Raw genomic sequence first — 54544 nt, 5'->3', positions numbered from 1 at the left:
AAATCACCGAGGCTTGTGTTGATGGAAAAAGACGACATGGATGACTCCTCCTGAAATTAAGAACAGCGGTGACGCGCTGCGCGATTAATGACCCAGGAGGAAATAATATAGGGAGATGGACAGGTTCGCGTTGATGCTTCGTCGAGACTTCCCTCTAAATTGCGAAAGTGCGCAATCCCGGGGCTCATGCATCGATACGTTCGGCACAAATCAACACAGCTTTTTCACGCCGGAACGCTGAGCTGGTAGCCATTCTTCTCCCGCCGCCTGGCGATCGCGTGCAGCATGTCCCACCCCGCTTCGAACGAGTCGACATGCGTGATCCTCCGCCCGCGAAGGTTGTTGTCTTTCCCCGCCCAGGACCGTATCACGCTCCAATGATCGAACAGGTCGCGGTCAAGGGCGATGCTATAGGTGCGATTTTCCGATGCGAAATCCAACCGCACAGGCTGGGGGATGGGCCTGGTTACCGCGTCCGTCGGGTCAATCATTTCTTCAGCTTCTAGGCGGATTGTTCAGTTGCGTGCAAGCTGAAATTTTACGCAACAGAAACGCATTGCAGTGAAAAAAATGAGGCTCATTCCCAAGAAAACATCGATGTCGGCTATATGCGCCGCATCGCGCTTTTCTTGTTGCCATTTCGCGCCGAGAAAGTAAGGTGATTGATGAGGGCATCGATCTGCGCCCTGCCGGTTCGGCACGACTTCCGTACGCGTTCATAAGTGCGGATGCCGAAGGCACTCCCTGGTCGTTCACGTGCCCGCCCGCATTTTCAGGAGGTGCAAGCATGCGTAGCACTCTTGTTTCCGCGTTATCGCTTCTGCTGACCGGATGCACCGCCATGACGACATCCGGCACCGAGGAAGCAATCCTTTTTTCCGGCAAGCAGGTACCCGCGGAGAAGGCTCAAGTCGTCTTGAAACCCTACGCTGACCTGCCGCTGTCGATCGAATTCTCTTGCCCGGCCAGGCTTGCCACCATGATGACTTCCTACGTCGTTCCATTGCCGCCCGTCATTCCGGTGGGATTCGTCAACAAACACGTTTCTTACCTGCGCATCAGTATGCCGGAGGGTGCGGAAGGCGCGATTGCGCAAACCCGCATTGTCACGCCGCAAGGGACTGCGATACCGCTATCCGACGCACGGCAGTCCGGTCGCAGCGTGAACAAGGAAGGCCTCCGGGAAGCGACTTACGCGCTCGACAAGGATTGCGAGGCATTGGACGGCAGCGTCCTGCAAGTCGGCGCTTTTTCCTACAAGAACAAAGCCTATCCGGTTTCAGAGACGCGGTTGCAATTCGAGTCAAGGATCAAGGCCAGTGTCGCGTGGTGGCCGCCGGCTCTGTTCAATGGCGGGCGCCCGATTAGCGGCGGAACGGACGCTTCGAGAACGGCAGCGCAATAGCGGATGGGCTGGCGGTGCAGCCCGCTTAAGCTGCCGGGGATAGACCGGCATCAAGCCGGCACGCCGCCGCCGTTCCACAATAAGGGAATCTCATGCCGTGCCAATCACACGCATGTCGGCCGAAACCACTGGCTGCAATATGGAGGTTCACCATGGACCAGGAAAACAGGAAATTCATCCAGAACATCATCGATAACGGGAAGGATTTGACGCTGGCGACAATCCGCCAGGATGGCTACCCGCAGGCGACCACGGTCAGTTACGCCAGCGATGGCTTGACGATCTACGTGACGATAGGCAAGGAAAGCCAGAAGGCCAACAACATCCGCCATTGCGACAAGGTGTCGCTGACCATCAATGCCGATTACCCGGACTGGAATCACATCAAGGGCGTGTCGATGGGCGCCACTGCCCGCATTCTGGAAAAGCCGGATGACATCAAGCGCGCCACCGACTGCATGTTCAAGCGCTTTCCGCAGATGGCCGAATGGGCGCAGTCGAACGACACTTCGGATCTGGTGATGCTGGAGATCATGCCGAAGGTGATTTCCGTGCTCGACTATGAAAAGGGTTTCGGGCACACCGAGCTTGTGACGATGTGAGGCGGCAGCAAGCGCAAGGCTTCGCTTTCGCATCGCTGCTCGTCCTGAACTCTGACGACTCTGACGACGCAAAGGAAAAAGGGACCGCGTTCATGGAACGCAGTCCCTTTTTTGTCTGGTGCGGCTGGCAGGAATCGAACCCACGACCCCTTGGTTCGTAGCCAAGTACTCTATCCAGCTGAGCTACAGCCGCGAGGGGCGCAAGTGTAACACGCTCTTTGGTTTTATGGAACCCGCGAGGCGCGAAGCTCGCCAGCGAAGGCAACCAACCGGCGACGCTGAGCGCGTCGGATCACGACCAGCATATTGTCATCTGATCATGCGCGACAGCGCACACCCGCCTTGATACGTCTCAATCGGCCTGGCCAACGCTGACCTAGAGTGCATCGGCAAAGGGAGCAAAACATCGGGCAGGCGGAAGGAGATGATGATGGACATTCAACAAAACAAGGACCTGGTTGGGCGCGGCTATCAGGCGTTCCAGAGCGGGAATATCGAGGAGTTGCTGCAATTGTTTGCAGACGACATCGAATGGATGGGCAGCGAAATCGACAATGTGCCGTTTTCGCGCGACTACCACGGCAAGCAGGACGTGGCGCAGTTCTTCGCGCAATTGAACCAGGCACAGGAAGCACAGCGCTTCGAGCCGCGCGAGATGATTGCCGAAGGCGACAGGGTCGTCGTCACGGGCTACGCAAAATGGAATGTGCGGGCCACCGGGAAGAGTTATGAATACCCGTGGGTGCATCTCTTTACCATCCGCGACGGGAAGGTGACGCGGTTCGAACAATTCTTCGACACGGCAGCCACCCGCGATGCCTACACGCCGGCGGGCATCAGCTCGATGGCTGGTGCGGGTGAAGCAGCCGCTCCGCTGCACTGATTGCAGAAAGCGCAGGGCGGAAATCCCGAATGTCTTCCGCCCTGCAAAGCACTCCCCCCTGGTCAATCATTGCGCACCGGCCTGCCGGCGCGGGTATTCATTGGAGGTTCTTGTAGATCGCATACAACTGCTCTTCTTCCCTTTGTATGCGCGAAACGAGGACGGGGCCGATGGCCCTGAGTTCCTTGACGAAGGCGGCGCGCTGTTCCAATTCAAGCAGCGCTTTCTCGGCGGAGTACTTGTCGAAGAAGCTGAACACGACCTTGCCGATGCCGCCCATTTCCTTTTTGAAGCTCTGGAACACGAACGCCAGTTCTTCCTCGCTGTGCAGCGCCTTGTTCAGATAGGCGTAGAGCTTCACCCCCTCCTTGAGCAGATGGTCGGTCAAGGCACTGCGGAACTGCAACAGAAGGTCCGGGATCTTGCCCCATTGCTCTGCCGCGACGGCGCCGTCGACTCGCCCGTAGATCGCCAGCATGTGCTGGTGCTCCTCTTCGAGCCTGGCAATCAGGGTGGGATCGTACTGGATCTGGAACTTGTCCGATGATGCGGGGGCGCCTTGCTGCGGATTCGCAATGATCGGTCTGACCGTGGCCGGTGGCGCCGAGGGGGAAGACGGCAGGAGTTGCGATGTGCCGGGCCTTGGCAATTCGCCGTCCTTCTCGCGAAACAGATTCAACATAGCGTCAAGCATGATAGTCCCCCAGTTCGATATTATTTATATGTGAGCGCGATTTGCGTCCACGCCATCCGGCGCCGCCGAATCGCGCGAGGTACAAACGGTGATCCTGTTGATGCTTGACGTGAATACTATCGCTGTGATTTCCGAATGGAAGCTATACGAAGGTATGTGCGCGGCTTTCTGCCTTGCCGTATGGCGAGCGCCCACTTCGCCGCGGCGGGCCCGCTGCAGGCTCTTCCCTGACCCGGGTCAAGGTTTTCCGAGATCGCGTAACGGAGATGACACGCCGGCTCTATGCGCTTGCCGCGTTTCATGGTTTTATTGATGCTGTGCACATGACAGCGCCCTGCCGAACGGCGCAAGAGCAAAGCATGGCAAACGTTCTTATCCTCTACTCGACCGTTGATGGTCAGACCCTGAAAATCTGCCAGCGGCTGCAATCCCTTGTCGAGCAGCAGGCGCATCGCGTCAAGCTGGTCTCCGTTGACGAGGCACAGGATGCGCATCTGCCGCTGTTCGACAAGATCGTGATCGGCGCGAGCATCCGCTACGGCAAGCATCGACCGCAGGTATACGATTTCATCAATCGCAACCGTTCAATTCTGGAAAGCCGGCCCAGCGCCTTTTTTTCGGTCAATGTGGTTGCGCGCAAGCCGGGGAAGAACGCGCCGGAAACCAATCCCTATATCAGGCAGTTCCACAAGAAATCGTCCTGGCGCCCCACGGCGCTGGGTGTTTTCGCGGGCAAGATCGACTATCCGAAATACGGCTTCCGGGACCGGCAGATCATCCGGCTCATCATGTGGATGACGAATGGCCCGACCGATCCGAAGGCCGTGGTCGAGTTTACCGATTGGGGCGCGGTGGAAGCGTTCGGGCGTCGGCTCTGCGCGATGTGAGATGGCAAAGCCTGCCACACGCACGATCAGCCTATGCTACCCGTGACCCCGCCCATTACCGGCAGCACGATCCCCGTGATGTACGCGGAGCATACCGGCGATGCCAGGAACACATAGGCTGGCGACACCTCCTCCGGCTGCGCGGGGCGCTTCATGTCGGTGCTGCCCCCGAACTGCACGATTTTTTCCGGCGGCTGGTCGGCCGGGTTCAGCGGCGTCCACACCGGCCCCGGTGCCACCGCATTGACCCGGATGCCGCGCGGGGCAAGATTGCTCGCCAGCGACTTCGTGAAGGCGTGGATCGCGCCTTTGGTGGCCGCATAATCGAGCAGCATTTCGTGCCCGAACAGGCCGGTTTCCGAGCCGGTATTGATGATCGCGGAGCCGCTTTTCAGGTGCGACAGCGCTGCCCGCGCCATGTGGAAATAGCCGTACAGGTTGGTGCGGATCGTCATGTCGAAATGCGCGTCGGTGATGTCTTCGAGCGATTCCGCGTGCTCCTGGAAGGCCGCGTTGTTGACCAGGATATCGAGCTTGCCGAAGGTGTCGATGGTTTGCCTGACCGCGTTGTTGCAGAAGCCGGAATCGCGCACATCGCCAGCGATCCGGAGGCAACGCCGCCCTTCCTTTTCAACGCAGCGCTGGGTTTCCTTCGCATCATCGTGCTCGTTCAGATACAGCACGGCGACGTCGGCGCCTTCGCGCGCAAAGAGCACCGCCACTGCGCGGCCGATGCCGGAATCGGCACCGGTCACGATGGCGACCATGTCCTGCAACTTGCCGCTGCCCTTGTATTGTTCTGCCATGAAGCGCGGTGCGGGATCGAGTTCCGATTCAATGCCGGGCTTTTGCAGATGTTGCCGTGGAAACGGCGGTTCGGGTTGCCTGACTGCGCCGGCCTGGATTGCGCCTTCCGCACGCGGTTGTTGGCCGGAAGTGTTCTTGTTGTCGATGTCGTCGATGTTGCGCTGGATTTTTCGTTGCAGTTGAAGCGCGTCATCTGACGCAGCCTGGGAAGTCTTGTTCATCGCCATCAGCCTGTTCCTTTCCTTGCTGGTTCACATGCACGACGAAGGGCGAATGCCGGCTGGCCCGGCAGCTCACGGCCCTCTTGCTTGCGGCCGCCTGCGATCGGCGTGGGAAGCGGCCGCTGCCAGATAGGCCGCGGCCGGTGGGAAAGGTTCAGCCGGAATTCAGCGAGTATTCAGGGTGTATCAGGCGCACGCGGCCAGATCATTCCGCCAGCCAATGATGATGATCACGGTGGCTGGCCCACTCTTTCGCTTTCGCGATGGCGATGCGGATTGCCTTGTCGTCGTCCATGCCCGCCGCCAGCAGGGCGTTGGCAATCTCGACTGCCTTGATGCGCACATTGTCCGGAAGGCGAGACATCGATTTTGGATAGTATTCTGATGACCAGGGCATCTTCTTTTCCTCCCTTAACGCGGCGCTGCCCCAGCATAGAAGCGTTTCCCAAGGACAGGGATGATATGGAACAAGCTTGCTGACGACGCACGATCAGCGGACCGCCTCCCGGACCGGTACTGATCGCACGCGCTGCAAAATGTATCCCGCGCTCGCTGCGCCCTGCCTTTTCCGGCCAGGTCAGAACAGGCTCTTGACCCAATTGACTACACTACCGATCACGACCATGCCCCTCAGTTTCCAGAGCGCGGTCGTGTCGCCCGGCTGCAAGGCTTCCGCGCCGCAGCGGGGGTCGGAGCGCTGCAGGGCGCCGGTCATGGTGTGATCGATCGGGATCGGTGCACAGCCATGGCCGCTCTCGCAGACGAAATCCCACGGCTGGCGCGCCGGTGCGTGGCAGGCAAAGCAGTTCTTGCCGAAGCGGTTGTTCACCTCGGCAAAACCGCGCTTGTGAATGTGCGATCCGTTCTTCGACACATCGAGTTCAAAGAATTCCCAGTCACCGGTCGCCGGGCTGAACCCCTTTTCCCGCTTCACCATCGCCTCGGTGGGCACCAGCTGAATCACCGATCCTTCCGGATAGATGGCACCCTTGGGCGCATTGGCGGCAGCGAGCGTGGCGTTGATATCGCCGCGCAGGTTGTCCACGTAAAAGTGCCGCACCGGCGTCATTTGCCGGATGCACTTGAAACTGCCGTCGTCGATCTTGATCGCGTTCGCTGTGGTGTCAACCGCATTCGCCGGGCCGACTGCCGCCAGCACCATGGCTGCACAGCATATGCCCCGCATGATCCATTCCTTGTCTGCCCGGTTTTCGTTCATTGTTCTTCTCCGCTTGGTCAATAGGTCTGTTGAATCCAGCAAAAATCGGAATTCCATTTTCAATTTATAACAATTTAATTGTACACAATTTAAAATCGGCATGCGATTTTTTTGAGCGAGGCATAGTTGAACGCGTCTTGAAAGTCGCCACCGGCAGCGAAACAGAATCTTTCCCGCCCGCAACTGAGCCGCAAATGCCGCATTGCAAAGTGAGGCGCCGCAAGGCAGCCCCCTCAAATCCATGTCATTATGAGGGTAATTCCTGCAGAAAAAACCCGGCGCGCCCACGAGTCACTCGTCAAGAGTCAACGAGGGCAGGCCCGCCGTATTTCTGACATTGACTGGATGCTTTCGACATGGACATGAAAACGCCCGCCACACTGCCAGACTTCGCAGATCTTCTGCTCGATGCCGTATTCATGGTGGATGTTCGCGGCCATATCGTCTATGTCAACGCGGCGTGTGAATGCATTTTCGGGTACACGCCGGCGGAGATGATCGGCAAGAAGTTGATCGATTTCGTCTTGCCGGAAGACCGTGTGCGGACCTGGGAAGAAGCGATGCTGGTCATGACCGGGCGCCCGAGGGTAGGTTTTGAAAACCGCTACGTGCGCAAGGATGGCAGCATCGCCAGCATCATGTGGTCCGCCCGCTGGTCCAAGGATGATCAATTGAGGATCGGCGTCGCGCGCGATGTCACCGACAGAAAGCGCGCCGAAGCCCTGCAGGCGGCGACCTATGCCATTTCCGAAGCGGCCCACACGGCCGGCGACCTTGTCGGCCTGTACCGGGAAGTTCACCGGATCATCGCCAAGCTGGTGCCCGTGACGAGTTTTGCCGTCGCGATGTGGGATGAGACCACCGGCCGGCTCAGCTTTCCTTACCAGCTCGACATACAGGGCGACTCGGCGCTTGTACAGGACCCTGTCGCGCGCCAGCTTTGCGCCGACGTCATTCACGGCAGGCAACCGGTGCTGGCGCCCGAAGCTTCGCCGGATGCGCTCGCCGGCGACGCCGCGTCGCAGGAGGAAGGCGAATCCTGGCTGGGGGTGCCGCTTGTCACCCGGAAAAATACCATGGGCGCCTTGATCGTCAAGAGCCACCTGGGCACGTTCTACACGGAAAAAGACAAGGAACTGCTGCAGTATGTCTCGACGCAAGTGGTGACGGCCATCGAACGCAGGCAATTGCATGATGAATTGCTGAGACTGGCGCAATACGATGACCTGACCGGGCTGCCCAACCGGCGCGTATTTTACGACCGCATGGAGCTTGCCCTCGCGCGAAAACGGCGCGAGCGCGGTCGGGCGGCTGTGCTCTATCTCGATCTGAACGACTTCAAGCAGATCAACGACTCGCTCGGACACGCCGCCGGCGACCTGATGCTGCAGGAAGTCGCGCGGCGGCTGAAGCAGTGCGTGCGCGAGGAAGATACCGTTACGCGCCTGGGCGGAGACGAGTTCGCCGTGCTGCTGGAGAAAATCCAAATGCCGGAGGACGCAGAGGCGATCGCGGAAAAGGTACATACCGCTCTAGGACAGCCGGCAAGCATCGCCGGAAAGCTTCTGCGGATGGTGCCGAGCGTGGGAATCGCACTCTATCCCGATCATGGCAATCGGGTAGAGGAACTTCTGAAACACGCCGACAATGCCATGTACGCAGCCAAAAAGAATACGGCATCCGCGCGCCGCAAGGGTCATTTTCCCGGAGCATCGGCGCTTTCCTTGCCGCCGGCCGGCGAGACGTTCTGACTGTTTCCTTCCACCGGTTTTTCCTGCGTTTGCGGCGCGCTCTGAGTGCCGCTGGTTAGACCTTCATTGCCCGGTGCCGCATCGCTTGCCTGTTCGGTGATCCGTTCCATTTCATCCAGGCGAGAGTCGGGCATATCCGGCGTGTCTGGCGGATTCGACGTATTCGGCACCTCCTGCGTCGTCGGCGCGCGCGGGGATGACGCACGCCGCGGCTGAGCAGATGGTTCAGGCTGCGGCTTTTCCCAGCCGAACAGCTCGTACACTTTTTCCTTCAGCGAGCCAAAGAAGGAGTCCGGCGGCGTCGGGAAGCGTGCGCTGGCATCGATCAGTTTCGCGTTGAGCGCATGCCGCGCGAAGTCACCGACCATCGGCAATGCCGAGTGCGCGCCCTGCCCCCAGCGGTTGCTGCGGATGGTGACGCGCGCGTCGTTGAAGCCGACCCAGGCGCCGGTCACGAGGCGCGGGTGCATCAGCATGAACCAGCCGTCCGTATTGTTTTGCGTGGTGCCGGTCTTGCCGGCGAGGTCGGACCGCGATCCGACCTGCCACCGGATGGCGCGGCCGGTGCCCTGGTCGATCACGGCGCGCAGCATGCCGGTCAGGTCGTGGGCCGTCTTGCCCGACAGGACACGCTTGCTGTCGCTGCTGAAGGTATCGAGCACCTTGCCGTCCTTGTCCACGATGCGGCTGACCAGAATCGGCTTGCGCAGTTCTCCACCGCTGGCGATGGTGCCGTAGGCGGTTGCCATCTCAAGCAGTGTGACCGGGCTGGTGCCGAGCGCCAGGGCGGGGACCGGATCGAGCGGGCTTTGATCGACGCCCAGCCTGCGCGCAAAGCCGGCGACGCGGGCCGGGCCGACCTTCTGCATGACCTGTGCGGTGATGGTGTTCTTCGAGTAGGCAAGACCTTCGCGCAGCGTCATTTCGCGGCCGCTCGGCCCCGTCATGTCGGTGGGCCGCCATACGCTGCCTTTGCCCATGTCGATCTCGACCTCGGTATCGGCAAAGCGCGTGTCCGGCGTCATGCCTGCTTCGAGTGCCGCGCCGTACACGAAGGGCTTGAAGGTCGAACCCGGCTGACGCTTGGCATGCGCGACGTGGTCGTACTGGTCGATCGCGAAATCGCGGCTGCCGACATAAGCCTTTACATGGCCGTTGGTCGGGTCGAGCGCAACGAAGCCGGTTTCCAGGCGCATCTTGTCCGCGCACAGCTCGGCCATGAAAGCGGAATCGGCCTTGAGCTGTTTCAGCGCGCGTTCGGGCGCTGTTCCCTCGTCGACCGCCTTGCGATAGGCATTCGATTCACGCACGAAGGCGTCCAGCAGATCGCTTCTTGCTCGCCACAGATATCCCGACGGGTAGACCTGCCGGCGCATGCGCGGCGCACCCGCGGGACCGGCCGCCACCTGGCGCGCCGGGCCCACGCCCCATTCCGCATCGGACACCGACTGCAGCACCTGCAATTGGCGAGCCACTGCCTGCTCCGCGTAGGACTGCATGCGCGAATCGACCGTGGACACCACCACCAGGCCGTCGGAATAGAGGTTGTAGTCATGGCGATCGGCCCAGTCGATCAGCCACTTGCGCACCTGCGCGGCGAGATGCGGCGCAGCACCGACCGGCTCGGGCTGGCGTGCAAAATCGAGGCGGATCGGGCGCCTTTTCAGCTTCTCGAATTCAGCCTGGCTCAAGACACCGCGCCTGGCCATCTGCGCCAGGACGACATTGCGGCGCTCAAGCGCGCGCTCGGGCCGGAGCACCGGATTGTAGTAGCTGGTGCCCTTCAGCATGCCGACCAGGGTCGCACTTTCGAGCACGTTCAGGTCCGCGGCGGATTTGTCGAAGTAGGTGCGCGCGCCCATTTCGATGCCGAAGGCGTTGTACAGGAAGGGCATCGTGTTCAGGTAGGTGAGCAGGATTTCCTTTTTCGAGTACGCATATTCGATTTTCAGCGCGGTGATCAGCTCCTTGAGCTTGCGCGTGATGGAGCGCTCGCGCCCGATCTCTTCCGGATAGAGGTTGCGCGCGAGCTGCTGCGTGAGCGTGGAACCGCCTTCCGGCCGTCCCTGCAGGGTGCGCACGATGCCGGCGGCGGTACGCTTCAGGTCGACGCCGTGGTGTTCGTAAAATCGATGGTCTTCGGTGGCGATCAGTGCATCGACCACATGCGGGGAAATTTCATCCAGTTCGACCCACTCGCGGTTCATGCGCTTGAACACGGCCAATTCCTTGCCGTCGGCGGACATCAGGATGCTCGGTGTTTCCGCCTTGGCCTTGCGCAGGTCGGCGATGCCGGGCGTGAAGGGAATCAGGACGATCGCGTAAATAAGCAGCAGAAGAACACCGATCGCGCCACTCGCGATGGCCGCTTTTGTCAAAGCGCCAACTCTGGCGGGCCAGCTCAGCGTGGGGTCGACGACGGATTTGAAATAGCCCGCAATGCGTGTGGAGAGCCGCAACAGGCGTTCGCGCGGCGTGATGTCTGCTTCCAAAATAACTTCTTCCTACGATCTGGCGATCAGTGAATGGCAGGATGCACTCTTGCCGAAGAGGAATTATTTTACCCCTTTCATGCTGTGGCCTCGACGTAGCAGAAACGCAAGCAGGTGCCGGGCGCGCTGTTTTGGCGCCAGCGGATATACTGCGAAGCTGTTTCCTCTTCAAGCGGCACGCCGCAGTTCACCATGCCAATGACCTACGAACAATATCTGGATGAAGTCACCACGCTCCTGACGGAGATGTTCGACATGAGCGACGAAGACGCGATCAAGCATGTGATGCGCGCGCAGGCGGCGGATTTCTTTACCTTGCATGATGACCTGCCGGAGATGCGCACGCAGGAGCGCGCGGTGCAGGATGCGAAAACCATCTTCGAACAAAAAAACAAGTCGCGCCCCCATACGCCGCCCAGGCAGTCGGGCAAGCGCAGGAAATGACGGACGTCGGCGGGGCGCCTGGAAGGAAGGTTCACGCCCCGGCGGGACGAATCACTGACGTTTCAACGCCTCTTTCTTCAGCTTCTTGGCGTCCTTTTTCTCCTTGGGCGTCTTGGCGGGTTCTTTCTTGGTCGTCTTCTTGGTGTCGTGGCTCTTGCTCATGATGTGTGCTCCAGGGTGAAAAAAACGAAAATCGTCTCGCCATTCAGAACTGCAATTCATTATAGGCTTGCATGCCGCGCCGGGAAGCTCGTGCAAGCGCCACCCGAAAATAATGTTGTCGGCATGGTCTCGAACGGCGCGACACTGACGCCTGTCAGTCCTTCTTTCGCCCTGACCGGATGGGATCTTGGTACACTCCGGTACCCACACGAATCGCGACAGGCATCCTGTTCGCCCCACCCTTCCCTTCTCCGAGCCACGCCATCCCATGAAAACCCCGAAAAGACTCCAGCCGCTCGTTGACGAGGGGCTGGTCGACGAGGTCATCCGTCAGCTCATGAGCGGCAAGGAAGCCACCGTGTACGTGGTGCGCTGCGGCGACGAGATCCGTTGCGCCAAGGTCTACAAGGAGGCCAGCCAGCGCAGCTTCCGTCAGGCAGCCTCCTATCAGGAAGGACGCAAGGTGCGGAACAGCCGGCAGGCACGTGCGATGGAGAAAGGCACCCGCTACGGACGCAAGATGCAGGAAGAGGTGTGGCAGAACGCCGAGGTGGACGCCTTGTATCGCCTTGCCGCGGCCGGCGTGCGGGTTCCCAGGCCGCATATCTGCTTTGAAGGCGTGCTGCTGATGGACCTGGTGACGGATGCCGGCGGCCACGTGGCGCCGCGCCTCAATGATGTCGACATGACGGAAGAACTGGCGCTCACCTGCCACGCGCACCTGCTGCGGCAAGTGGTCCTGATGCTGTGTGCCGGCGTCATCCACGGCGACCTGTCCGAATACAACATCCTGGTCGATGCCGATGGTCCGGTCATCATCGATCTGCCGCAGGCGGTGGACGCGGCCGGCAACACCGAAGCCGGCCCCATGCTCGAGCGCGATGTCGCCAACCTCGCCACCTATTTCAGCCGGTTTGCGCCGCAGCTCGCGTCAACCCAGTACGGCAAGGAAATCTGGGCACTCTACGGCGCCGGCTTGCTGACGCCGGAGACCGTGCTGACCGGCTGCGTTGCAGCCGACGACCGGCCGGCGGACGTGGGTGCCGTGATGCGGGAGATCGCGCTGGCACGTAAGGAAGAAGAGGAACGGCTGCGCCGCTTGCAGGAGATGAGCGATCCTTCCCCTGCCGCATGGGCGTATCGCTAAACGAGATTTCTCAGGAACATGACATGAACGACAGTTTGACGAAGGATGAATTTGAAGCGCTTGCCCAGATTCGACGGGCAAAAAAGGGTGAACGGGTGAGCGCCTGCGTGGCAAGAAATGCCAAGCGGCTCATCGGACTGAAATATGTCACGGGCGCAAAGGACGGCACGTATGCGCTGACGGAGCAAGGCCAGCAGACCTTGTTCGTCAAGCGCTGCATCGATGGACTACGCACCGTGGCGAACGCCGCGGCGGTGGCCGCCGCACCGGCAACGCTGGATGCGGATGTCGCCACCTTCCTGAGCAGGAAGGGATTGATCGCGCCAAATGCAGCGGACGGGTTCACGCTGACCGAACGCGGTCGGGAGTCGCTGGCGGATATCGATGCCAGGCAGAGCGGGAAGCCGTAGGGACGCTCCGCGCGCTTCATTCACACAGCGGCAGGGACAGCGCCTGCAACACCTCGCCGCGCTCGTCCTGCACAAAGGCAGCGACACCAAGATTCTTCAGCGAAGCATGCTCGGGCAAGGCGATCGTGCGCACAAGTGCAACGCCCTCGCCCGCCGGCGGCACTGACACCGGTCCGAGCCATTCGCGTGCGACGTAATCATGCCGCAGCGTCACGCCACCATTCTCGCCAGCCTTTACATGCGTCTGCAATCGGTTTTCGTACAGCGCCACAAACAGGCTTGATATCCGTTTGGATTTCGCCTTCACTTCGACCCGCACCTTGCCATCGCTCGGCTTGAATAGACCTGAGTCGCTTGAGACAGGAATCCATTACCAGAACATCGCACGCGCCCTACACCGGAACGCCTTGCCGGCTCATGCGCGTGCTGTAAATGGACTGACGCATGAAGCTATAATCAGGCCAACTCTTTTCCACGAGGTAGGCCGTGCCCAAGCGTTTTTCCGTGTTACACCAATATCTTCTGCCCAAGCAGGCGCTGACCTCGCTCGCCGGACGCGTTGCGCGTTCGCAAGACGAGCGCTTCACGCCGCAACTGATTCGCTGGTTCGCGAAGCGCTACGGCGTGAACATGGCAGAAGCACTCAACCCGGACCTGGCGAGCTACACCAGCTTCAATGAATTCTTCACGCGCGCGTTGTGCGACGGTGCGCGTCCTCTGGCCGATACGGATTTCGTCTGTCCGGTCGATGGCGCGATCAGCCAGTGCGGCGCGATCGAGCACGACCAGATCATCCAGGCAAAAGGCCATCGCTATTCGACCACCGCGCTGGTGGGCGGCGACGGCAAGCTGGCTGCGCAGTTCGACCATGGCAGCTTTGCTACGCTCTACCTCAGCCCGCGCGATTACCACCGCATTCACATGCCCTGCGACGGCAAGCTGACGCGCATGATTTATGTGCCGGGATCGCTGTTTTCGGTGAACCCGACGACTGCGCGCGGTGTGCCCGGATTGTTCGCACGCAACGAGCGCGTGGTGTGCGTGTTCGACTCGGCCTTCGGCCCCTTCGTGCTGGTGCTGGTCGGCGCGACCATCGTGGGCAGCATGGCGACCGTGTGGCACGGCGTGGTGAATCCGCCGCGCTCGCGCAAGGTGCGTGAGTGGCATTACACGGATCAGGAAATCGTGTTGAAGAAAGGCGAGGAGATGGGCCGATTCCTGCTCGGTTCCACCGTTGTGCTGCTGTTTCCGCGCGGCGTGGTGGAGTTCAATCCCGACTGGGAACCGGGACGCGCCATTCGCATGGGCGAGGGGATGGGACGCAAGCCCAAGACTTGAGGTTGCGACGCTGGCAGGCGATCGCCCTGCCATCCCCCTTCCTCTTCAGCACTGCATCATCAATATGTCGGGGCAAGCTGATGACACATCAATCCATTCTCCAGTTCTCCATGTCCGGCCGCGGCACCCGCAACATCACGGACGCCGTGGCGAAAGTGGTGGCGGAATCCGGGACCCGGACCGGCCTCGCGCAAGTCTTCGTACAGCACACCAGCTGCTCGCTGACGATCACGGAAAATGCCGATCCCGATGTGCGGCGCGACCTTGAAACCATTCTTGCGCGCCTTGCGCCCGACGGCGATCCCGCCTATCGCCACGATCTCGAAGGCGACGACGACATGGCTGCCCATGCGCGCAGCGTGCTCACCGATTCCGGACTGACCATTCCGGTCGGCGCCGGCCGTTTGCTGCTGGGAACCTGGCAGGGCATCTATCTTTGGGAACACCGCAGCGGCGCGCAAACGCGGCGCGTCGTGGTCACGGTGCTGGGAGACTGAGCGCATCTGCGGCAAACGCGCCACGGCTACACATCTTGATTTGGCATCCCGATTTGAGCCTGATATGATGAATTTCTTGCGAGCAACATCACTGCAAGAGCGGTTCATCACCGACTCCGGCCGCTGCCCAAACCGGAGTTTTCATGAGGACAAGAGGGAAGCCATGAATATCGAAGAAGCGCTGGTCAAGGACGGAGAAATGCGTGCGAAGCTTCTCGCCGCGATCGCCGGCAAGTATCAGCTCGACGCCAAAGCCGTCGCCAAGGTCGACGTCTGCATGCTCGGCAATTGGCTGCATGGCGAGGCGGAACGCAAATTCCCGTTCGTGAAGAGCTATCGCCCTTGCGTCGACGCGCATGCCGCCTTTCACGCGGAAGTGGAAAAGGTGGTGCGGCAGATCAATCTTGGCGAGTATGAGCAGGCCGAAGCCATGCTGGCCAGCGGCACGCCCTGCGCCAAGGCCTTCGTCGGCCTGGTGACCGCGCTCAAGCAGTTGAAGAAAGATGCGAAGCTGTAGAAGGGCTTCCTTCTATTTCACCGTCACCTTGTACAGCTTCTTCACGTCGCGCACATAACGCCGTGTTTCCCTGAACGGCGGCACGCCCTTGTACTTGCGCACGTTGCCCGGCCCCGAGTTGTAGGCGGCGAGCGCTTCGTCGACGGTCGCGTGACTGGCGATCAGGTATTTCAGGTAGGCGGTTCCCGCATTGATATTGGTTTGCGGATCGTACAGACGCTTGCTGTTATGCACCCCGACGAACCTTGCGGTTGCCGGCGTGATCTGCATCAGCCCGCGCGCATGCTTGACCGATCGCGCACCCGGGTTGTAGCTCGACTCTTTTTGAATCACCGCATGAATCAGGCTGGCCGGTACGCCGTACTGGCTGGATGCGTTCAGCACCATCTGGTGATAAGGCTTTTCTTCACAGGCGTTGCATGCGGCGTTCGCCATGATCTGCTCGATGGTCAGGATGTAATCCGGCTCATCGAGCATGTCGTTCAAGGGCGATGCGCTGGCAACGCGCTTGTGCTTGCGCGGCAGCGGGTCGATGCCGAAGGTGGTCCATTCCAGCAGGATGTCGCGACTGGTGACGCGCATGCGGCGATGTTTTGCCGGGGCGGTACTGACATACGCCGTGTGTGTGACAGCTTGTTGTTCGGCATGCCCGCCGAGGAAATCCGGCGTGCCCGCGCAGGCGCAGAGCAAGGCCGCGGCGGAAACGGCAATGGCAGCACTTTTCGCATGACGTGCAGCAGCGATTGCCTTCCTTCGTGCAAGCGAGCGACGGCCCGTGGCGATCCGTCGTGGATGTAGATGATTGGCAGACATGTTTCCCTCACCACTGCGCCGCGCGGACGCGGCATGGCATCCCGACACTGTGCAAATGAGAGAAGCGGCGGTGAAGACGGAAAGCGGCGTGCAGCAGGAAGACGGCGGCGATCGGCAATCGGCGATCGCGCTCGGGAAGAAAGCATCCCCCGTGTCATTCGTTCTGGCAGCCCTGCTGTCTTAGGTTCAGCACCCTTAGACCAGAAGCTTTGCGTCCCCGCTTTTCAACGGGTTTGCCCATATCGGGACGATTACTGAATTGGCTTGCATGCAGCTGAAACCGGGCATGCAAGTCAGGCGTTCAGTACGAGCATAGCGTCTTTGCTTGCAAGAGGGAAATCAATTGCCACGATACGATATGAAAGTTTTAACTTCGGATGGCCGTTCGTTGTGACGATGCTACCGAAGTTGGCCTAATGGCATATCAAATTTGCATGCGCAAGCGCCGACGCACTGAGTGGATCGCCTGCATGGTGTGAAGTCAGCTCTGTTCAATTGCTCTTGAATTGGGCCTCGGGCCGAGGAGCGCGCCACGCAATTTCTGAAAGCCGGCAATTGAGGAGCCAGGCGCGGTCTCGGTCAGACCTCGTTATACTTCCCGTGAAATCCTCCCGGCTATGCCTGAACCCTTATCCAGCAACAGACTGCTGACCCTGCATGGAAAACCTGAATACCCTCGGAGCACTGGGCCTGACACTTCCGTCGCCGGCCTACCTGATCGGCGCCATCCTCTTTGGCATCATCGGTTTCGCCGCTTATCGTTATGGCAAGAAAACCTCGCGCGGCACCACCAAGTGGATCGGTGTCGGGCTGATGCTCTATCCCTATGCGGTATCGCAGACATGGATGCTGTATCTGGTCGGCCTTGCCTTGTGCGCGGGCTTGTACTTCTATCGCGAGTAAGCGGAATTCCCGCCCTCGCGCCAATCAACCCGAGCGCGGAATGCTGACCAGTTCCTTGCGGATTTCGCGCAGCTTCTTCTTGATGCTCGCTGCGTTGTCATTGCCGATGCGCAGCATCAGCTTGTGGCCCGCCGACAGCGATTCCAGCGCGGGGTCCGCAAACCTGTAAAAGACGTGCGGCTGGACCAGCGCGATCGGACCCTCGCTCTGCGGCGCATCCAGCAAATGGTCGATGACCGCGACGAGGCGATCGTTGAAGTAAGCGTCGGGATAACCGAGGTCGCGATAGGCTTGCTGAAAAAGTGGATACAACCTCGTGTAGGTAGCGACGAAAGTCTTGGCATCCACCATCTCGGCGAGGCGAATGAAGGGCGTGTAGCGCGCGAAATTCTCCGGCGCCAGGGTGAGCGCTTCGCCCTCGCCGGCAGTGCGCAGCTTGCCGCTCACCGGCTTGGTCGGCATCAACTGCGCCGAGACCACCTTGCGCGGAAGATTGTCGATGGTCACCACGATGCGGCGTATCACTTCCTCCGGCTGGAAGAACTGGCGCGCCTTCTTGCCGAAGACTTCGGTGAGCGCGTTCAAGGCCAGCGGGTCGCTTTGAGCCAGCGCAGGGAGCGGCTTCTCGGCCTGTTCCGGGACCGGATACTTGATCGCGGGCGCGGCGCTTGCGGCGGGCGGGGCCGGCGCCGCGGCAGGCGGCTCGGCGGGCGCCATGGGCGGCGGCTGATAGGTCGGCCCTTGTCGCCAGAGGTACACCGCAAATCCGGCCACGCCAAGCACAATGACGACCAACAACCATCCCAAGCTTTTCTTCATTGATCGACTCCTCGCTCTGCAACAGACATGCGACTACTTTACCTTCAGCCTTCGCATCAGGTCGGAAAAGACGGTGTGCGACACGGAATCGCTTATGATGTCGCCGGACGCGACGGCCGCATCGTCGTCGGCATACGCTTCCGCAAGATTTTTCCAGCCCTTGCTGGCGGCAAAGCGGCCGAATTCTTCCGGCGCTTCAAGCACGATCAGCTTGTCGTCCTGCAGGCCAATGTCGCCCGCGCCGAAGTCCGGACCGACGTAGCCGAGGAAGCGCAGCCGCGACATGATCTGCTTGATCAGAAGCGCGTCCTCGTACAGCGGTTCGTCTTCCATCGACGCGACGAAATCGACGTAGACGTCGATAATGGCATAGCCTTCATCGAAGATCCGGATACCGCGGATGTCCCAGGCGCGGCCCGATGAATCGGTGACGCTGAACGGCCCGCTGAGCTGAATGAGGTTTTCGCTGTCCATGTTAGAACTCGTTTCACAAATAGGAAGGCTCGCGAAGGGTTCGCACCAGAATCGGCGCTGGACTGCGTTGTGCTCCTTGCGAATAGGCACCGCTATTCGACGCGTCGCACGCCTTGCCAGCCCCGATTCTGGTGCGAACGCGAACCCTCCTATTTATGAAATGAGTTCTAGCGTACACCAAGCAAGCTTGCCTTACCTGACAATAGAAAATCATGCATAAAAGCAAACACCCTGCCCCGAAAAAGCCCGTTGAAGAAAATCAGGATGATGCGCTGGCGCACAAGCTGGCCTCGCTGGCGATCGAACTCGATGCGCGCAAGGATCGCGTTGCAAAAACCGATAACTCGAAAAACGACGAGGCCGATTTTCATCGGCTCATCCGCAAGTGCCTGCAACAAAAAAGGGACGAAGCCTTGCAGGAGGCAATCGATATCGCGGAAGAAAGCGACCGAGACGCCTGCCGACTTCTGCGCGAGAACATCGAGGAAGCCTCGGAAAACGTGGTGTTCCGGCGCGAGGACGGACGCGAGCTGGAGGTCAATGCCTTCGTCGTTCCGCTGTTCGCGCGCTCCGGCGGCGGCCTGCGCGCGGAGCAATGCTTTCAGGACGAGGAAGCATTCGATTTGCTGCGCGCGAGTTTTCTGGAAGCGCAACTGGAAAGCCGCGATGCCAGCGTGGTGCTGGTCAGCCATGCCTACCATCCCGACGAGATTCGCGGGATTACCTACAGCCAGATCAATGCCATGGTGCGGGAAGCGTACGACTCCATGACGCGCAAGAAGGCGGTAGCCGCGCCGGCCATCGAGCAAAGCATGAGCGGCTGGCCGGAAAATCATTTCGCGCCGGACGACGTCGCGGTCGAACTGCGATTCCTGCTCGGCTTCACCTTGAAGCGGCTGGATGATCCGTTTTACCAGGTGCCCAAAAAAGAAGCAGCGGCCGATGCATATTTCGAGACGCGCGCGAAGCGCTTCCAGCAATGGGCACAGCAGGTCGCGCCGCTGGTCACGCGCTGCCTGGTCAACGACGGGCGCGATGTCGAGATCGATTTCCTCTATCAGGATCTGTTCCATGGCGGGACCGCGCGCGGATTCGCCGAGTATGACACGCTGCAAATGATGGCCGAGCTGCATCATGGCCTGGACGATCACGGCATCGACCCGGAGCATGCCCACGCGGTCGTCGGCCCGACCGACATCGACGGCGAAATGTTCGTGCGCGTGAACCTGCATGCAAACGCGGACGATGACTTGCTCGTTTCGTCGGAAAAAGCGATCGGCACGGCGGCCGATCTGATGAGCGAAGTCGAGGATGCCTGCGATGCGTTGACGACGATAGGCGTGAAGGCGGTGTCGCTCGCCATGAAGTTCGATGCGGACGGCAATGCGGTGGATGTGCGCCCGTATCGGCGCTAGGCGTCGATGCGCCCCCCCCAAGGCCGGGCAATTCTCCCTGACTACGCGTAGAATGTGACAGGACGCTTTCCTTGTGGAAATGTCATGACGTGAGCAAAAACCACGGGAAGTGGATCGCCCGCAGCAGTTTCCGCAGACGGGCACGCGAGCACAGGGGATCGGAGACATGGCGCGTTTTGGCTACTTATTCATGGCTGGCGGCTGGGCGAGATCGGCGGCGCGTGCAATGGCCTTGTGCGTGCTGCATGCGCTGATCCTCGGCGCCGCCCCCGCTGCCGTGGCGAGCGAAGTGGCCGAACTGTCCGCATCGGTCGACGAATACCCGCTTGGCCGCCATCTCCGGTTTCTGGAAGATCCTTCGGGCGCCCTGACCCTGCAGGATCTCTTGTCAGGCAAATTCGACCAGCAGTTCGCGCCTAACCGGAGCAACTCGCCGAATTTCGGTTTTACCGATTCCTCCTACTGGTTCAGGATCGACCTGCTCAATCGCGAGCCCATCGCCTCGGAATGGCTTCTGGAATTGCAGTATCCCCTGCTCGACTATGTCGACGTCCATTTGATCTATGCGGGGCCGGACAAGCGCGTGGTGTCCTATCGCGGCGGCGACAGGCTTCCGTTTTCGCAACGGCAGATAAAACATCACAACATGGTGTTCAAGGTGCCCATGAAGGCGGGCGAAGCGGTACGCCTGCTGATGCGCGTGCGCACCGACAGTTCGATGCAGGTACCGATGACCTTGTGGCGTCCGCACGCCCTGCTCGAACGCGACCAGAAAGAGCATCTGGTGCAAGGCGCCTACTACGGCATCCTGATCGCGATGCTGCTTTTCAACCTGATGATCTATCTGTCGATACGCGACATCAACTACCTGTTCTATGTCGGCTATCTCGCCAGCATCCTGCTGTTCCAGAGTACGCTCAACGGCCTCGCATTCGAATACCTGTGGCCGGAGAATCCATGGTGGGGAAATGTCTCGACGCCTTTTTCCATCGGCCTGGTGTATGCCGCGATCATGCAGTTTTCGCGCGAGTTTCTTCAATTGCGAAAAAACCTGCCGCGGATGGACAAGGTGTTCAAGGTTTTCCTGTGGCTCTTCGTTATGGTGATGCTGGTTTCCTTTGCCTTGAATTACACCGTGGCGATCAAGATGGGAACCATCCTGACGATGATTGCCACGGTGCTCCTCTTTTTCACCGGTTCGCTGTGCCTGAAGAATGGCGTGCTCCACGCCAAATACTTCATGCTGGCGTGGACGGTCCTGCTGGTGTTTGTCTTTGTCTACACCTTGAAGACCTTCGGCATACTGCCGCACGTATTCATCACGGAATACGGACTGCAGATCGGCGCAGCGCTGGAAACCATCCTGCTGTCCTATGCGCTGGCACACCGCTTGCGATTGCTGCGGCTGGAGAATGAGAGCATTCAGCGCGGCATCACGGAAACGCTCGAGCGGCGTGTCCGCGAACGGACATCCGAACTTGATCAGGCACTGAACAACCTGGCAGACGCCAACCGCAAGCTGACCGAGCTAAGCCATATCGACGGCCTCACCGGCGTCGGCAATCGCGCCTACTTCAACCAGGTCCTGTGCAATGAATGGCGGCGTTCGCTACGCGCCGGCGAGCCGGTCAGCCTGCTCCTGCTCGACATCGATCACTTCAAGAAGGTCAACGACACCTATGGCCATCTGGCGGGCGACATGTGCCTGAAACAGGTTGCAAACGCCATACGCGCCGTGCTGCAGCGCCCGGCAGATGGCGTGTTCCGCCTCGGCGGCGAGGAATTCGTCGTACTGTTGCCCGGGACCGATCCCCAAGGGGCGTTCCACGTGGCCGAACGCATACGGCAAGAAGTCGCGCGCGTCGAGGTCAGGTTCGAGGGGCACATCATCGCTGTCACGGTCAGCATCGGCGTGAATTCCGTGGTGGCCGACAGCGCTTCCGAAGAAGAGTCACTGATCCATGACGCGGACCTGGCGATGTACGAAGCGAAAAACAAGGGACGCAACTGCACCTGCCTGTTCAAGTCGTCGCAAGCGACATCACTGACGCCCTCCGACCCGATCGGCCCGTGATCTCCGGCCCGCTCAGCGCTCTCGTTTCCTCGAATAGCCTGGCTGCCTCGGCCGGTGCACGACTTTTCGCGGCCGGCCCACGCGCGCGGCTACACGACGTACAATGAAATTTCTCAAGCTGCTTTCGCACAGTGGTCGGCATGACAACACTCCCCTCCGGCATCGCGCCCTGGACAGAGTTCCTGAGCGCCAAGGAAGTCCCGGTCCTGCGCCAGACCGCGCATGCGATCGCGCAGGCACGCGAACGCGCCGACCGCATCAATATCCGCGAAATCGCCGACATCGTTTTGCATGATCCGCTGATGACGGTACGCCTGCTGCGCTTCAGCGCGCGCAATCGCGGGCGGCGCCAGCTGCAGGACATCTCGACCGTCGAGCACGCAGTGATGATGCTGGGCGTCGAACCCTTCTTTCACCACTTCTCGCAATTCGACATCGCCGAGGAACGTCTCGCGCAGCATCCGAAGGCGCTGCTCGGCCTGCTGCATGTCATTCGACGCGCGCAGCGAGCGGCGCGTTACGCGTCCGACTGGGCCATGTGGCGCTGCGACCTCAACAGCGAGGAAGTGGCGGTGGCCGCCCTTCTGCACGACCTGGCCGAGATGCTGCTCTGGTGTTTCGCGCCGCAGCGGGCGATGGAGATTGCCGAGCTGCGCAAGGCGCATCCCGCGATGCGCAGTGCCGACGCGCAGGAAAGCGTGCTGCGGTTCTCGCTGAATGGCTTGCAGGAGTCGCTTTGCCGGACCTGGGAATTGCCTGAACTGTTGCTGAACCTGATGGATGATGCGCACAGCGAGCGGCCGCGGGTCAAGAACGTCAAGCTCGCCGTCGACCTGGCCCGCCACTCATCCCAGGGCTGGGACGATCCGGCCCTGCCGGATGATTTCCGTGCGATTGCCAGGCTGATGAATATCGACGAGGAGACCTTGAAACTCAGGCTTGGCTTGAAGAGCGCGGGCGAGGTGGCCGCTTCACAAGCTCCTCCCTCGCCGCCCGGCTAGAATCCTGTCCGAGCCACGCGTGCGCGCGGCCCCCAGGATTCACACCGGAGTTCAGAAATATTTCTTGACGACTTCGCCGAACGCGTCTTCGACGGACTTGCCCTGCTTCATCAACTGGGTGATTTCTTCCGTGTATTCGGAGATTCTCGGCGGCAGCGATTGCCGGTTGTTCTTGAAGTACTCATAGCGCTGCGCGGCGAATTGTTCCTCCAGCTTGGCCGCGCTGGTGCGTGTGCCGCCGCTGCTGGCGCGAACGACACGCGAGGTGCGCGACGCGGGGCGCGAACTGGCGCCGATCCCCGAGATGGCGGCCTTGATCTGCTCTTCGGTGAAGATCGGACTGGCGTTGACGCCGGTGAACTCATCGCCTTCGACGCGGAACAGATGATGGTTGCGATCGAAGGCCATTGTTTTGCCAAAGGTATTCACGACCTGATAGCTCGGCTCGGCACCGCCGCTGATGAGCGAAAACTGCACGCGGTCGCCGTATTCGCCCATTTTCTCCAGGACGCCTTTGAGATATTCGACCGGAAGGGTGTCAAAGTTGCCGTTCCAGCGCTTGCTTCGTGATGTGACCAATGTAATGTGCCTCAAGAAAAGTTACTGATATGCATGTGCCTCGCCATTCGTGACGCGGGCGCAAAAAGGTATCGGGGGGCGCATTATCTCGCAACTCGCAGAAGATCGCTTTGATCTTGTCGTAACGGACTTGTTCTTTCACCCTGAAATGCCGATGCTTCGCATCAATCCCGTTGACTGCGCGCCCTCAAGAAGCGTCGCCGGGCGGACCGGACGCATGCTCCGCGAAGGGCATGGCGAGCCGCAGGTCCTGCACAAAGCGCGCATACGCGCCGTCTCGCGCCTCGGGCGGTACGCGCAGCAGGTAGGAGGGATGCACGGTGATAAGCATCTGCATTGCGCCGTTGAACGCGTTCAGCCCGCCGCGATTGACTTCGATCGGCGTGGCGCGTCCCAGCAAGGCGCGGGCGGCGGTGGCACCCATGGCGACCACGAGTGCGGGCGCAACCAGCTCAAGCTCGCGCTCCAGCCATTGATGGCAGGCAGCAATTTCGCTGTCGCCCGGCCTTTTGTGCAGGCGTCGCTTGCCGCGAGCTTCCCATTTGAAATGTTTGACCGCATTGGTGACGTACACTTGATCGCGGTGTATGCCGGCATCTTCCAGCGCGCGATCGAGCAACTTTCCCGCTGGTCCGACAAAGGGGTGGCCGCTGCGGTCTTCCTGATCGCCGGGCTGCTCGCCGACCAGCATGATGGGCGCATGCGCCGGCCCTTCGCCGAATACGGTCTGGGTTGCATTCGCCCACAAGGGGCAGTCCCTGCAGTGCTTCGCGGCTTCGCGCACTTCCGGCAAGGCATCGGTATCGGGGGCTATGCGCGGTGCGTCCTGCGGCGGCACACCCCGGGCGCGTTTCCTGACTGGCTGGTGGATGGCAGGCATTGTCTTCGCAAGCAGAAGAAGTTCACCCTATTGTGATTCCATGCTTGCCAAATCGTTCAGCGGCCACGTCTGATCGGCGAATCTCTTTCGGCCGCCCTTCCGACTGCGGAAGATTTTCCTGCTTACTGCGTTGTAGCCGGCGGCGCTGCGCCGGGTGCCGGCATTGCACCAGTGGCCGTGGTCGGTACCGGCTGCGCGGTGCAGCTGAAGTTGGGCGCTCCGCTGGTCGTCGCTGTGCTCGACTGGGTGCAGAATACGACCAGCTTGTTCGTCGTATCAATGAACCATGCCGTGGCCGTGGATGTGTTGGATGTACTCGAGGTACCGGACGATCCGATCAAGGGAATGTAGGGAATCGAGCTGGTACTTCCTGTGGTGGGTGCAGGTGTCTGCGCAAATGCAAGGGATGCGGGTAGCGCGAGTGCTGCAACAAGAATAGAAACGGATTTCATAAGCTGCTCCTGTGAAAAATGCGAGCCGGCCAGACGTTCCATCCAGTATGACGAGCCGCCCCAAAAGCGCAATGCGGCGAGGGCAATTCAAGTCGTAAAGGCGAGCTTCAAGGACACATGCTTGGGCCGCCTCAATGGATCGTCGCAAGGACTGAACGGATCGCGCCGAGTGCAATCACTTCTCTCGATCGTGCCGCCTCCCGCCAAGAGGCGGAGGCATGCCGTGCGCCCGCATGTCAACGGCAAGACGGCATTGAATTCAGCCGCTCGTAACGAGGAGAAAAATCGGATGATCGTCGTACAAATTCATAGCGGCCTCGGCAACCAATTGTTCATGTACGCCGCAGCACGCGCCCTGGCGCACAAGCACCATACTTCGCTCTATCTGGATGTCGATACTGACTGCAGGGAAGGACGCAACTTCGGCGAATATGTCGGGCATTCATTTCAGCTCGACAAATTCGATATCAAGGCCGATTACCCGGACATGTCCGCAGCCGTGCCGGCCGGACAGGCATCGGGCATCGGCGCCTATAGCGCCATCAAGAGCTGCCTGCGCGACATCAAGATTCTCAGAAGCGCGGTAAGACTGTTGCGCGATCAGGGCGTGGACTTGTCGAAGCTGGCAATGAGACTATCCGGCACCCACAAGCGCATGTTCATGGAAGCGCGCGGCGATTGGCATTACAAGCCGCATTTTTTCGAATTGCCCGATGAGACGATCCTGCGGGGCTGCTTCCTTTCATATCGGTATTTCGATTCGCTGCGCGATCAGATCGTGGACGAACTGAAACTGAAAGCGCCTTTGTCTTCGCAGAGCAGGATCGTTGAAGAACGCATTCTGGCGTGCGAATCGGTCAGCCTGCATGTGCGTCGCGGCGACGTCGTCACCAACCCGGAATACCGGAGCTGGTACGAAGGCGTGGTCACCGATCAGTATTACCGGAATGCGATTGCCTACTTCGAGGAAAAACTGGCGCATCCCCACTTCTTTGTCTTTTCCGATGAAATCGCATGGGCGAAAGCGCATCTTCCGATACGCGGCCAGGTCAGCTACGTCGACCATAACGGCCCGGAGCGCGGCTACGAGGACCTGCACCTGATGAGCCGCTGCAAGCACAATGTGACGGCCGGCTTCAGCTCGTTCAGCTGGTGGGCCGCGTACCTCAACAAAAATCCCGACAAGATCGTGGTCAGGACGCGGCGCATGAATGCGCTGGATCACCTGAATCATCCGGAGGATTTCTTTCCGGAGGGATGGGTGGTGGTGGATTCCTGAGGCGGCCGAACGGCATCGCCGGACGACCTCTTGCGCTGCCGCAGCCGGTTCACGACTTGCGCGATGAAGCGCGCGCCCGGCGCATCGGAGCGCTCCGCATCATGCAGCAGCCACTGCTTGATTGCGAGAACGCGTCCATCGAGCGCCTTCCTGACGATGCGCTTGCCCTGCGCGATTGCGTGTACCGGATTGCGGTAGATGTCGAGGTGTTGAATGTCGTGGCGCTCCGCCAGCAACCGGTACTTGTAGCCATACCGTCCTTGCAGTAAATGGAAACGCTTGCCGCCGCGTGCAATGCCTTCGCATATCGTGTGGTAGTAGCAGAGAATGCCGAGGCTGTAATCGTTGTACTGCGGATCGTGCGCGATCACGTGCATGAAGTAATTTTCACCGATACGAAAACCGATTGCGCCCGCACACACCTTCCCGTCGATGGTGGCGAGACCAATGAGGCCGCACCGTTTCGCCAACTGCACGATCCATCGCGTTTCCTCTTCGGTATAGCGCGGTTCGATGTTCTTGCTCTCCATCCTGACGCAGCCCAGGCGGATGATGTCGCGAATGTCCTGTTCGCCGATGTCCTCCGCGTCGCAAATGCGGTAGGCATAGGTCGGGAAATCGCGTTGCAAGGCACTGGTGTAGCGCTTGATGTTGCGCCGCATGTTCTTGCCGATGCGGGCATCGTATTCCTGCGGCGTGGCCGGCAGTTCGACGATCATGTCCTCGGTATGGTTCACCGCATGCCATGGGTAAGGCAGACTTCGGAGCACGGTCCGCACCCGGTTGAAGCTGATCCGTCTGACCGAGCTGAACGTGCCGAACATGTATGCCGCAAAGCGCCGGATTTCCTCTTCATCGAGTTGCACGAATTCGCTGATGACGGTAACTGCATGGCCTTCCATCCGGAACAGGAGAACGGTGGCCGGCACCCCATCCTTGCTGGCGACATAGGTGCTCGCGCCATCGAGCTGCCCGGTCATCGCGAGGTACGAGGGCAGGCAGTAGAGATGGCCATGCAGGCGTTCTATCTCGACGCCGGCAAACGGCGGCACCTCCCGGTCGTAACAGGCGATGCTGAATTCCACGGATCGTGCCTGCTGTTCCGGAAGACTCTCACCGGTTTTCTTGCCGATGGACGGAGCACTGCTGAGCGTATTCATGAATGACGACCTCTCTTTCCCAGGCAGCGAGGATGAAAACGGGCTGATCGTATGTCGAGCGCCGCAGAAGGCGGACTGCCTTACTGCCGTTCCCTTGGCGCCGGCAGCCCATCGGCAATGCCATGCTCGCGGTGCATCAAGCGTGCCGCGGCATGCTTGGCATCCCGCAAACCGTTCACGAGATGGAATATCAAGGTCGAGGCGATGCTCGTGTCGTCCTTGCGTCGCGCCTTGTTCAGGAGCCAGCTTCTGGCCGAGTAGTTGCAGCCCTCGCGTGCAATCCGCAGCACCATCGGCAGATGGCGAAGCATCTGCATGCGCGTGCGATAAACCGCGAGGTGATCGAGGTCGCGCTGCACGCCGAGCAGCCGGTACTTGTACTCGTACTGGCCCCAGAGGAAATGGTATTCCGTTCCCTGGCGCGCGATGCATTCGCAGATCGTCAGGTAGCAGCACAGGGTTCCGAGTCCGTACTCATCGAAGCAAGGGTCATGCGACAGCACCTGCAGGAAATAATTGTTCCCGAACCGATAGTTGATGGTGCCGGCGCAGACCCGCCCGTTGGCGGTCACGACACCGACGAAGCCGCGCAGTTTCAGCAGCGTGAGCATGCGGCGTTCTTCTTCGTCGTCGATGTACGAGGTCTTGTTCCTGCCGTGCATCCTTGCCTTGTTCAAGGCGATGATGGCGCGCACGTCAGCCTCCTGGATCTCCTCGCCGGCAAAGACCTGGAATTGGAACGAGGGGTGGTCGCGCTTGAACTTGTTGAGATACCGCTTGAGATAGTTGCGCGTCGATTTCCCCAGGCGCGCCATGTATTCCTCGATCGACCGCGGCAGGCCGAGGACGATATCCTGCGTGGAGTGAAACTGCTGATGGGGAAACGAGAGTCGCCGGATGTCGGCGCGGATGACAGGAAAGGAGACCACATTTACGTTCGGAAAGACATCGAAGACGTGGTGCACGAAGCGTTCGATCTCCTCCTCGGCTATCCACATCTGCTCATTGAGAACACAGGCCCTGTCCGCCTCGAGGCGGAATATCAGCGCGACCGAAGTCTTGCCGTTTCTGCTTGCCACATAGGTTCTTGTGTTCTCGGTAATGTGCTCGTAGACCTGCAGTTGCAGGTAGGACGCATACCGATGTTGATACAACTCCTCCATGTCCGTTTCGATCTGTGGTGGAATGGGGTTCTGGTACAGCGAGATAGTCGTGTTTTCCGAGTGCATGGTTTTCTCTCATTCTGAATAATGAGCGGTTGCCGGATACATCGATATGCCGGCATCCGCGACCCACAAAAAACCCGGATGAATGGGACAAGGAAATACCGCACCGCGTCTCTTGAGCACGCGGTCAGGAATTTTGGTTCGTCGCGGGCCGTCGAATTCACACCAGATTCGCTCTTGTTGAGAGCGCTCAAATGAATTCCCCAGCCGATGCAAGCAGCGCCTGCACTTTGATGCATGAATGGCATTTGCACGCTCGCGTCGGCGACGATTGGGCAAATGTCGCGTCGCGTGGCCCCCATGTGGAGTACAATGTGGTATCTCAACGCAACAAACACCTTTCCGGGATCACATTCGTACCCGGAACCCGTCAACCCACCGTTGGCATCCGGCCTGGCAACTCGGGTATGTCGACAATCGTTCAAGTCTGCGGCCGCGCCCTTGTGCAAAGACCGCATCACTGACACGCATCAAGCCCGCCCGCAGTCCGGGCGCGCCGCAAGAGAGAAATCGCATGAATCTGCGCGCAGGCCGCTCTCTCCTGCGCTGTGCGCACGCGCACGGTCAAGACTCAGCCCGCTGCCGACTGATGATTCGGCCGCCGCACCAACTTTGAATGGGAATTACACATGGCTAAAGAAGAACTGATTGAAATGAGTGGCAGCGTCGTTGAAGTCCTCCCGGATTCGCGTTTTCGCGTCAATCTGGATAACGGGCACCAACTGGTCGCCTACACCTCCGGCAAGATGCGCAAGAACCACATCCGCATCCTGGCAGGCGACAAGGTCTCGCTCGAATTGTCTCCGTACGATCTGAGCAAGGGACGCATCACCTTCCGTCACATCGAGAATCGCGGCAGCGGCCCGTCCCGCCCGCAACACCGCCGGTATTGATCCGGCAAGGCAAAGATGACATCGCGTTGACCGCGTTGCATCCTTGCTGTCACAGCAATACTGCGCAGGCATCAGGCCCGGCACACGAACCCGCCCTGGTGCTTTCAGTTATTTTCACCAAATCGAAAATAAGATTAGGCGAATAGCGCTAATCCCTGTATATTGACTTCTGCACTTCATCAAGTTGTCGTTCCTTCTGGTCCTCTTTCCCGTCTTGCTCTGCCTCAGAGCCATTCCTGTTTGAATACCTCAGTTGCATCTCTTGGTCGCAAGTGCTTATCGGGCTTCGTGCCCTTATGGGCTTCGTCCCTTATTTTTTTAGAGGTAATACATGAGTACTCTTACTGGCACAGTAAAATGGTTTAACGATTCCAAGGGCTTCGGCTTCATTACGCCGGACGGCGGTGGCGCGGATCTGTTCGCACACTTCCAGGACATCCAGGCTAGCGGCTTCAAGAGCCTGGCCGAAAACCAGCGCGTGTCGTTTGAACGCAGCACCGGCCCCAAGGGCGAAAAGGCGAGCAACATCCGCCCGGTCTGATCAGTTCAGATCACACAGCAGCAGAATTCATATGTTATCGGGCCGCCGCCATGCAGCGCCCGGTAATCGCAGGAAAATTCTTCTAAAGCCGCGGGCACCATGCAGATAGCATGGGCGCTCGGCGAGTTGAACCTTGTGTTGAATGGAAGCCCGCTTCGGCGGGCTTTTTTGCGTCTGTCTTTTCGCTTGCTTGCGACGAGCGATCAGCGGAAAAACTGCGGAAGGATCAGGAGCGGCGTGCCCGGCACGTTGGCGGCGACAAGCCGGCGCGCGACGCCAGTGATGGTGGCCTCGAAGGCGCGGAAGGTGGTCATCGGATCGCTGTCGATGCTCTTGAGCTTGCTTAGCTTGGCAAGCGCATCATTGGAAATCACGCAGGCGCGCTTGATCGAATCGACGCACACGGTGAAGGCAACGCCGGCGCTGGTGAGCATGGGTTCTGCTGTGGTATGGGACATGAGTTTGACTCCTTACAATTACCCGGTCGATAGTGCACGCGATTTGCCGCAATAGCAAACAAAACAAGCGCCGCACAAAGGATTGCTCAAGCTGCCCCGCCGCAAGTTGCTGCTACGAACGGAGCGCGACAGGCGAGGCTTAATAGCATCCGTCGCTCGGCCGATGCATGGACCTCAGTTCCGAGGTCAGCGCCGACAGATCGGGGAACAGCGTGAATTTCCTGATCCCAAGCGCAGTCAGTTCTTCAAAGAAGAACTGGATATCTTCGCTTCTGACAATCAATCTTCGCAGCCAGCCATCGGCACCCTCGATCAGATTGATCGGCGTCCGACTGGAATGGATGGTGAATGCTCCTTGCTGCAGTTGAATGCGCGGATCGTGTTCGATCGCCATTGCGACGCCGACGGTATCGAGCTCGTCACGGTTCTTGAATGCCGGCGCGATGAGCGGCTCGTAAGACGACGCGTCCAGGGGAAAAATCAAAGGCTCGAAACCCTGCGACTCGTTCAGCTTGCGTCCATCCAACACCCATATGCACGCATCACGATCGATGCTCTGCCTCGGCGGCACATAATCCGGATGCACCGAAAAGAAGGCCGCGATCAAGGGCGAGTAGGTCCAGTCCAGTAGACGCGTCGGCAAGCCGTAATGCTGCATCAGCGCAAGCCATCCCGGATAATCATCGCTCGACGGACAGGAGAAATGCCGGCTGCGCGCGCGCACACGGAATTCATTGGTCAGGTAGCGCTCCTGTTGCGCGGTATAGCCGCGATGCACGCTCGGTGCAAGATCCCAGCAGGCGTCGGTTTGTCCGCGGAACAACCATTTCTCGATCGGCGCGAGAGCTCTTACTTCGCGCGAAAGATCTCCTATCGTCTTGATGGCAATTTCCGGGATCGGCATAAATCGATGCGACGTTCTGACGGTTCCGTGAATGTTGACATCGTCAGGCGCGGCCGGGTTCACGCGGGCAAGAAATGATGTCTGGGGGCGTGTTCCAAAGCGGCAAGGAAATTGGCGCTAGAATGCTGCGTTTCTCCACCTGCGCCATACACACCATGAACCTCGATAGCTTTCTCGAAAAACTCCAGGACGATCCATCTTCCGTCACCTTCGACGAGACGATGGCAGCGATCAACGCGGCCTATGATTTCACGCCGGCGGCATTCACTAACGGCGAACTCAGGAACGAAGCCGGGCAGAATTCCGGTTCATGCAAGCTGTTTGCTTTCGCCAAGCTCCATCACCTGTCGGAAGCGCAGACGCTTGCATGTTTCGGCGCCTACTACCGCGACGATGTGCTGAACAATCCGGCCGGCACTGATCATCAGAACATCCGCAATTTCATGAAAACCGGCTGGGCCGGCGTGAAGTTCGACAGCATGCCGCTGCAGGCAAAATAACTCACGTGCTCGTCCCGCACGAAAAAATCCCGACGTCGAGCAGCAATTGCAACTATCGCCACAATTGTGCGGTCGGCAGTATGAAGTGAATGCGGCCGGGCTATCACCGGCGCTGGTTGGTAAGCAGGCGGTAGATTCGAGGTAGATACACCGCTGGAGACGAGACAAACACGACGACCGGCGACAATACACCGCTCCTCGGCCAGAGGCGGAATTCAGTTGACTGGCAGGAAAATGTAAGGGTTGTAGGACGCCTGCCCACTGTCTGCCAAACATCGGACATTCGCCAGCAAAGGATGCGTGTAAGTTGATGCGATGTAGACTAGGCGCATTAAGCCCGGACAGGCAATCAGACGCTCTTTGGCGCGCAATTCATAACCCCTTGGTTCTCGCCGCCTCCAGTCGCATCAATGCTGACGCGCTAAGCCCGATGCCGTTTCAGGCACCGGGCTCCATCTACGTTGACGCCACAGCAGCCATGCTTCAAGCTCGCGTCGCGCCGCGCGAATGACTCCTGAAGAAGCGCAGCATTTCGCGCGATGCGTCCGGTCCCTTCGGATCAGTGTACGAGCCCTTCCCGCTTCCGCCTGACCACGCGTGCCCCGCGCCGTGCACGACCCAGTGTTCCGCAACTGCCCTGCCCTCGCGGTCGAGGCGTATGCTTCTTGTGTACGTGCGTCCATTGGGCGCTGCGCCTTTTTCCACCTTGTGTTCGGGCTGATGCGCTGTGTCGCGCGATGGCGATGTGCACTGCGCCAGCACCTGGTCGCCATTGCTGGGATGTACCGTCGTGTCACGGTCGCCATGGAACACGATGATGGGAATCGACTGTTCCAGCGATGCCGGCGCTTTGGCGCCGATGCCTTGCGGCTCCGCTTTGCCCTTGCCTCCTCGCATGCTTGCAAACGCGGATGGCAGATCGTGCGCCGCCCCGTAAGGCAAACCGGAGTGAACGCCGACTGCGGCATACAGTTCCGGATAGGTGGCGCCCATGATGGCGGCCATTGCGCCGCCCGCGGACAGGCCGGCAACATAGACGCGAGCGGGATCGATGTTGTAGGTGCGGATGATCTCGCGCGTCATGTCGGCAATGATGGAGGGTTCGCCGCCGTCGCGCCGCTGGTCTTCCGGTTTGAACCAGTTCCAGCAATTGGATCCGTTGGCACCCTGCATTTGCGCCGGATAGACGACGAAGCAGTTGTTCTCTTCAGCCACCGTATTCATTCCGGTGCCGACCGCAAAATCGTCCGGATGCTGTTTGCAGCCGTGCAGCATGACGATCAGCGGCAGGGCCTCGCCTCCCTGTTCCCGGTAGCTGCTGGGGACATAGAGCTTGTAGGCACGCGTGCCGGCGCGATTGCTGCACGATCCGGACAGATAGCGCCCTTTGCCGGCAAGGTCGATGTCAGGATCGATGTCCTGGACAGGTTGCAGGGCCGACATGCCTTTCCACTTGCCCTGTCCCATTTTGCGCAAGCGTGCCAGGATGTCCGCGGCCGGATTCGAGGCCGGATCCGGCTTGGCGGGCGCGGGATTGATGTCGCGCAGCTCCGGCTGCTGCGGCAGGAAAGCGGTCCAGTCCACTTGCTGCGCGGTCGTATTCGGCGCTGCGCCATGCAGCGCGCGCTGGATGGCGGCGGTCGCTGCCATCGGGCCGGAGCTTCGTAGAAGTTCGGTCGCTTCGCGCATTTGCGCGAGAAAGCCTTCATTGAGTTTCATGGAAATCGTTCCTTAAAAAATCCGTCCGGCCAAAGCGGCCTTGACGGCGGCACTGGCATGCAAGGCACCCAGCACGGTCACAGAGTCGATGGTTGCCAGCGCCAGTTCGGGCGTGACATCCGCACCGATGCTGGCCAGGCCCAACACTTGTATTTGCAATTTCTGTCCGGCGGCGCGCACGGCCTCCAGATCCGCGCGCGAGTAATGCTGCAGGCCGAGCACCAGGCTCTTGCGTGCGACGGTTTGCTTGATGACGTCGCCGTGTGCCTGCAGCTGATTGCGGATGGCTGTGCGGATCAGGTCGGTGCGGTTGGAATAGAAGCCTTCCTGCACCAGCAGGTCGATCTGCCCCAGGTCGATCGGACCGAGATTGATCGTGATCTTTTCTGTCTCCGGTACCTTTTGCCGGGCATCCTGGCTTGCTATTTCGCGGGTCATTTTCTCTCCGATTCCATCCTTAAACCATCTATAAACCATCCATGTGGATGGAGTATAGGCGCTTGAGTCATCCTGTCAAGCGCGGATTTACGTGTTTTTTAATACCAAAAAAACAAGAATGCTGAATCGACATTGCCTGGCTGAAAACGCAAGGTGAACTTGTGGACCTGCCGTTCAGGCTTACGGCTTGTTGAGGGCGGTGACGAAGAAATCGATGAAGGCGCGTACCCGCGCAGGCAGGTTGCGTTGGGTCGGATAGAACACGAACAGGTCGGCCGGTGCCGGCTTGTATTCCTCCAGGACGAGCTGGAGACGGCCGCTTTGCAGGTACTTGGCCGCATCCCATTCCGAGCGCAGCAGGATGCCGTGCCCGTCGAGCGCCCAGTTCAGCACCACGTCGCCGTCATTGCTCGACAGGGTGCCGCCCACCTTGACGGAATCGGTCTTGCGGCCGCGCGTCAGTCGCCAGATGCCGTGCGCTTCATCATTCTGGCGGTGGATGATGCAGCGGTGCCGTGCAAGCTCTTCGGGCGTGCGCGGCGTGCCGTTTTTCTTCAGGTAGGACGGCGCGGCGCACAGGAAGCGGCGATTCGACATGAGCTTGCGCGCGGCCAGCCGCGCATCCGGCAGCTCGCCGAAGCGGATGCCGAGGTCGAAGGCTTCCTCCACCAGATTGATGGGGCGATCGGTCAGTTGCAGTTGCACCTCGACGTCGGGAAAGCGCTGCGCGAAGGCAGAGATGATGGGCGCGACCGTGGTGCGGCCGAAGCCGAGGGTGGCGTTCACGCGCAGCAAACCCTTCGGCGCGCTACGGCCGCCGGCGACCTGCTCTTCCATCTCGCGAATCTCGGCCAGGATCTTCATTGCGTGCGCAAGATACAGCTCGCCTTCGGCAGTCAGGCTCAAGGTACGCGTCGTGCGATTGACCAGGCGCACGCCGAGCCGTTTTTCCATCTGGGCCAGGCGCTTGGTCGCGGCGGGCGGCGTGATGTCGAGTTCGCGCGCCGTGGCGGACAGACTGGCTTTTTTGGCAAGCAGCGCGAAGAAGACGAGTTCGGAAGCGGTGTCGGCTTTCACTTCAATTCAATAATGGTGTGAATTGAAGTGAATTATAGAGCCGCCGCGGCGGCGTATCGTAACACTCTCTGACTTTCCTCACGCAAGGAGCCGCCCGTGAAAATCGTTGAAATCCGCGAAAAAACCATTCCCATCAGTTCCCCCATCCGCAATGCCTACATCGACTTCAGCAAGATGACGCTGAGCCTGGTCGCCGTCATCACCGACGTGCTGCGCGACGGCAAGCCGGTGGTCGGCTACGGCTTCAACTCGAACGGCCGCTACGGCCAGGGCAGCCTGATGCGCGAACGCTTCATTCCGCGCATCCTGTCCGCCAGCCCGGAATCGCTGGTCAACGAGCAGGGCGACAATCTTGACCCGCACAAGATCTGGAATTGCATGTTCACCAACGAGAAGCCGGGCGGCCACGGCGAGCGCTCGGTGGCGGTCGGCACCATCGACATGGCGATCTGGGATGCGGTCGCGAAGATCGAGAACAAGCCGCTGTTCCGCCTGCTGGCCGAGCGCTACGGCGACGGCACGGTGAACAAGGATATCTTCGTCTACGCCGCGGGCGGTTACTACTATCCGGGCAAGAACGACGACGCGCTGAAGGACGAGATGCGCAGCTATCTCGACCGCGGTTACAACGTGGTGAAGATGAAGATCGGCGGCGCCTCGCTCAATGACGACCTGCGCCGCATCGACGCGGCGCTGTCGGTGCTGCAGGACGGACAGAAATTGTGCGTCGATGCCAACGGCCGCTTCGACATGGATACCGCGATCGCCTATGCGAAGGCGATGTCGCAATACGACCTGTTCTGGTACGAGGAAGCGGGCGATCCGCTCGACTTCGAATTGCAGGCGGTGCTGCGCAATTACTACGACAAGCCGATGGCCACCGGCGAAGACCTGTTCTCGATGCAGGATGCGCGCAACCTGATCCGCTACGGCGGCATGCGCCCGGACCGCGACTGGCTGCAATTCGACTGCGCCTTGAGCTACGGCCTGGTCGAATACCTGCGCACGCTCGAGATGCTGCGCCAGCATGGCTGGTCGCCGCTGCGCTGCATTCCGCATGGCGGACATCAGATGTCGCTCAACATCGCGGCCGGCCTCGGGCTGGGCGGCAATGAATCCTATCCCGACCTGTTCCAGCCTTTCGGCGGCTTCCCCGATGGCGTCGAGGTGGTGAACGGTTATGTCACGATGCCGGAGCTGGTGGGCATCGGATTCGAGGGCAAGGCGAACCTTTACAGCGAGATGCGCGCGCTCAGCAGTTGATGGTGTTCCGGCTGCGCGGTTTGTGACCGAGGGCTTACTTCTTGGCAAAAAATTGTCTGTGCTCACGTTTATCGAGCCCTTCAGTCCGGCCATTCGAACGGCTTTGACTTGCGTCAACGAAACCCGCGCGTGCCGGTGCTTACTATCCCAGCATGTGGGCCAACAAACGATCCCTCGCGATTTTTCTGGCAGTAGCCGTGCTTGCCGGAATGGCCTATTTTTTCTATGTGCAGTCCGGCAAGCGCACGCTTCCCGACGGACTGATCCAGGCCAATGGCCGCCTCGAAGGCGACCATGTGATTGTTTCCCCAAAAATTGCCAATCGCATTGCCGATCTGCGCGTGCGCGAGGGTGACACGGTGGTTGCGGGACAGATACTGGCGATGCTGGACGACTCGCAGGCGAATGCGCGCGTAAAGCAACTGGAATCGGCAGCGAATGCCGCGCGCGCCCAGGTGGATGCGGCGAAAAGCGCCTACGCCGTCCTGAAGAAAGAAGTGCCGAATGCGATCGGCATTGCCGAAGCCAATCTGTCGCGCGCACGCAATGGCGCGGCAAAGGCGCAATCCTCGGCACAGCAGGCGGCGCGCGAGTCGGAGCGCGTGCACATGCTGGTCGAGCGCCACTTCATCGATGCGCAGCGCGCGGAGCAAGCCGACCTCGCCCTGACCGCAGCCCGCTCCGACGAGCACTCAGCGCAGGACGCAGTCCGGCAAGCGGACAAGCAACTGGCGGATGCGCGGCTGGGATGGGACCGGCTGCAGGCGAAAGCCGCCGAGATCGCCGCGCTGGAAGCACAGCTGGCGCAGGCACGGGCAGCACTGGAAGAAGCGCACAGCGTGCTCGACGATCTGGCGATCAAGGCGCCGTCCGCCGGCGTGGTATTGACCCGCTTTCGCGACAAGGGGGAAGTGCTCGGCGCGGGCAGCCCCATCTTCGACATCGTCGACCTCGACAAGCTCTATCTCAACGTCTACGTGCCGGAAACCCTGATCGGTAAGGTGCGCCTGAACCTGCCCGCGCGCCTCTACACCGATACCTTTCCCGACACGCCTTTCGCGGCGACAGTCAAGACGATCTCGTCGCGCGCCGAGTTCACGCCCAAGGAGGTGCAGACGCAGGACGAACGCACCAAACTCACCTACGCGGTAAGACTGTACCTCGACAAGAATCCGGATCATCGTCTCACGCCGGGACTGCCAGCCGATGCAGTCATACGATGGAAGGAAGGTGTGGAGTGGACCCGCCCGCGCTGGTAGAAGTCGTCGACGTCGAAGGCTTTTCCAAGGCCTACGGCAAAACCAGTGCCGCCGACGGCATCAGATTGCATGTGCGGCGCGGCGAACTGTTCGGACTGATCGGTTCGGACGGTGCAGGCAAGTCCAGCCTCATCAAGGCGATCGCGGGTGTGCAGACCTTCGATGCCGGCACCGTCAAGGTGCTGGGCGTGAGCCTCGACTCCGAAGCCGCGTGCGAGAAGATCAAGGACCGCATCGGCCTGATGCCGCAAGGGCTGGGACAGAACCTGTACGGCGAGCTGAGCGTCGAGGAGAACATCGATTTCTTTGCGCGTCTGCGGCTGGTCGACGAACGCGTGCTGGCCGAGCGCAAGGCGGCGCTGCTCGCGATGACGCGCCTGACGCGCTTCCGCGACCGTCCGATGAAAAACCTCTCGGGCGGCATGAAGCAAAAGCTCGGGCTGGTATGCACGCTGATGCACGAGCCGGAATTGATCATTCTCGACGAACCCACTACCGGCGTCGATCCGGTGTCGCGCCGCGATTTCTGGACGATCCTGTCCAAGCTGGTGCAGGATCAAGGCATCACGGCCCTGATCTCGACGGCATACATGGATGAGGCCAGCCGCTTCCATCGCGTGGCCTTGATGCATGAGGGCAGGATTCTCGCCACTGGCGAACCGGATGCCTTGCACGAACAACTGCCGCAGGGAAGACTCTCGCCCGGCGCGCCGCTGGAAGAGGTGTTCGTTGCACTGATAGGCAAAGATTCGGTGCTCCCGGCGACCACATCGGCCGCCGCGCCGCCGAAGGAAGCCACCGGCACCAAGGCCATCGAAGCGAACGATCTCACCTGCGATTTCGGCGACTTTCGCGCCGTCGACCATGCGAATTTTTCCGTCGCGCCGGGCGAGATCTTCGGCCTGCTGGGCGCGAACGGCGCCGGCAAGACCACCGTCATCAAGATGCTCACCGGCATCCTGCGCCCGACCAGCGGCACCGGCTATGTCGCCGGCGTCAACATGCGTTCCGCCTCGCAAGGCATCAAGGAACGCATCGGCTACATGTCGCAGGCGTTTTCTCTGTACACCGACCTGAGCGTGGTCGAGAACATCCGCCTGTACGCCGGCATCTACGGCCTCGACCGGAAGCAGGCTGCCGCGCGCATGGAATGGGTGATGGAGATGGCCGGACTGGGCGGCAATCGCGATACGCCGGCGGCCAGCCTGCCGATGGGCTTGCGCCAGCGCCTGGCGCTCGGCTGCGCGCTGCTGCATCGGCCGCAAGTGCTGTTTCTCGACGAGCCGACGTCGGGTGTCGACCCGATCGGGCGGCGGCGTTTCTGGAACATCCTGTTCGATCTCGCGCGCCAGGACGGCGTGGCCATCCTCATCACCACCCATCACATGTCGGAGGCCGAATACTGCGACCGGCTGGCATTGATGCACGGCGGCCGCATGATCGCCGATGCCGCTCCCGCCGAATTGAAGCACGAGACGGAAGCGCAGGCAGGCGTCCTGCTGGAGATTTCCGCCCGCCCCTTGCAGCGCGCCTTGTCGCTGCTGAACGAAGCCGGATACGCCGGGGCGTCGCTGCATGGCAAGTACATTCATGTGTTCTCCCGCAATCCCGGAGAAGACAGCGGGCGCATTCGCGCGCTGCTGGCCGCGCTGGATGAACATCCGGCAATCGAAGCACAGCCCCTGTCCATCGAGGATGTCTTCGTGCATCGCATCACGCGTCTGGAGAAAGACGGCAACGGCACGCGACCCGAGGAGGCGGCATGAATTTCCAGCGCGTCAGCACTCTGTTCCTCAAGGAGTGGCGCGAGATCGTGCGCGACAAGGTGTTCTTCCTGCTTGCCTTCATCATGCCGGTCGCATGGATGGTCGTGTTCGGCTACGGCATGAACATGGACACCGTGAACGTGCCATTCGCGGTGCTCGACCAGGACCAGTCCGCCATGAGCCGCGAATATGCGAACCATTTCATCGACTCGCGCTATTTCTCATTCAAGGGCTATCTGCGCGATTTGCATGAAGGCGACCGTTTGCTGCGGGCCGGCAAGCTGCGCGTGGTGATCGTTCTCCCGCCGCGCTTCGAGCAAGACCTGAAGGGCAGGAAATCGGTGGCGATCCAGACCATCCTCGACGGCACCTTTGCCTATCGCGTGCGCGGCATCGCCGGCTATGTGGATGCGATCAACCGCGATGCCAACAACGCCTTGCAGGTGCAGCAACTGAGCGAGCGCTTCGGCATGCCGCCGGCGCGCGCGCAGGTGATGGTGCAGCCTGTCCACCTCGAAGTACGCTACCTGTTCAACCAGGCATTGCACAGCATCTGGTCGGTTGCGCCCTCGCTGATCATGTTCACCATGATGGTCGCACCCGCGGTCCTGACCTCGCTGTCGGTCGTACGCGAAAAGGAAACCGGTTCGATCTACAACATCTACGCATCCACCGTCACCCGTGCGGAATACCTGCTCGGCAAACTACTGCCCAACATCCTGATCTCCACCGTGAACGCCATCGTGCTCTGGCTGATTGCGACGCTGCATTTCGGCGCGCCCTTCAAGGGCAGCATCCTGTTCTTCTTCCTCGCCTCGGTGGTCTACGTGTCCTGCACTTGCAGCATCGGCTTCCTGGTATCGACGCTGGTGCGCACGCAAGGCTCGGCGCTCCTGATCACGGTCATTCTCGCGATCGTGCCGGCGGTGCAGTTCTCCGGCATGTTCACGCCGGTGGCTTTCCTGCCCACCAGTTCGCGCGTGCTGGCGCACCTCTTCCCGCCGGTGTATTACAACAACATCGTGCAAGGCGCCTTCCTGAAGGGAACCGGCTGGGCGATGCTGTGGACCGATGTGCTGTTCCTCGCGGTCTACGCGGCCGGCTTGCTGATCGTCTCCTACGCGGTCTTCAGAAAGCGTACGCCATCATGAACGATCGAAGCGCTGCGCCACGCCGCCCGCTCACGCTGTGGATACGCCGCGTGGCGGTACTCACGCAAAAGGACCTGAAGCAATTGCTGCGCGATATCCCGCTGCTGATCTTTGTCGTCTATGTGTTCACGCTCGATATCTACGTCGCCGGCGTCGGCATGACCGGCGATCTGCTGAATGCAAAGCTGACGGTGCACGATGCCGACCACAGCCAGTCTTCGCGGGAACTGAGCTATCGCTTCATGCTGCCGTATTTCGATTTCGCAGGTGAAGTCACGCGTCCCGTGCATGGGCTGGACTTGCTGGATCGTGGCAAGACCATGATGGTGCTCGACATTCCGGCGCGCTTCGACGAGACTCTGCGCAATGGACAGGAAACCGCGCACCTGCAATTGCAGGTCGATGCCAGCAATGTGGCGCTCGGCTATCTGGCGCCGTCCTATGTCGAGCGCATCATCGGGTATTTTTCGCAGGACTACGCGCAGCGCGTGCGGATGTCGCCGATCTCGTCGGGCGATCCGCCGCCGGTGATTGCCTCGATCGACAATCGCACCCGCGTCTTCTTCAATACCAATCTAAATGGCCACTGGTTCAACGCAGTCGGGCAATGGCTCACCATGATGACGGTGGTGGCGGTATTGCTGCCGGCGGCGGCCTTCGTCCGCGAGAAGGAGCGCGGCACCATCGAGCAATTGCTCGTCTCGCCGGTGACGCCGTTCCAGGTGATGCTGTCGAAAGTGATTGCCACCACGCTGCTGGTTCTGCTCGGCTCCGCCGCCAGCATGTACGCGATCATGCAACCGCTGATCGGCGTGCCTTTTCGCGGCGACGCGCTGCTGTTCTTTGCGCTCAACGCGCTGTACGTGTTCAACATTTCCGGATTGGGTTTGCTGATGGCGACCTTCGTGCGCAACCAGGCGCAGGTCGGCATGCTTACCATCCTGATCTCGGCGCCGATGACCATGCTGTCGGGTACCTGGACCGCGCCGGAATCGATGCCGCCCTGGCTGGCCGAGCTGGTGAACTGGTCGCCGCTGCATCACTTCATCGAATGCTCCTACGGCATTATTTTTCGCGGTGCGGGGCTCGACGTATTGTGGCCTTCGGTACTGGCACTGATCGGTTTGGGCGGCGCCTTGTTCGGCATGTGCGTGTGGCGCTTCCGGCGGCAGTTTGGCTAGCCGCGACGTTCCGCCGGCCGCAACAGGACGCGGCTCGCGACCTCCATGTCGATCATCTTGTGGCGCAGGAAATCGGCTGCGGCTTTCGTTCCGAGGACTTCCTGCAGTGCGATGCCCTTCTCGACCACCTCGGCGGTCACAAAGTCGCTTCGACGCGAGAACGGCATCGCGCCGGAGGGTGCATCGCAAGTTGTTCGGATCAGTGCGTCCATCGGAATATTCCCATGACTGTGTGTCGTTGCATGCCGTGCCGGCATGAATACGCATGTTATGCCGCCCACGGCGCGGCAGGGCTGACCCTGGAGGACAAATACTTGGCTTCGCGAGCCGAGAATCTAGCGTGACTTCGCCGCCACAGCCGCCGACAACCAGTCGCGCTCATCCACTTCCACAAGCTTCTTGAGGCAATCGATTTCCTTGTCCGACAATCCTTCCAGCACCTTGGGATCCTCGATGTCGAGACGGCCGCGCCGGGCCAGGATGTCGATCTTGCTGAGGTAATCGCCCATCCAGAGGATTTTTCCGATCGGCGACAGCCTTGCGAGTTTTTCGTCGGACTCCTGTTCGCGGATCGCGGTCATGACGGCGTCGGGGAAATGCCATTCGCGCCCGATGTTGCCGGTGAGTATGCGGCCCTGCGCGGCAAGCTCGTTGCAGAAGGTCGGCGATCCGATCGGCTGCCTGAGATCGCATATCTTGTCGATGATGCGCAGCGAGACCGTCAGGCCGACGTTCTGCACCAGTCCGGCGAGGAAGGCATCGAGCGGATCGGCAGGCTCATCCTGCGCCAGCATGTTACAGGCGAAGGCGCATTGTTCGGATTGCGCCCACAGTCGTGGCGCGAGATTTTTCGTGAACGCGCCGGAATTGAGATTGATGATGGGCCGGAACGCGACGCCGGAGATCAGTTGGCGCAGCCCGTTCTGCCCCAGCACCAGGATCGCATGGTCGATGCCGTCGATCGGCGTGCCGGGCCGGAAGGCGACGCTGTTGGCCAGGCGCAGGACTTCCGCGACCAGGACGACATCGTGCGAGATGCGGCGCGCCAGATCGACGCCGTCGAATTCCGGATTGCGCAGGCTTTGCAGCAATTGCGGGATCACACCCGGCATGCGATGCACCATGTGGGCGCCGGAATCCTTCGAATTCACCACCTCCTGGAGCGCGGCGAGGATCGTATCTTCATTGCGGTTGGTGAAGATCTCGGTCTGGTCTTCGGATTCGAAGAGCCAGCTCGAAAACATGAAATCGACCTGGTAACGCTGCATGGACGTCACATCGTCCGCGGCGAATCGGGCTGTCCGCGTTTTCACCGTCGGAGCTGCAATGGCGGCTGCTTGCGGCGCAGCGGCCTGTTTGCCGGAATCGGAAAAGAGACGTCGGATCCAGTCGATCATCGCGGTCGAAGAGTTGTCGTGTTGTACCGCCGGGGCGGCGGCGCCGGTGTTGCCGTCATGCATCATTTAAACACGGTATGACGGCGGCGTCGACAACTAATGATCCGATCGGCACAGCGGCCGTCCCGCCGCAGGGAGACGGCCGCTGTCGGGCAAACCCGCACGGCGCTTGCCACATGCGGGAGGCGGTGACACCTCGGGCTTCAGGTTTCAGGCAATGGCAGCGTTACCCGGATAGCGCTGTGGCTTTCCTCAGGAAGCCCAGGTCGAGCGGAGGCAGATATGATCTTCCGGCAGGGCGGACAGGACATTGCCGCGTTGCAGAAAGCGCTGTTCGGTCTCTGCGTCCTGCAGGTGCAGCAATTGCGCCGCCATCACGTCATAGACCGGAATCTCGCCGGCCGGCCGCACGCACAAGCGATACTTCACCTTGCCGTCATAGCGCAGCACATCGATGTTGCCGATCAGGTCCACGCGAATGCGGTAGCGTTCGCCGGTGTTGCCGCCGATGACATGAAAATGCTTGTACTGCCGGAATTCCCGGCGTTGCTCCGGATTCAACTGTTTCAGCAACAGTGTGAGCGACTTGCGATTGGCCCGCCGCTCGCACCGTATGACGTCGCGACGTGTGCGGTCGCTGTCCCGTTGCGCTTTCCGCATCCAGGACATGACGCGATCGAAGACACGCCCCACGCTGCCGAGCATCTGCCATGCTCTGTTCGGTGCGGGCATCTCAGCCCCCTACCGTCCTCGGCACCATGACCAGATCTTCCAGCGTGGGATCGAACTCCTTGACCACATGTTTCGTTTCCGCCTTCTGTTCGGAGCCGAAAGCGGAATAACCTTTTTCGAGCAAGCGGTCGAATGTCTCCTGCGCGGCCGCGATTTCTTTCGGATCGCCCATGTTCCACTTCAGTTCCTTATGGCCAGACGCATCCATAATGCTCATCTCGCCGATCCTCGATTCGAGTGCTTTTCTCATCATTTGCTCCTTGCCATCCGGGTTGGAAAAACTCCCTTCCTGATCAGGCCGCCGACTTCTTCGCGCGTTGCTCTTGACGACAAGCCTTGATGCGCGTCGTTCTGCGCGTCGTTCGCATCAAGCCGCCACAGTGTGATATACCGCGGCGGGCATTCGCCTTGCAGCCTTTGTCCTCTGCATCACTTAAGGACACCAACGACACAAACAAGATCGCTTTGCCGCTTGAAGAAACTGTGATCTACATCAAGTGCGATGCATCCCGCACACCGCCTGCGCACATCCTCCAATGGCTCATGTCTGCTTCGTCATCCTTCGACCATCTTTTTTTGCGCGCAGTTCTACAATCAGATAAATCAATGCCGCCATCGCCAGCGGCAGCAGATAGTAGACCGCGCGATAGGTGAGCAAGGCCGCCAGCAGATCGCTCTTGGGATGGCGGTCGGACAGCAGCGCGACGAAGACGGTCTCCAGCACGCCCAGTCCAGCAGGAATATGGGCGAGCACGCCTGCAATGGCGGCCACCAGCAAGGTGCCCAGCACCACGGGGAACGCGATCTGCTGTCGCAGCAAGACGAACAATATCGCCGCGATCAGGAGCCAGTTGACGCATGACATGCATAACTGCAAGAGCGCCAGCGGCAGCGAGGGCAAGGTCAGCTTCTTTCCCCGGAACTCCCAGGTGCGCCGACGCGCAAACGCGCACAACAATACATACGATGCGGCGGCTGCAAGGAGCGCGATGCCGAGCGCCTGCAAGCCTGCGGCCCCGAGCCGCCATTCGTCGGGCAGCGCGAATGGCGGCCGTGCGAATACCGCACCGGACAGGAGCACATATCCGATCCAGTTGGTGAACATGCTCATCACCACCACGCGGGTGATGACATCGGCATCGAGGCCGAAGCGCGAATAGAGTCGATAGCGAAAGGCAACACCGCCGACGATCGAGCCGATATTCAGATTGAATGCGTAGCTGACAAAGTTGACCATCATCACCTTGGGCAGCGGCAAGCCATGGCCGGTGGCATGACGGCCCAGCAGATCGAAGCAACTGTAAAGCGCGAAACTGGCTGCGGACAGCAGCAATGCGAGCCAGAGTTCCGAAGATGGCCGGCTGCGCATGGCGCCAACGACTTCGTCCCACTCGACGGAACGGACCTGGTTCATCAGTAGATAGCCGACAAGCAAGAAGAAGCCCAGCGTCAGCGCGCGGGTCAGCCAGCGCCACCAGCGCCTGGCCGCAAACGACCGATTCTCCGCCGGCGCCTGGCTGTTCATAGATGCGCAGTCTCGTTCAGGCATTCCGCGTCGTCGGGAGGCTTGGCGGGCGGCAAGGAGGCCAGCTTCGGCGCATGCGCGGGCAGACGTCCGGCCCATGCCGGGTAACGGCGCAGCAGATGAAACAGGACGAAGCTGCGCAGCTTGGTCCATGCGCTCGGTTCCTGCAGGTCCTCGGCTTTGACCTGCTTGCAACTGGTCGCCATCAAGCGTTCCAGCGCACCGCTGAGCCGGCTGTTGAAGTCGCGGTCGCGGATCATGACATTGGCCTCCAGATTGAGCGCCAGGCTGAACGGATCGAGATTGCTGGAACCGACTGTCGACCATTCGTCGTCAATCAGCGCCACCTTGCCGTGCAATGGCCGTTCGCAGTATTCATGGATCCGCACACCGCCGCGCAGCAGGTGGCGGTACAACATCGCGGCGGCGGTCTGCACGATGGGCATGTCGGGTTTGCCCTGCAGGATCAGCGATACTTCGACCCCGCGCCGCGCCGCCTTGCGCAGATCGCGGAGGAAGGCATAGCCGGGAAAAAAGTAGGCGTTGGCGATCACGACGCGCCGTCGCGCCAGCCGGATCGCCAGCCGGTACTGGCGTTCGATGTCGTTTCGGTGTTCACCGTTATCGCGCCAGACAAAGACCGCGTCTGCAGGACCGGCGACGGGCAGCGCAGCGACAGCGGGTTGCGCCTGGCGGCGCCAGAACCAGCGCCGCCGCACCTTGCCCTGTGCCAGTGCAGCAAGCATGAAGGCATGAATGTGGGCCACGATCGGGCCTTCCATTTCGACCGCGTAGTCCTGCTTGGCTTCGGGGCCGAAATCGGCGAGATGGTCGGCGGAATAGTTGATGCCCCCGGCAAATGCCCGCTTGCCGTCCACCACCACCAGCTTGCGGTGCAGACGGCGAAAATAATTGACCCGTAAAAACGGACGCGGCGCGGGATCGAAAACATGCAGGCGCACCCCCGCCGCCGTCAGCGTCGAAACAAATTCCTCCGACAGGGCGGGCGAGCCGAAGCCGTCGATGGTGATGTCGACCTGTGCACCGTGCGACGCCGCGGCAAGCAAGGCCGCATGCAAGGCCTTGCCGACCTTGTCGTCATACAGGATGAAGGTTTCGATCAGCACTTCCTGCCGGGCGGCGGCGATCGATTCGAAGACGCGCGGAAAGAACTGCTCGCCATTTTCCAGCAGAGAAAACTTGTTGCCTCCGATCCAGTTCAGGCTCACCCTCAGTCCCTCCACCGTGTAACGCGACGCACATTGCGCGCGGCCGATCCGCCCGAACATGCCGCGATGAAAGCTTCAGGCGCAATTGCCTGGACTCCTTCGACATTGTCGATTTCACGTCTCCCGAATGCACATTGGAATCTTCACAATCCCGTGTCTTTTTTACCTGCCTTTAACTTGCTGCCTAGACTGCTTCTGGAAGAGTCGCCGGTCGCGCCACGCGGCGTATTCCGCTGCGCCGTGCTGTCGACACTGCCGGCGCGTGTCCCCGCTTCACGCGATGAAGACGATTGGGGCGACGCGATGCCGGCGGCAGTCATCAATGCAACGAGAAGCGTCGCCGATGCGAGACCCTTCATATTTCCTTCACGAACAAATGAAAAAATAGACAAGCGGAGGTGCAAGTAACATGCCATTGGCGGCAGGGAAAGCAGGTGCTATACGGACCTGTGATCGCTTGGAGGAAACGTGGGAGGGAATACTGCGGTGGTGTATCGGGAATGCAAAAGTTGGGTTTGACGGCCCTGCCCTGTTTACCGCGAAGGCAGGCCATGGCCGAAATGCGGCGCATGCCTGTCGTGACGGCGCATTTGCAGGCGTGTCGCCAGCCAAGCGATGCCGCTTGCGATCAGATGCAGGAACGCGCATGCGGCGATGACGGCGCACAGTACTGCCTCAAGCTGCACGAACTGGCGCTTCAGCCCTTCCATCATGAATTGCTGCTCGCTTTGAAGCATCCACTGAAGCAGACACCACGCGATCGTGAAAAAAACGACAATGATGGTCGCGATCCGCATGGACAAGACGTGGCGGAACTGCCTTTCTGTCAGCGGAATGTCTTCTGGTGTTTGCCGGAGCATGATGCGATGCCTTCCTTTCTTCGCTGCGAATGACGCGCGATGTCACGGGAAACCATCTTCCCGCTTCCCGCAATATTTATCCACTTCATATTCTTCATAACCAATATGGATCTTGTGAATATCAGAATAAGACGCACAAGTCTTGACTCTTACGTGGCGTCAGGCTTTATCTTTTGCATATCGTCAGCAACAGGAGAACGCGATTGGAAACGCCACCAGAAAACCTGATCCATTCCGGCCAGCCGAGCCAGACAGCACTGGGCGTCGCCACCCTGCGCGCCGCCCATCAATTGCTCGACGAGCCGGTTATCTTCGACGACCCGCTGTCGCTGAGCATTCTTGGCGCGGAGGCTGAGGCGCGCTTGCGCGAAAACCTGTTTCAGTTCAACGACCCGTTTTCACTCGGCGTGCGTGCCTCCCTCGTTGCGCGCAGCCGGCTGGCCGAAGACGAGCTCTCGCGCGCGATTCAGGGCGGGGTCAGGCAGTACGTGGTGCTGGGCGCCGGGCTGGACACCTCCACACTGCGCCATGCCGACACTGCCGACGGACTGCAGATGTTCGAAGTCGATCATCCATCCACTCAGCGCTGGAAGCGCGCCATGCTGGAAGCAGCGGCCATCCCTCAGCCGGCGTCGATACGTTTCGTGGGCGTCGACTTCGAGCGCGATTCCCTGAACGAATGCCTGCAGAACGCCGGCTTCCGTCCCGATCAGCCGGCCTTCTTTGCATGGCTGGGTGTGACGGTCTATTTGCTGCCCGAGGCGGTTGTCGACACCCTGAAATTTGTCGGCGGCCTGCCGGCGGGTAGCGTGATCGTGTTCGATTATCGCGTCCAGCCATCGATGCTCGATCCCATGCAGCGCGCAATCGGCGAGCGTCTTGCACGCTATGTCAGCGCGCAGGGCGAACCATGGAAATCCTCATTCGATCCGGCGGCGCTGCAGGAAACGCTACGCGGCCTTGGGTTCAAGAGTCTGCAGGATCTCGGGCCCGACGATCTGAATGCGCGCTACTTCACCGAACGAAAGGATGGATTGCGTGTCGGAGGCGGGTTTCGCTTGATGTGCGCGAAGGTGTAGGGCGATACAGGCAGTTCAGACTGCGTCGGCCGCTTGTCGCAATGCCTGCTCGAATACCTCGACGGGTTGCCCGCCGCGGATCAGGAAGCGGTCATTGATGATGACCGCGGGCACGGAGTGGATTCCTTGATCGAGATAGAACTGTTCCTGCTCCCGCGTCTCGTCGGCGTATTCGCCGCCGGCGAGAATGGCGCGCGCCCGCTCCGGGTCCAGCCCGGATTTTTCCGCCAGGCGCACCAGCACTTCATGGTCGCCGGGGTTGTCGCCATCCGTGAAATAGGCCTTGAACAAGGCACGCTGAAGCGGCAATTGCCGCCCTTCGAGCTGTGCCCAGTAAAGCAGCCGATGCGCATCGAAGGTGTTGTAGATGCGCCGGCGCTTGTCCATGCGGAAAGTGAAGCCCAGCGACTCTCCGCGCGCCCGGATCGCTTCCTGATTGCTTTCCATCTGTTCAGGGGAAGCGCCGTATTTTTCGGTCAGGTGCTCGACCACATCCTGGCCCTCGGGCGGCATGGCCGGGTTGAGTTCGAACGGCTGAAAATGCAGGTCGGCGCTTACTTCGTCGCCGAGACGCTGCAGCGCCTGGTCGAGCGACTGCAGGCCGATTGCGCACCATGGACAGGAAACATCTGATACAAAATCGATTTTCAGCCGTTTACTCATGACGACTCAACTCATTGCGACTCATTGTGCGCGGCTTGCTGCGACCGGGTCTTTTTCGCCGGTTTGGCCTTGCCGCTTGCGATAACCGCCTTCAGACGCTGCAGTCGCGCGTACTCTTCGGGGTCGTTCTTGGCGAGCTGGCTCTCGCGCCACTTGTAAAAGATTGCCAGCCCGAGCATCGCCGCAGCGCCGACTGCCAGTTTTCCGCCATGCTCGCCGAGCAGGCTCGTCGCCTTTTCGGTACTCGCCGTCGGTGTCGTCGGTGGCGCAGCGGAAATCTGTCTCGACATATCCTCCGGCCGCGCGCCGAACAAGCCGGGCCTGGGCGACAGAGAATTCAGCATGGAAACGTGTTCGGGGGACATGGGAAACCTGCCTTTCGTATTCGATCCTGGCGATGACGATGCATTTATCGGATTAGTCCTTAAACCGCCCAACTGGTTCAGCGCGGTTCGCGCATTCTCCGACGAGGCATTCGCACCGCCACGCTCTCCTTTGCCTGGTGCAATAAGTGAATGCGCCCCCATGGGATCGAACTGAAATGTTGACGAGGCACAACGAGTACAAAATACGTGATCGCCCCGCCCCGGTCCATGACCTTGCGCAACACTCCTTCAATCTGCGAAAGGCAAGCTCGAGGGGAAAACGATGCTCCCCTTCGCAGGGAAACAGGTTTTGCCCGTCTCAGATCAATACGTCCTGCAGCAGCTTGCGCGCCACCGCATCGTTGTCGGTGCTGAGCGCGACAAAGCAAAATCCGTCCTGCCGCTGCAGCGTGCTGATGCCGCGCAGCGACAGCTTGGCGTCTTTCAGTTCGCGCGTCACGCGCGCCAGCGCACCCGGCTGGTCGGCAATGCGGATCGTGATCAGGTCGTCGGAAACGGCGTGCAGGCCCAGCTGATGCAGCAGGCGCATGGCATCGTCAGGGCGATCGACGACGAGTTCCAGCACGGCGGAACTGTCCACCGTCTCGCCTTCGATCTTCTGGATGTTGATCTGCTTTTGCGCCAGCAGGTCGGCAATGTCGGCCATCACGCCGGGGCGGTCTTCCACAATCAGTTTGATCGATTTCATGCTTGCTCCTTCACGATATCGGCAATCAGCGCATCGATCAGCGCCATCTCGGTGCCGGGCGCAACAATCAGGTGGCTGACGTCCTGCGTCGCCAGTTGCCAGCGGTTCTTGATGGTCTCGCTGACTTTCGGGAAGACCACGGTCAGCGCGTTCGCATTGCGCCAGGCGGGAATGCCCCTGCGGTTCATTTCGTCCACCGCATACTGCGCGAGTTCCTGGCAGCGCGCCAGGCGTTTGCGCAAACCCTGCTCGCCCATCACCTTGACCGCGTACCACAGCAAGAGCGGCGTGAATGCATTGCGCGAACCGGTGATGGTGGTGTCCATGCTGCCGATATAGCCGATGCTGCGGCCGATGCGGTCGACATTGCGCTTCCTGGCGATGACCACGCCACACGGCATTGGCGCGCCGATGAACTTGTGGCCGCTCAGTGCAATCGAATCCGCGCCTTCGGCGAAATCGAAGGCGGGCTTGGGATCGAGGAATTGCGCGAACGGGCCGCAGAAGGCCGCATCGCTGTGGATGTAATGCTCATGCACGACAAGATCCTTCAGGATGTCCTGTATCCGCCGGATATCGTCCCTGGCCTCCTTCATCGTCGTGCCGATGTTGGCAAAGATGATGGCAGGCACGTCACGGTGCAGGCGTATGCTTTCCTTCAGGTCTTCGTAATCGATCTCGCCGTTCTTCTGCGAACGGATCATGATGTGCCGCAGCCCGAGGAAGTGCACGTTCTTGGCCACGCTGTAATGCGTGTCCTCGGAAAAATACACGATCCCGCTCGGATACAGTTCGCGCGCCAGATAAAGGCCGTAGAGATTACCTTCCGTGCCGCCGTTGGTGACGTAGCCCCAGTAATCGTCTTTCGGTGCCTGGAACAGTGCGGCGAAAAAATCGATCACCTCGCGCTCCATCTCGCGCGTGCAGACGCGATAGGTGCTGGCCTGGAACGGGTCGCCGATGTTATTGGAAGGAAATTGCAGGAACCGGTAGAGCGACGCGTAATCGAAATCCCGCGCGACCGGGTAGCCGAGCGCTTCCCGGCTGGCGTCCCGCATCGACTCGTAGAGCGCGTCAAGGCGAGCCTGATCGTGAGCTGCAAGCATGAATGACCTCATGTCTTCTGGGTGTGGAATGAGAGGCGCAGCCGAATGGGCCGGGCCTGCCGTGCCTGCACTCCGCCCGGGTAAGGCGGGGGCAACGCAGCCGTATGATAATTGCTTATGAAGGCGTTTTGTGGCGTGGCATCAATTATTTCAGTGACATCGTCGCGCGATTTCAGTGTGTCGATGAACACACAAGTTGCTCCAAGCGCATGATATTTTTTTCAAACCCACCTATAATACGGCGCCCTGCTCTATTCGCTGCGCCGGGAACGTGAAAGCCCACGCCTTCCTTCTCGCGCAGCCGCTGCTGACAGTTTTCCGAATTAACCAAGATCTTTATCCCGAAGAATTCACTCATGCGCGCGAGAGACCTCGCGGCGACAAGTCGCCGCTCTCATGCCGAGATTTTGCCTGCCGGCCGTTTGCCGCAGAAATCATGCAACCTCGCGGCCTCCGCCACGTCTAAACGCGCCTAGTCTTGTAAACCTTATTTACGCAATGACAAAACCGACTAAAACTCTGACATTGAGCACCAAAGCACCGCGCCCGACAACGGCACCGCCTGTTCGCACCGTGAGCCATCCGGTCGATCCGCTCCAGGAAGCGAACAAGGTGACCGTCCTCACGAAGCCGCGACGCCTGGCGCCGGGCATCTTCGGCGCTGCGGAACACAATGCCGGTGCCGTCCCGCCTTCGCCGCCAGCGGCCGAGCCGGCGGCGCCGAAAGAGCCAGTCGTCGTTCGCAAGGTCGTATCGAAGGTTCTCGGCAAACCGACAGTCGGCAAACCGCAACAACCCGTTGTCACACCTGCGGCCGTTCAGGCCAAGATCAACCCGGCTTCGGAGGTCAAGGCAACGCACCCGGCCGCCGGAGTCGCCGCACCGGCACCAGCGGAAATCGACACCAGCACCTACGTCTTGCCGGAACAGAAAACGCCGGGTCGGCGCGGACGTCGGCCCTCGGAATTCGGCCAGGAGAACGATGAGATCGCGGCACTGAATGCGGTTGAGCGCGCCGAGCTGAATGCCGCTGCACGTTCGCTCAAGCAAGGCAAGCGATCCGGCGCGTTCGCGGCGGAAGCCGCGCTGAGCGAGGAAGAACTGGAACAGCGCCGCAAGCAAATGGCCTCGCTGATCCGCATCGGCAAGGAGCGCGGCTTTCTGACGCACGCGGAGATCCACGACCATTTGCCGGACGATTCCACCGGCCAGGAGGCCATCGAGGGCCTGATCCTCAGCCTCGGCGACATGGGCATCGCGGTCTACGAGCAGGCACCGGACGAGGAAACGCTGCTGTTGTCCGAAAACGTTACCACCGTCACCAACGACGACGACACGGAAGCCGCCGTGGTGACCGCGCTCACCAGCGTGGATGGTGATTACGGCCGCTCCACCGATCCGGTGCGCATGTACATGCGGGAAATGGCGACCGTTCCCTTGCTGACGCGCCAGGGCGAAATCGACATCGCGCGGCGCATCGAAGCCGGCTTCAAGGACATGATGCAGGCGATTTCCGCCTGCCCGATCGCGGTGGAAGAGCTGCTGGTGCAGGTCGAACGCGTCAGGAAAGACGAGATCAAGATCGACGAGGTGGTCGACGGGCTGGTGGATGCGGATGCCGCGGAAGACAGCGTGATCGTCGCCGCCGACGCGGACGAGTCCGATGAGGAAGGCCTGGACGACGACCTGGCAGATGAAGAAGACGGTGCCGAGGAAGGCAGCGCGGTGCGCATCGCGGATGAGCAACTCGACCAGTTGCAGAAAAAGGCGCTGGAAAAATTTGCCGTGATTGCTGCGCAGTTCGACAAGATGCGCGCCGCCGCCGAAAGCGACGGTCATGGTTCCGACGTCTATCGCGTGGCGCAACAGGCGATTTCCGCCGAGCTGCTCGGCGTGCGGGTTGCCGCCAAGCTAGTGGAAAAACTGTGCGATACCGTGCGTGCCCAGATGGCCGAGGTGCGTACCAATGAACGGCAGATCCTCGACATCGCGGTGAACAAGTGCGGCATGCCGCGCGAGCACTTCATTCGCACCTTCCCCGGCCATGAAACGCGCCTCGATTGGGCCGATGCGGAGGCGCAAAGCGGCCAGGCATACGGCGCCGCATTGCGTCGCTACATTCCCGCGATACACGAGTTGCAGCAGAAGCTGATCGACCTGCAGACGCGCGTCGGGCTGCCGCTGGCGGAGCTGCGCAAGATCAACAAGCAGATGACGACCGGCGAGTCGCGCACGCGCCAGGCCAAGCGCGAAATGACCGAGGCCAATCTGCGTCTCGTGATCTCGATTGCGAAGAAGTACGTCAATCGTGGCCTGCAATTCCTCGACCTGATCCAGGAAGGCAACATCGGTTTGCTGAAGGCCGTGGACAAGTTCGAATACCGCCGCGGCTACAAGTTTTCAACCTACGCGACATGGTGGATCCGCCAGGCGATCACGCGTGCGATTGCCGACCAGGCACGCACCATCCGGGTGCCGGTGCACATGATCGAGTCGATCAACAAGATCAACCGCATCAGCCGCCAGATCCTGATGGAAACCGGCTCGGAACCCGATCCGGCCACGCTCGCGATGAAAATGGACATGCCGGAAAAGAAAATCCGCGAAATCCTCAAGATCGCGAAGGAGCCGGTGTCGATGGACACGCCGATGGGCGACGACGGCGATTCGCATCTGGGCGATTTCATCGAGGACAGCATGACCCTTGCGCCGGCCGACGCCGCCGCGCTGGCTTCGATGCGCAACGTGATCAAGGATGTGCTTGACTCGCTGCCGCCGCGCGAGGCCAAGGTGTTGCGCATGCGCTATGGCATCGATACCGGCAATGACCTGACGCTGGAAGAAGTCGGCAAGCAATTCGACGTCACGCGCGAACGCATCCGTCAGATCGAATCGAAGGCGATGAACAAGCTGCGTCATCCATCCCGCGCAGACCGCTTGAAGACCTTCCTGGAAAACAGCTGAGGAGAAATGCTCCCCGCGCCAGGGGAGCATCTCGGGGCGCAATGCGATGACAAGCATTCCAACCGGCCTTTCCCACCGCGCAGGCGATCCAAGGCGCTGATGCCACATTTGATCAAAACGCCATCGCCTGTCGTCAGCGCAACCAGTACCACTGCATGTACCGATCGAAATACAAACCCTGCTGCATCAGATCAGCCCGCGTGCTGGAGCGGAT

General features: G+C 60.4%; 60 protein-coding genes, 1 tRNA gene and 1 riboswitch (2 of these 62 running past the window's edge). Of the genes, 27 read left to right on the top strand and 34 right to left on the bottom strand.

All coding sequences use genetic code 11. From position 1 onward, the window contains the following. Positions 1–38, bottom strand: partial view of a hypothetical protein gene (locus VJ651_RS19715; RefSeq protein ID WP_324109075.1) — the beginning only. The gene continues 178 nt to the left of window position 1, outside the view; only the first 38 of its 216 coding nucleotides appear in the window; the start codon lies at positions 36–38; its stop codon lies beyond the left edge, outside the window. A gap of 186 nt (positions 39–224) precedes the next feature. After that, positions 225–491 carry a hypothetical protein gene (locus VJ651_RS19710; protein ID WP_324109074.1) on the bottom strand — a complete coding sequence of 89 codons (267 nt, stop codon included), beginning with the start codon at positions 489–491 and terminating at the stop codon, positions 225–227. 296 nt (positions 492–787) lie between these two features. Between VJ651_RS19710 and VJ651_RS19705 the strand changes: the two genes are divergently transcribed. Both VJ651_RS19705 and VJ651_RS19700 read left to right on the top strand, forming a co-directional pair. Then, positions 788–1405, top strand: coding sequence for a hypothetical protein (locus tag VJ651_RS19705; RefSeq protein WP_324109073.1), 618 nt, complete (start codon positions 788–790; stop codon positions 1403–1405). Between the two features lie 152 nt (positions 1406–1557). Further along, entirely contained in the window at positions 1558–2007 is a 450-nt protein-coding gene (locus VJ651_RS19700; RefSeq protein WP_324109072.1) for a pyridoxamine 5'-phosphate oxidase family protein, read from the top strand. 116 nt (positions 2008–2123) lie between these two features. On the opposite strand, the gene VJ651_RS19695 is transcribed toward VJ651_RS19700, so the two are convergent. After that, a tRNA-Arg gene (locus VJ651_RS19695) sits at positions 2124–2200 on the bottom strand. Between the two features lie 237 nt (positions 2201–2437). Here VJ651_RS19695 and VJ651_RS19690 point away from each other — a divergent pair. Then, a complete protein-coding gene (locus VJ651_RS19690; protein WP_324109071.1) occupies positions 2438–2890 on the top strand; it encodes a nuclear transport factor 2 family protein in 453 nt (150 codons plus the stop codon). 97 nt (positions 2891–2987) lie between these two features. Here VJ651_RS19690 and VJ651_RS19685 read toward each other — a convergent pair whose 3' ends face one another. After that, on the bottom strand, positions 2988–3584 hold the full coding sequence (locus VJ651_RS19685; RefSeq protein ID WP_324109070.1) for a hemerythrin domain-containing protein: 597 nt from the start codon (positions 3582–3584) through the stop codon (positions 2988–2990). A gap of 173 nt (positions 3585–3757) precedes the next feature. Here VJ651_RS19685 and hemG point away from each other — a divergent pair, with 173 nt between their 5' ends. Further along, a complete protein-coding gene (hemG, locus tag VJ651_RS19680) occupies positions 3758–4471 on the top strand; it encodes a menaquinone-dependent protoporphyrinogen IX dehydrogenase (RefSeq protein WP_324109069.1) in 714 nt (237 codons plus the stop codon). A gap of 26 nt (positions 4472–4497) precedes the next feature. On the opposite strand, the gene VJ651_RS19675 is transcribed toward hemG, so the two are convergent. The 3 genes from VJ651_RS19675 to VJ651_RS19665 form a co-directional block, all read right to left on the bottom strand. Then, positions 4498–5499, bottom strand: coding sequence for an SDR family oxidoreductase (locus VJ651_RS19675; RefSeq protein ID WP_324109068.1), 1002 nt, complete (start codon positions 5497–5499; stop codon positions 4498–4500). Positions 5500–5704: 205 nt separating this feature from the next. Continuing rightward, positions 5705–5896 (bottom strand): hypothetical protein, encoded by a 192-nt coding sequence (locus tag VJ651_RS19670; protein ID WP_324109067.1) that lies wholly within the window; start codon positions 5894–5896, stop codon positions 5705–5707. Positions 5897–6076: 180 nt separating this feature from the next. Further along, on the bottom strand, positions 6077–6718 hold the full coding sequence (locus VJ651_RS19665; protein WP_324109066.1) for a hypothetical protein: 642 nt from the start codon (positions 6716–6718) through the stop codon (positions 6077–6079). A 356-nt stretch (positions 6719–7074) separates the two neighbouring features. Here VJ651_RS19665 and VJ651_RS19660 point away from each other — a divergent pair, with 356 nt between their 5' ends. Beyond that, complete coding sequence (locus VJ651_RS19660; RefSeq protein ID WP_324109065.1) at positions 7075–8469, top strand: sensor domain-containing protein; 1395 nt, start codon at positions 7075–7077, stop codon at positions 8467–8469. Here the strand turns inward: VJ651_RS19660 and VJ651_RS19655 are convergent. Beyond that, positions 8415–10910 (bottom strand): penicillin-binding protein 1A, encoded by a 2496-nt coding sequence (locus tag VJ651_RS19655; RefSeq protein WP_414691366.1) that lies wholly within the window; start codon positions 10908–10910, stop codon positions 8415–8417. The genes VJ651_RS19660 and VJ651_RS19655 overlap by 55 nt on opposite strands. Positions 10911–11159: 249 nt before the next feature. On the opposite strand from VJ651_RS19655, the gene VJ651_RS19650 reads away from it, so the two are divergent. From VJ651_RS19650 to VJ651_RS19640, 3 genes are all read left to right on the top strand, one after another. Then, positions 11160–11405, top strand: a complete 246-nt coding sequence (locus tag VJ651_RS19650) for a hypothetical protein (protein ID WP_324109078.1) — start codon at positions 11160–11162, stop codon at positions 11403–11405. 430 nt (positions 11406–11835) lie between these two features. Beyond that, on the top strand, positions 11836–12714 hold the full coding sequence (locus VJ651_RS19645; RefSeq protein ID WP_324109064.1) for a PA4780 family RIO1-like protein kinase: 879 nt from the start codon (positions 11836–11838) through the stop codon (positions 12712–12714). Between the two features lie 23 nt (positions 12715–12737). Next, positions 12738–13124, top strand: a complete 387-nt coding sequence (locus VJ651_RS19640; protein ID WP_324109063.1) for a hypothetical protein — start codon at positions 12738–12740, stop codon at positions 13122–13124. 16 nt (positions 13125–13140) lie between these two features. Here VJ651_RS19640 and VJ651_RS19635 read toward each other — a convergent pair whose 3' ends face one another. Beyond that, the gene (locus VJ651_RS19635) at positions 13141–13491 is read right to left on the bottom strand and encodes a DUF1223 domain-containing protein (protein WP_324109077.1); all 351 of its coding nucleotides are present in this window, start codon (positions 13489–13491) and stop codon (positions 13141–13143) included. Positions 13492–13610: 119 nt separating this feature from the next. On the opposite strand from VJ651_RS19635, the gene asd reads away from it, so the two are divergent. The 3 genes from asd to VJ651_RS19620 all read left to right on the top strand — a co-directional run bounded on the left by asd (position 13611) and on the right by VJ651_RS19620 (position 15476). Next, the gene (gene asd, locus VJ651_RS19630) at positions 13611–14462 is read left to right on the top strand and encodes an archaetidylserine decarboxylase (RefSeq protein WP_324109062.1); all 852 of its coding nucleotides are present in this window, start codon (positions 13611–13613) and stop codon (positions 14460–14462) included. A gap of 80 nt (positions 14463–14542) precedes the next feature. Continuing rightward, positions 14543–14959, top strand: coding sequence for a secondary thiamine-phosphate synthase enzyme YjbQ (locus tag VJ651_RS19625; protein WP_324109061.1), 417 nt, complete (start codon positions 14543–14545; stop codon positions 14957–14959). A 163-nt stretch (positions 14960–15122) separates the two neighbouring features. After that, positions 15123–15476, top strand: a complete 354-nt coding sequence (locus VJ651_RS19620) for a CZB domain-containing protein (protein WP_324109060.1) — start codon at positions 15123–15125, stop codon at positions 15474–15476. Between the two features lie 12 nt (positions 15477–15488). Here the strand turns inward: VJ651_RS19620 and VJ651_RS19615 are convergent, their stop codons facing one another. Continuing rightward, entirely contained in the window at positions 15489–16289 is an 801-nt protein-coding gene (locus VJ651_RS19615; RefSeq protein WP_324109059.1) for a lytic transglycosylase domain-containing protein, read from the bottom strand. Here VJ651_RS19615 and VJ651_RS19610 point away from each other — a divergent pair. Next, on the top strand, positions 16288–16473 hold the full coding sequence (locus VJ651_RS19610) for a hypothetical protein (protein ID WP_324109058.1): 186 nt from the start codon (positions 16288–16290) through the stop codon (positions 16471–16473). The two genes, VJ651_RS19615 and VJ651_RS19610, sit on opposite strands and share 2 nt — an antisense overlap. Then, positions 16452–16537, bottom strand: a riboswitch (cyclic di-GMP riboswitch). (Overlaps the previous gene by 22 nt.) 409 nt (positions 16538–16946) lie before the next feature. Continuing rightward, positions 16947–17192 carry a hypothetical protein gene (locus tag VJ651_RS19605; RefSeq protein ID WP_324109057.1) on the top strand — a complete coding sequence of 82 codons (246 nt, stop codon included), beginning with the start codon at positions 16947–16949 and terminating at the stop codon, positions 17190–17192. Positions 17193–17216: 24 nt separating this feature from the next. On the opposite strand, the gene VJ651_RS19600 is transcribed toward VJ651_RS19605, so the two are convergent. Then, complete coding sequence (locus tag VJ651_RS19600; RefSeq protein WP_324109056.1) at positions 17217–18011, bottom strand: DUF3014 domain-containing protein; 795 nt, start codon at positions 18009–18011, stop codon at positions 17217–17219. A gap of 33 nt (positions 18012–18044) precedes the next feature. Continuing rightward, on the bottom strand, positions 18045–18485 hold the full coding sequence (locus VJ651_RS19595) for a hypothetical protein (RefSeq protein ID WP_324109055.1): 441 nt from the start codon (positions 18483–18485) through the stop codon (positions 18045–18047). 212 nt (positions 18486–18697) lie between these two features. Here VJ651_RS19595 and VJ651_RS19590 point away from each other — a divergent pair, with 212 nt between their 5' ends. The 3 genes from VJ651_RS19590 to VJ651_RS19580 all read left to right on the top strand — a co-directional run bounded on the left by VJ651_RS19590 (position 18698) and on the right by VJ651_RS19580 (position 22975). Beyond that, complete coding sequence (locus VJ651_RS19590) at positions 18698–19900, top strand: DUF2863 family protein (RefSeq protein WP_324109054.1); 1203 nt, start codon at positions 18698–18700, stop codon at positions 19898–19900. Positions 19901–20066: 166 nt separating this feature from the next. Beyond that, a complete protein-coding gene (locus VJ651_RS19585; protein ID WP_324109053.1) occupies positions 20067–21974 on the top strand; it encodes a diguanylate cyclase in 1908 nt (635 codons plus the stop codon). A 140-nt stretch (positions 21975–22114) separates the two neighbouring features. Then, the gene (locus tag VJ651_RS19580; protein ID WP_324109052.1) at positions 22115–22975 is read left to right on the top strand and encodes an HDOD domain-containing protein; all 861 of its coding nucleotides are present in this window, start codon (positions 22115–22117) and stop codon (positions 22973–22975) included. Positions 22976–23026: 51 nt separating this feature from the next. Here VJ651_RS19580 and VJ651_RS19575 read toward each other — a convergent pair whose 3' ends face one another. The 3 genes from VJ651_RS19575 to VJ651_RS19565 form a co-directional block, all read right to left on the bottom strand. Next, on the bottom strand, positions 23027–23554 hold the full coding sequence (locus tag VJ651_RS19575; RefSeq protein WP_324109051.1) for a hypothetical protein: 528 nt from the start codon (positions 23552–23554) through the stop codon (positions 23027–23029). 187 nt (positions 23555–23741) lie between these two features. Continuing rightward, the gene (locus VJ651_RS19570; protein WP_324109050.1) at positions 23742–24434 is read right to left on the bottom strand and encodes a UdgX family uracil-DNA binding protein; all 693 of its coding nucleotides are present in this window, start codon (positions 24432–24434) and stop codon (positions 23742–23744) included. A gap of 122 nt (positions 24435–24556) precedes the next feature. Further along, positions 24557–24886: a hypothetical protein gene (locus VJ651_RS19565; protein WP_324109049.1), complete on the bottom strand. Its 330-nt coding sequence runs from the start codon at positions 24884–24886 to the stop codon at positions 24557–24559. A gap of 289 nt (positions 24887–25175) precedes the next feature. Here VJ651_RS19565 and VJ651_RS19560 point away from each other — a divergent pair, with 289 nt between their 5' ends. Further along, the gene (locus VJ651_RS19560) at positions 25176–26165 is read left to right on the top strand and encodes an alpha-1,2-fucosyltransferase (protein WP_324109048.1); all 990 of its coding nucleotides are present in this window, start codon (positions 25176–25178) and stop codon (positions 26163–26165) included. Here the strand turns inward: VJ651_RS19560 and VJ651_RS19555 are convergent. Both VJ651_RS19555 and VJ651_RS19550 read right to left on the bottom strand, forming a co-directional pair. After that, positions 26117–27325: a GNAT family N-acetyltransferase gene (locus tag VJ651_RS19555; protein ID WP_324109047.1), complete on the bottom strand. Its 1209-nt coding sequence runs from the start codon at positions 27323–27325 to the stop codon at positions 26117–26119. The genes VJ651_RS19560 and VJ651_RS19555 overlap by 49 nt on opposite strands. A gap of 80 nt (positions 27326–27405) precedes the next feature. Next, a complete protein-coding gene (locus VJ651_RS19550) occupies positions 27406–28554 on the bottom strand; it encodes a GNAT family N-acetyltransferase (protein ID WP_324109046.1) in 1149 nt (382 codons plus the stop codon). Positions 28555–29180: 626 nt separating this feature from the next. Between VJ651_RS19550 and infA the strand changes: the two genes are divergently transcribed. Together infA and VJ651_RS19540 are read left to right on the top strand one after the other, a co-directional pair. Continuing rightward, positions 29181–29444 (top strand): translation initiation factor IF-1, encoded by a 264-nt coding sequence (gene infA, locus VJ651_RS19545; protein ID WP_136418645.1) that lies wholly within the window; start codon positions 29181–29183, stop codon positions 29442–29444. Positions 29445–29775: 331 nt separating this feature from the next. Further along, the gene (locus VJ651_RS19540) at positions 29776–29985 is read left to right on the top strand and encodes a cold-shock protein (RefSeq protein WP_292932342.1); all 210 of its coding nucleotides are present in this window, start codon (positions 29776–29778) and stop codon (positions 29983–29985) included. 203 nt (positions 29986–30188) lie between these two features. On the opposite strand, the gene VJ651_RS19535 is transcribed toward VJ651_RS19540, so the two are convergent. Continuing rightward, a complete protein-coding gene (locus VJ651_RS19535) occupies positions 30189–30443 on the bottom strand; it encodes a DUF1488 family protein (RefSeq protein WP_292932344.1) in 255 nt (84 codons plus the stop codon). 139 nt (positions 30444–30582) lie between these two features. Beyond that, positions 30583–31347, bottom strand: a complete 765-nt coding sequence (locus VJ651_RS19530; RefSeq protein WP_324109045.1) for an FRG domain-containing protein — start codon at positions 31345–31347, stop codon at positions 30583–30585. A gap of 122 nt (positions 31348–31469) precedes the next feature. Here VJ651_RS19530 and VJ651_RS19525 point away from each other — a divergent pair, with 122 nt between their 5' ends. Then, positions 31470–31847 (top strand): HopJ type III effector protein, encoded by a 378-nt coding sequence (locus tag VJ651_RS19525; protein ID WP_324109044.1) that lies wholly within the window; start codon positions 31470–31472, stop codon positions 31845–31847. 483 nt (positions 31848–32330) lie between these two features. Here the strand turns inward: VJ651_RS19525 and VJ651_RS19520 are convergent, their stop codons facing one another. The 3 genes from VJ651_RS19520 to VJ651_RS19510 all read right to left on the bottom strand — a co-directional run bounded on the left by VJ651_RS19520 (position 32331) and on the right by VJ651_RS19510 (position 35081). Continuing rightward, entirely contained in the window at positions 32331–33566 is a 1236-nt protein-coding gene (locus VJ651_RS19520; protein ID WP_324109043.1) for a PHB depolymerase family esterase, read from the bottom strand. A 12-nt stretch (positions 33567–33578) separates the two neighbouring features. Continuing rightward, positions 33579–34004 carry a CopG family transcriptional regulator gene (locus VJ651_RS19515; protein WP_324109042.1) on the bottom strand — a complete coding sequence of 142 codons (426 nt, stop codon included), beginning with the start codon at positions 34002–34004 and terminating at the stop codon, positions 33579–33581. 180 nt (positions 34005–34184) lie between these two features. Next, positions 34185–35081, bottom strand: a complete 897-nt coding sequence (locus VJ651_RS19510) for a LysR substrate-binding domain-containing protein (protein ID WP_324109041.1) — start codon at positions 35079–35081, stop codon at positions 34185–34187. 96 nt (positions 35082–35177) lie between these two features. Here VJ651_RS19510 and VJ651_RS19505 point away from each other — a divergent pair, with 96 nt between their 5' ends. The 5 genes from VJ651_RS19505 to VJ651_RS19485 all read left to right on the top strand — a co-directional run bounded on the left by VJ651_RS19505 (position 35178) and on the right by VJ651_RS19485 (position 41701). Next, on the top strand, positions 35178–36344 hold the full coding sequence (locus VJ651_RS19505; RefSeq protein WP_324109040.1) for a mandelate racemase/muconate lactonizing enzyme family protein: 1167 nt from the start codon (positions 35178–35180) through the stop codon (positions 36342–36344). A 197-nt stretch (positions 36345–36541) separates the two neighbouring features. Continuing rightward, positions 36542–37603 (top strand): HlyD family secretion protein, encoded by a 1062-nt coding sequence (locus VJ651_RS19500; protein WP_324109039.1) that lies wholly within the window; start codon positions 36542–36544, stop codon positions 37601–37603. After that, positions 37582–39369, top strand: a complete 1788-nt coding sequence (locus tag VJ651_RS19495; protein ID WP_324109038.1) for an ATP-binding cassette domain-containing protein — start codon at positions 37582–37584, stop codon at positions 39367–39369. Before VJ651_RS19500 ends, VJ651_RS19495 begins: the two co-directional genes overlap by 22 nt. After that, positions 39366–40520, top strand: coding sequence for an ABC transporter permease (locus VJ651_RS19490; protein ID WP_324109037.1), 1155 nt, complete (start codon positions 39366–39368; stop codon positions 40518–40520). Before VJ651_RS19495 ends, VJ651_RS19490 begins: the two co-directional genes overlap by 4 nt. Then, positions 40517–41701: an ABC transporter permease gene (locus VJ651_RS19485; protein ID WP_324109036.1), complete on the top strand. Its 1185-nt coding sequence runs from the start codon at positions 40517–40519 to the stop codon at positions 41699–41701. The genes VJ651_RS19490 and VJ651_RS19485 overlap by 4 nt, the downstream gene beginning before the upstream one ends. On the opposite strand, the gene VJ651_RS19480 is transcribed toward VJ651_RS19485, so the two are convergent. From VJ651_RS19480 to VJ651_RS19450, 7 genes are all read right to left on the bottom strand, one after another. Continuing rightward, entirely contained in the window at positions 41698–41913 is a 216-nt protein-coding gene (locus VJ651_RS19480; protein WP_324109035.1) for a hypothetical protein, read from the bottom strand. The two genes, VJ651_RS19485 and VJ651_RS19480, sit on opposite strands and share 4 nt — an antisense overlap. 123 nt (positions 41914–42036) lie before the next feature. Continuing rightward, positions 42037–43164: an HDOD domain-containing protein gene (locus VJ651_RS19475; protein ID WP_324109034.1), complete on the bottom strand. Its 1128-nt coding sequence runs from the start codon at positions 43162–43164 to the stop codon at positions 42037–42039. A 186-nt stretch (positions 43165–43350) separates the two neighbouring features. Further along, complete coding sequence (locus tag VJ651_RS19470; RefSeq protein WP_324109033.1) at positions 43351–43830, bottom strand: hypothetical protein; 480 nt, start codon at positions 43828–43830, stop codon at positions 43351–43353. 1 nt (position 43831) lies between these two features. Beyond that, complete coding sequence (locus tag VJ651_RS19465) at positions 43832–44080, bottom strand: hypothetical protein (protein WP_324109032.1); 249 nt, start codon at positions 44078–44080, stop codon at positions 43832–43834. Between the two features lie 291 nt (positions 44081–44371). Beyond that, positions 44372–45355 carry a lysylphosphatidylglycerol synthase domain-containing protein gene (locus tag VJ651_RS19460; RefSeq protein WP_324109031.1) on the bottom strand — a complete coding sequence of 328 codons (984 nt, stop codon included), beginning with the start codon at positions 45353–45355 and terminating at the stop codon, positions 44372–44374. Then, a complete protein-coding gene (clsB, locus tag VJ651_RS19455) occupies positions 45352–46644 on the bottom strand; it encodes a cardiolipin synthase ClsB (protein ID WP_324109030.1) in 1293 nt (430 codons plus the stop codon). Before clsB ends, VJ651_RS19460 begins: the two co-directional genes overlap by 4 nt. A gap of 473 nt (positions 46645–47117) precedes the next feature. Further along, the gene (locus VJ651_RS19450) at positions 47118–47444 is read right to left on the bottom strand and encodes a hypothetical protein (RefSeq protein WP_324109029.1); all 327 of its coding nucleotides are present in this window, start codon (positions 47442–47444) and stop codon (positions 47118–47120) included. A 203-nt stretch (positions 47445–47647) separates the two neighbouring features. Between VJ651_RS19450 and VJ651_RS19445 the strand changes: the two genes are divergently transcribed. Next, positions 47648–48523: a class I SAM-dependent methyltransferase gene (locus tag VJ651_RS19445; protein WP_324109028.1), complete on the top strand. Its 876-nt coding sequence runs from the start codon at positions 47648–47650 to the stop codon at positions 48521–48523. Between the two features lie 15 nt (positions 48524–48538). On the opposite strand, the gene VJ651_RS19440 is transcribed toward VJ651_RS19445, so the two are convergent. From VJ651_RS19440 to VJ651_RS19425, 4 genes are all read right to left on the bottom strand, one after another. Further along, on the bottom strand, positions 48539–49186 hold the full coding sequence (locus VJ651_RS19440) for a DsbA family oxidoreductase (RefSeq protein WP_324109027.1): 648 nt from the start codon (positions 49184–49186) through the stop codon (positions 48539–48541). Positions 49187–49197: 11 nt separating this feature from the next. Beyond that, positions 49198–49530, bottom strand: coding sequence for a hypothetical protein (locus VJ651_RS19435; RefSeq protein ID WP_324109026.1), 333 nt, complete (start codon positions 49528–49530; stop codon positions 49198–49200). A 340-nt stretch (positions 49531–49870) separates the two neighbouring features. Next, entirely contained in the window at positions 49871–50260 is a 390-nt protein-coding gene (locus tag VJ651_RS19430) for an ACT domain-containing protein (protein ID WP_292932388.1), read from the bottom strand. Then, the gene (locus VJ651_RS19425) at positions 50257–51366 is read right to left on the bottom strand and encodes a histidine decarboxylase (RefSeq protein WP_324109025.1); all 1110 of its coding nucleotides are present in this window, start codon (positions 51364–51366) and stop codon (positions 50257–50259) included. Before VJ651_RS19425 ends, VJ651_RS19430 begins: the two co-directional genes overlap by 4 nt. A 498-nt stretch (positions 51367–51864) precedes the next feature. Between VJ651_RS19425 and rpoD the strand changes: the two genes are divergently transcribed. Next, positions 51865–54330, top strand: coding sequence for an RNA polymerase sigma factor RpoD (rpoD, locus tag VJ651_RS19420; RefSeq protein WP_324109024.1), 2466 nt, complete (start codon positions 51865–51867; stop codon positions 54328–54330). A 133-nt stretch (positions 54331–54463) separates the two neighbouring features. Here the strand turns inward: rpoD and VJ651_RS19415 are convergent, their stop codons facing one another. Continuing rightward, positions 54464–54544, bottom strand: the final stretch of a protein-coding gene (locus VJ651_RS19415; protein ID WP_324109023.1) for a hypothetical protein. The gene runs 174 nt beyond the window's last position; only the last 81 of its 255 coding nucleotides appear in the window; its start codon lies beyond the right edge, outside the window — the gene reads right to left on this strand; it ends in the stop codon at positions 54464–54466.

The sequence above is a fragment of the Noviherbaspirillum sp. genome (genome assembly GCF_035254865.1).
In the GTDB taxonomy this organism is placed as follows: Bacteria; Pseudomonadota; Gammaproteobacteria; order Burkholderiales; family Burkholderiaceae_D; genus Noviherbaspirillum.
The sequence above is the reverse complement of the archived record's forward strand: the minus strand, read 5'-3'. Positions and strand labels throughout refer to the sequence as shown.

What these genes read in the sequence shown, in the direction of transcription:
- VJ651_RS19710 (WP_324109074.1), bottom strand. Translation starts at nt 491, where the DNA reads ATGATTGACCCGACGGACGCGGTAACCAGGCCCATCCCCCAGCCTGTG.
- VJ651_RS19705 (WP_324109073.1), top strand. Translation starts at nt 788, where the DNA reads ATGCGTAGCACTCTTGTTTCCGCGTTATCGCTTCTGCTGACCGGATGC.
- VJ651_RS19700 (WP_324109072.1), top strand. Translation starts at nt 1,558, where the DNA reads ATGGACCAGGAAAACAGGAAATTCATCCAGAACATCATCGATAACGGG.
- VJ651_RS19690 (WP_324109071.1), top strand. Translation starts at nt 2,438, where the DNA reads ATGGACATTCAACAAAACAAGGACCTGGTTGGGCGCGGCTATCAGGCG.
- VJ651_RS19685 (WP_324109070.1), bottom strand. Translation starts at nt 3,584, where the DNA reads ATGCTTGACGCTATGTTGAATCTGTTTCGCGAGAAGGACGGCGAATTG.
- VJ651_RS19675 (WP_324109068.1), bottom strand. Translation starts at nt 5,499, where the DNA reads ATGAACAAGACTTCCCAGGCTGCGTCAGATGACGCGCTTCAACTGCAA.
- VJ651_RS19670 (WP_324109067.1), bottom strand. Translation starts at nt 5,896, where the DNA reads ATGCCCTGGTCATCAGAATACTATCCAAAATCGATGTCTCGCCTTCCG.
- VJ651_RS19665 (WP_324109066.1), bottom strand. Translation starts at nt 6,718, where the DNA reads ATGAACGAAAACCGGGCAGACAAGGAATGGATCATGCGGGGCATATGC.
- VJ651_RS19660 (WP_324109065.1), top strand. Translation starts at nt 7,075, where the DNA reads ATGGACATGAAAACGCCCGCCACACTGCCAGACTTCGCAGATCTTCTG.
- VJ651_RS19650 (WP_324109078.1), top strand. Translation starts at nt 11,160, where the DNA reads ATGACCTACGAACAATATCTGGATGAAGTCACCACGCTCCTGACGGAG.
- VJ651_RS19645 (WP_324109064.1), top strand. Translation starts at nt 11,836, where the DNA reads ATGAAAACCCCGAAAAGACTCCAGCCGCTCGTTGACGAGGGGCTGGTC.
- VJ651_RS19640 (WP_324109063.1), top strand. Translation starts at nt 12,738, where the DNA reads ATGAACGACAGTTTGACGAAGGATGAATTTGAAGCGCTTGCCCAGATT.
- VJ651_RS19625 (WP_324109061.1), top strand. Translation starts at nt 14,543, where the DNA reads ATGACACATCAATCCATTCTCCAGTTCTCCATGTCCGGCCGCGGCACC.
- VJ651_RS19620 (WP_324109060.1), top strand. Translation starts at nt 15,123, where the DNA reads ATGAATATCGAAGAAGCGCTGGTCAAGGACGGAGAAATGCGTGCGAAG.
- VJ651_RS19610 (WP_324109058.1), top strand. Translation starts at nt 16,288, where the DNA reads ATGTTTCCCTCACCACTGCGCCGCGCGGACGCGGCATGGCATCCCGAC.
- VJ651_RS19615 (WP_324109059.1), bottom strand. Translation starts at nt 16,289, where the DNA reads ATGTCTGCCAATCATCTACATCCACGACGGATCGCCACGGGCCGTCGC.
- VJ651_RS19605 (WP_324109057.1), top strand. Translation starts at nt 16,947, where the DNA reads ATGGAAAACCTGAATACCCTCGGAGCACTGGGCCTGACACTTCCGTCG.
- VJ651_RS19600 (WP_324109056.1), bottom strand. Translation starts at nt 18,011, where the DNA reads ATGAAGAAAAGCTTGGGATGGTTGTTGGTCGTCATTGTGCTTGGCGTG.
- VJ651_RS19595 (WP_324109055.1), bottom strand. Translation starts at nt 18,485, where the DNA reads ATGGACAGCGAAAACCTCATTCAGCTCAGCGGGCCGTTCAGCGTCACC.
- VJ651_RS19590 (WP_324109054.1), top strand. Translation starts at nt 18,698, where the DNA reads ATGCATAAAAGCAAACACCCTGCCCCGAAAAAGCCCGTTGAAGAAAAT.
- VJ651_RS19585 (WP_324109053.1), top strand. Translation starts at nt 20,067, where the DNA reads ATGGCGCGTTTTGGCTACTTATTCATGGCTGGCGGCTGGGCGAGATCG.
- VJ651_RS19580 (WP_324109052.1), top strand. Translation starts at nt 22,115, where the DNA reads ATGACAACACTCCCCTCCGGCATCGCGCCCTGGACAGAGTTCCTGAGC.
- VJ651_RS19570 (WP_324109050.1), bottom strand. Translation starts at nt 24,434, where the DNA reads ATGCCTGCCATCCACCAGCCAGTCAGGAAACGCGCCCGGGGTGTGCCG.
- VJ651_RS19565 (WP_324109049.1), bottom strand. Translation starts at nt 24,886, where the DNA reads ATGAAATCCGTTTCTATTCTTGTTGCAGCACTCGCGCTACCCGCATCC.
- VJ651_RS19560 (WP_324109048.1), top strand. Translation starts at nt 25,176, where the DNA reads ATGATCGTCGTACAAATTCATAGCGGCCTCGGCAACCAATTGTTCATG.
- VJ651_RS19555 (WP_324109047.1), bottom strand. Translation starts at nt 27,325, where the DNA reads ATGAATACGCTCAGCAGTGCTCCGTCCATCGGCAAGAAAACCGGTGAG.
- VJ651_RS19550 (WP_324109046.1), bottom strand. Translation starts at nt 28,554, where the DNA reads ATGCACTCGGAAAACACGACTATCTCGCTGTACCAGAACCCCATTCCA.
- infA (WP_136418645.1), top strand. Translation starts at nt 29,181, where the DNA reads ATGGCTAAAGAAGAACTGATTGAAATGAGTGGCAGCGTCGTTGAAGTC.
- VJ651_RS19540 (WP_292932342.1), top strand. Translation starts at nt 29,776, where the DNA reads ATGAGTACTCTTACTGGCACAGTAAAATGGTTTAACGATTCCAAGGGC.
- VJ651_RS19535 (WP_292932344.1), bottom strand. Translation starts at nt 30,443, where the DNA reads ATGTCCCATACCACAGCAGAACCCATGCTCACCAGCGCCGGCGTTGCC.
- VJ651_RS19530 (WP_324109045.1), bottom strand. Translation starts at nt 31,347, where the DNA reads ATGCCGATCCCGGAAATTGCCATCAAGACGATAGGAGATCTTTCGCGC.
- VJ651_RS19525 (WP_324109044.1), top strand. Translation starts at nt 31,470, where the DNA reads ATGCTGCGTTTCTCCACCTGCGCCATACACACCATGAACCTCGATAGC.
- VJ651_RS19520 (WP_324109043.1), bottom strand. Translation starts at nt 33,566, where the DNA reads ATGAAACTCAATGAAGGCTTTCTCGCGCAAATGCGCGAAGCGACCGAA.
- VJ651_RS19515 (WP_324109042.1), bottom strand. Translation starts at nt 34,004, where the DNA reads ATGACCCGCGAAATAGCAAGCCAGGATGCCCGGCAAAAGGTACCGGAG.
- VJ651_RS19490 (WP_324109037.1), top strand. Translation starts at nt 39,366, where the DNA reads ATGAATTTCCAGCGCGTCAGCACTCTGTTCCTCAAGGAGTGGCGCGAG.
- VJ651_RS19485 (WP_324109036.1), top strand. Translation starts at nt 40,517, where the DNA reads ATGAACGATCGAAGCGCTGCGCCACGCCGCCCGCTCACGCTGTGGATA.
- VJ651_RS19480 (WP_324109035.1), bottom strand. Translation starts at nt 41,913, where the DNA reads ATGGACGCACTGATCCGAACAACTTGCGATGCACCCTCCGGCGCGATG.
- VJ651_RS19475 (WP_324109034.1), bottom strand. Translation starts at nt 43,164, where the DNA reads ATGATGCATGACGGCAACACCGGCGCCGCCGCCCCGGCGGTACAACAC.
- VJ651_RS19470 (WP_324109033.1), bottom strand. Translation starts at nt 43,830, where the DNA reads ATGCCCGCACCGAACAGAGCATGGCAGATGCTCGGCAGCGTGGGGCGT.
- VJ651_RS19465 (WP_324109032.1), bottom strand. Translation starts at nt 44,080, where the DNA reads ATGAGAAAAGCACTCGAATCGAGGATCGGCGAGATGAGCATTATGGAT.
- VJ651_RS19460 (WP_324109031.1), bottom strand. Translation starts at nt 45,355, where the DNA reads ATGAACAGCCAGGCGCCGGCGGAGAATCGGTCGTTTGCGGCCAGGCGC.
- clsB (WP_324109030.1), bottom strand. Translation starts at nt 46,644, where the DNA reads ATGTTCGGGCGGATCGGCCGCGCGCAATGTGCGTCGCGTTACACGGTG.
- VJ651_RS19450 (WP_324109029.1), bottom strand. Translation starts at nt 47,444, where the DNA reads ATGCTCCGGCAAACACCAGAAGACATTCCGCTGACAGAAAGGCAGTTC.
- VJ651_RS19440 (WP_324109027.1), bottom strand. Translation starts at nt 49,186, where the DNA reads ATGAGTAAACGGCTGAAAATCGATTTTGTATCAGATGTTTCCTGTCCA.
- VJ651_RS19435 (WP_324109026.1), bottom strand. Translation starts at nt 49,530, where the DNA reads ATGCTGAATTCTCTGTCGCCCAGGCCCGGCTTGTTCGGCGCGCGGCCG.
- VJ651_RS19430 (WP_292932388.1), bottom strand. Translation starts at nt 50,260, where the DNA reads ATGAAATCGATCAAACTGATTGTGGAAGACCGCCCCGGCGTGATGGCC.
- VJ651_RS19425 (WP_324109025.1), bottom strand. Translation starts at nt 51,366, where the DNA reads ATGCTTGCAGCTCACGATCAGGCTCGCCTTGACGCGCTCTACGAGTCG.
- rpoD (WP_324109024.1), top strand. Translation starts at nt 51,865, where the DNA reads ATGACAAAACCGACTAAAACTCTGACATTGAGCACCAAAGCACCGCGC.